Source organism: Empedobacter sp. UBA6305, assembly GCF_002440405.1.
Lineage (GTDB): Bacteria > Bacteroidota > Bacteroidia > Flavobacteriales > Weeksellaceae > Empedobacter > Empedobacter falsenii_B.
In genome coordinates this window covers 1-57671 of sequence record NZ_DJTP01000041.1, presented here as the reverse complement: position 1 = coordinate 57671, position 57671 = coordinate 1, and the positions used below count along the sequence as shown (strand labels likewise).

Genomic DNA, 57671 nt, shown 5'->3' with positions numbered 1-57671 from the left:
TAATTGTAGAATTTTGCATTGATTTTTTTTAAGGTTTTAAACGATAACTCAAAAAATACAATACAAAACTGATTAAAATCGAAAAAGTTGCTGGAACAAAATAAGCCAATGCGAGATTTTTGGTTGCAATAAAATTAATTGGAAGATTGATTAATCTGAATTGAAAAACTAAAAAACACAACACTACTATAATTACAGACATTTTCCAATCGTAATTGCGTTTATGGTTGATAACTGAACATAAAATATATGCCAAAACAATACCTACAAAACTCAAAATTGTTTTCATTGTAGCTAAATGTTTCAGTTTTTCGCTGATTCCGAATTCGTCACTTTTTCTAACCAAAAAGGCAAAATTATCTTTTCCCATTGAATGAATTAATTCAATCAAATCTAATTCAACCAAAACGTAAAATTGTTGAATTCCTAAAAATAACAAAACGCTTGCTACAAGTTGAATTGCAAATATTTTTATGTCAAAATTTTTCATTCAAAATAGGTTTAAAATCGATCATAGAAACGTGCAATATTCGCTTCTTTATCAATAGGTTGATTATTTTCTAAAAAATCGTACAAATCATCCACCATCACAGGGGCCAACATTGTTCCGCGCGTTCCCATTCCATTCAAACAAATCAATTGTTGATGCGTAGGATGCACTCCAATAATCGGACGACGATCGACAACCGTTGGACGAATTGACGCATGTTGTTCCACAACTTCAAAATCATCTTTAAAAAAATTCTGAACACCTTCAACCAAATATTGTTTTGCATCCTCAGTATTTTTATAATTCACATAATCGCGATCGTAAGTTGCGCCTACAAAATATTGATTATTTTCTAAAGGCATCAAAAATTCTTTTCCTTTCACAACTGCTTCGGGTAAATTGGCATCAATTTCAATTTTCAACACTTCGCCTTTTACACCAATTACAGGTAAATTTTTGAAATATGGATTGCTCAAAATATTATAACCTTCAGCAAAAATTATTTTAGTTGCCTCGATATTTTTATAGCTCGTTTGATTATCATTTAATTTTAACTCATTGAAATCAAAAGTCTCATCAAGAAACAAATCATTTTCAACTAAATAATCTTTAAAATCAGCCAGAAGATTTGTCAAATCGACACGACCTGTGTGCAAAACTTCGCCAGAACCAATCGGAGAATTGATTGAAGAAAAATCATTCAGTTGTTCTGTATCTGTTGCTAAATAATCAATCAAATCTGGATGAGTTGTCGCTTTTTTCAACCACGTTTTTTTCTCTTGTTCGTCATTAAAAATTCTAAAAACTGGAAAATTGTAGATATATTTTTTGTTTAATAATTGTTCGAAATCACCAAAAACTTCGCGCAATCTTTCAATTTGTTTTGTCGCATTCCAAACAATTGAAAAACGTTTTAGCACAACAGGATTAAAAATTCCAGCAGCAATTGCCGATGCTTTGTGAAAATGATTATCAATTACCACAAAAGATTTATTTTCTTTCAACAATTTCATCGCCATACAACTCCCTGCAACACCTTGACCAACGATGATATATTCTACTTTTTTCAATTTCTAAAATTTGCTTACAAAGGTAAATAATGTTTCGGTTTTACTTATCTTTATTCTTAAAATCAACCATTTTATGCAAATATTCTATACCATAATTTCTTGCCTCATTATCCTTTCAGTCATTATTCCTTTCATCAAACATACACATTGGACGGTTAGAGTTTTTGATTATCCACGATTTCAGAAATTTGTTTTGGTAATTGCTACTTGTATTTTATTCATTGTTGTGCCTAAAACTTCAATTACAATAAGTTTATTTATTTGTTTAATTTTTACTGCGATTTATTTGCTTTGGGTCATTATTCCTTATTCTCCTTTTGGTAAAGAAATGATTGAACAAGTAACATTAAAACCAAATGAAAAACCGCTTGATTTACTTGTTTATAATGTTTTGCAAGACAATACGAAATATCAAAATTTGGTTGAATTAATTAAGAAAAGAAATCCTGATATCGTTTTTTTATTAGAAACGAACAACGAATGGATGGAACAAATAAAAGAAGCTACAAACGATTTTGAGTACAAAATAGAAGTTCCGTTAGAAAATACTTATGGATTATTGTTTTACTCTAAATTACCTATAAAATACCAAAAAATTAATTATTTAATCAGCACAGAAATCCCTTCAATTATTGCTGATATCGAATATAATAATCAAATTGTGCGTTTGTATGGTTTACATCCAACTCCGCCAGTTCCGCAAGAAAATGAAGAAAGTGCTGAACGCGATGCTGAGATTTTGATTATAGGAAAACAAGCGAAAGAATATAGAAAAGCGTGCATTGTTTTTGGAGATTTGAATGATGTTGCGTGGAGCAGAACAACACGTTTATTTTTGAAAACTTCGCAACTTTTAGATCCTCGTCGTGGTCGTGGAATGTTCAATACTTTTCATGCGCATCATTGGTTCTTACGTTGGCCTTTGGATCATTATTTTTTGAGTTCTCAATTTCGATTAATTGATATGATACGAGAACCAAATATTGGCTCAGATCATTTTCCTATCAGTATTCAAGTTGTTTTACGTAGTGATGATGATTCGGGAGAAATGAAATTGGACCATGAAGAAAAGGCAGAAGTTGAAGAAAAAATAGAGGAAGGAATTGAAAAAGGAGATGCGAATTAGATTTTAGATTTTAGATTTTAGATTTTAGATTTTAGAAAGTTAAATTCTTATAAATACATAAACAATAAAATCCAGTCGATGACTGGATTTTTTCTATTTTAATTCTATCATAACCATTCCAAATAATTCGCCTCTTCTTCCGTAAAGAGCTTCGATTGTTTTATCTTTTTTATACTCAAAAGATTTTAATTGACCTACAGAAATATCATTCAAATCTTTCAATTTCATCGATTCAAATTTACCTGAGTTTCTTTTTACTTGTACACTAAGCTCATCAGTGTTTATCAATAGTTTCTCTCCTTCAAAAGTATTTAATGAATTAATGTAAATACTCTCTACAAACTCTTTTAAAGTTTTTCTATCTGAGCTTTTGTCTAATTTTGTTGTTGTTTTTTTAATAGAGTTCGTTAAAACTTCTTGTTGTCCAAAACTATTAATTGATATTATTAGTAATGATAATAATAAAATATTTTTCATGGCTTTTATTTAATTTGAACTAAAGTTATAACAAAAAATCTAGTCAAATGACTGGATTTTTTGTTTTGTATTCTGATTAGTAATTCCACATATCAGCTTCTGACTGAATGATAGAATTTCTAATTTTGTGATGTTCTTCTAATTGACCTTTCGCATCATTTGGAATGTAATCATCAATCATTTTCGTTCCATACATTGTTTGAGCTTTGTAAATAATAGAACTAAATCTACGTGCATTTAACATCTCATCATATGTAATTGCCGAATTTGAATTACTTGGATTGAATACCGTTGCATTCACCAAAACATTACGAGCATCTGGATACCAAATCCAGAATAAATCTACGAAAGCTCCGTCAGCAAACTCAGTTCCTAACGATTGCGCATCAGGTCCCATAATTGCTAAACCTAACAAACGATATTTTAATTCTCCTAAACGACGGTCGATGTACCATAGACCTTTCGTTTTTACCATTTTGATATCGTCAGATTTAATTTTATAATTAAAAATAGCAGCTTCGTCAGGAGTTTCTCCAGCAGCTTTCATATCGTAGTAATACTGTTGTGTATCTTTCTTCTCATTACGAGCCATAATTTGCTCATAACTCATTTTAGTTTGAAAGTACTCATCGTCGTAAACTTCTCTAATCTTTTTGCTACGAACTCCGTCAACCAATACATCATATAATGATTTTGAATTTTGCACTAACTCATCACCAGATCTATAATAAGGTTGATTTAGACGCTCATTCAAATCAATTACTTCCCATACAACTTTCGACCATAAAACATCTTTATCTTCGATAAAACCATATTTCATAGGATCTTGAGCCGTACTTACTGTATCTCCAGCTTCATCAACTCTTGTTTTATTTTCGCGGTCTTTTCTTAACTGTTCTGGCGAAACAGCGTTAAGAACATTTTGCGCCATTGTAAGAGTTGAGAAAAAACTCATTAAACCAAACAAAAGATACTTCATATTTTAAATTTTTACTTTTTAAATTATTGTACTTGAATTGCGATAGATGATGCTTCTCCAGTTGCTCCTGAATTTGTACGATATTTAATATCGAAAACACCAATAATATCACCTTTTTTCGCTTTCGAAATAACTCCAGCTGCTCCTGACATTTTATTTCCAGAAACACGAGCCGTTGCCTGACCAGGAACTTTAACATTGAAAGATGTTACTTCACCTGAAATTGGGAATAAGAAATCTGGCCAATCTACACGAATTGTTTGCGCTGCAATTCCATTATCTGGAATAGCTGGACTTGTATTTCCTAAAATAACACCACGTGCTGGTGGAACTGGTTTGATACGGAATGTTTCACGAACTGATAATGTTTTACCAGAACTTGCTCTTGCAGATGCCGTAAACACCACTTCGTTTCCTCCTCCAGGCGTATAATTCCATTTGTTAGCTCCCGCTCCAGAAGGACTTCCAGAAGAAGCACTTAAACTAACAGGTCCGTTTGCACCGTTAATTGTTGCTGAAATTGGATTAGATACTCCACGATAAACTACACGTAAATTATCTGCAACAATAGAACCTCCTGTTGGATCTTTTTCAATAATCTCAGCAGCTTTTTTATCTAATGTTTGTGCAACAACTTGATAAGTTGAAGGTGCTATGGCTACCGTTTTCGTTTTTCCATTCGATACGTATGTAATGTTACCTGTTAATTGATGCATACCAACTGCAGATGTATTCAGCTTAATAGATGCTTTACCATCAACAACAGTAGCAGAACCAACACTTGTAGAAACAGAACCTTTGATTGAATTATCGTAAGCTCCTAAAACTACATTAAGAACAGCTTCATCTCCGACTTTAACAACACCTGGAGATAAGAATAAACCTTGGAAAGCATCCAATTCGATTTTTTCTTCTAATTTACCAGATAATAATGCTCTCACTAAATTACCTTCTTCTGTACGAGCATCCATTTGCATTTTCGATAAATTCGTTAAAGAAGCAACCATTGGTTGATCATAGAATTTTTCTTGCATCCAACTTTGTTTCTTCGATTTTGGAGTTGTTCCAAAAAATTCGTTGATACGAGCTTCCGCATTTTTAGCATCAGGACTTTGTTTTGCAAAAGTCATTAAGAAATTTCTGAAACCATCAATTTTGTTTGTAAACTCTTGTGCTTTCTCATTTCCTTTGTCACCTCCTTTTCCTTTAAAGAATAAAGATACAACAGGCTCTGTATTAGACAATGCATTGTAATCTGTATCTTCTGATCCAGAAATAAAATCAGCACCAGCTAATTCTTTTTTCAATCCATCGATATAAGCAACAAAATCATTTGTTTGCTTTTTAACTTCTGCAGCCTCAGCTTGAGTTTTTGCATAAGTTGGATCATCCTTCGCTTTTAGATCAATTTGACCATAGAAGGTATCGTTATTTGTTTTCGTTAAAGTCGTTGTTGACTCTAAAGAAGTATTTATCGTTTCGAAAGATCTCAACACCTCACGATCCACGTTCAAAGCCATCATTGCAATGAACACGAGATACATCAGGTTAATCATCTTCTGACGTCCGGTTAGTCTACCACCTCCTGCCATAATAATTTATAGAATTAATGAATAATTAGTTTAATTTATCGGAGCAATGTATTAGTTGTTTTTCATTGCAGAAAGCATACCTCCGTATACTTTGTTTAATGCATTAATGTTAGCAGAAAGCTCTTGCATTTCTTTCAAGAATTGCTCTGAACTACCTGAAGATTTTTGCATTTCTTCGATAAATTGTTTATTTAATTCTACTTGTTTTTGGCTATTTACAATTTGCTCAGCATATACAGCATTTAATTGGCTGATGTTAGTTGATGCTTTTGCAATTTCGTTGCTATATTGTTCTGTTGAAGCGACAGCTGATGTTGTTGTGTTTAATTCGTTAACAGCTGAACCAAATTTATCTAAAGAACCACGTAATCTTTCGAAAACTTCTTTATCTAATTTTGCATCTGCTAATACTTTGTCTAACTCAGCAGTTAAATTATTTCCTGCAGTTGCAACAGCAGCAGTTTTTCTTTGTACTGGTTCTCCATTTAATAATTCTGGATAAGCTTTTTCCCATTCATAGCTTCCTTGAGGTTTATCGAAAAATGCTGAATAAAAGAAGACGAATGCTTCAGCTACTAATCCGATTGTTAAGATTAAATTGGCTGATATTGGTCCTAAATTCGTGTGCGTAATTTTACATAATGCCCCGATAATTACTACTGCGGCAAAGAAATTATACAAAAAATTTGTAAGACGTTCTTGTTTTGAAGCTTGTACTGCCATAAGAGTGCTTTTTATTAAATTGTTTTATTAATTAGGTTATTTGGTTTTTCTAAAATTTACTTTTGATCCTTCTGGGAAAGATTGAACTGTACGGAATCCGATGAAACTTCTTGCAGAATCTTTGTGTTCCCAATCTCTTGCTGAAGTCATTAATAAATATCCAACATCTTTCCAAGATCCTCCTCTTACACTTCTATTTACTTCTCCAGACATTGTAATTGACGGATTAAGTGATGAAGACATTGTATAAGATGATCTGTTATACGGAGAACTTGTCCATTCAGCTACGTTACCAGCCATGTCATAAAGACCATATCCATTCGCACGGAATGTTTTTATAGGAGCCGTATACATGTAACCAGTTTTCTTGCCATCGTTGATTTCTAAATAATCTCCACGTTTTGGTTTGAAGTTCGCTAGATAACAACCTCTATCATCTGTTAAATAAGGACCTCCCCAAGGATAAGGTGCATTTTCTAAACCACCTTTCGCTGCGTATTCCCACTCAATTTCTGTTGGTAAACGGTAACTAATAACTTTTACTTGACTTCCTCTTTTCTTTTTATTATTCAATGCTGTGTTATGATATCTTGTGCGGAAATCACAAAAAGCTGTTGCTTGATTCCAGTTAACACCTACAACAGGATAATTTGCATAAGCTTTATGCCAAAAATAGTCTTGGTGCATTGGATCATTGTACGAATAGTTGAAATCTCTTACCCAAACTGTTGTATCAGGATAAATGTTTAAACTAAATTCTTTACGAAAATCTACACGGAAAGTACCACGTTTTTTTGCTGCAGCAGTTTGATCAACTGTCACATAAGAATAGTTTAATTTACGCGTATCAATACGTCTTTCTCCATTCATACGCTCTTCTGGAGGATAATATAATCCTTCCATAACCTCAGCATAATCTACATCTGGATATTTGTATTTATCCCACTCCAAACGCTGTTTCCAATTTAATTTCTTACCATCTAAAGATTGACCATCACGACCTGTATTACTGTTTTTAATATATTCATCATATGGCGTCCCTTGTCCATCTTGTGAACCAGAAATATATGCATAATCACCAATACCTCCTGCTCCATTATTTGGATTCATAGGGTCAAAACCTAAAGTTTCTGCCTTGTTTGCCAAAGCAGTACGAGCGATAGAATCTTTTACATAATTTACAAAATACTGATACTCAGAGTTTGTAATCTCTGTATCATCCATAAAGAAACCTGTAACAGTAACCGTTTTTACTGGAGCATCATTTGTTTTTGTAAAATCGTAATCGGTTTGTCCTAAAACAAACGATCCACTCGGAATCGGAACCATTCCTTTTGGACGAACTGGCGTCCAAGCCGAAGATGTTTTCGAAACTATTTGTCCATCATTTCTATCACTACTCCCTCTGTTCTTCAACATTTTACATGATGATAAAGAAAGAGATAGCAACAATGCACTTACCAAAATTCTATTCATTCTGTTATAGATTTATTTTTATACAGGTTTTATACTTTTAGTTCTCAATTAATAAGGCTACAAATTAAGGCAATTTATTAATTGATTTTTAAAATTGTTCTTTATTTTTTAATAAAATTTTTTGAAATATTTCCACCACCTATTCGGTATTTCTCCATTCAAGGCTTGCTCATAATCTTTTTCTGAACACGGAATAATTTCAAATTTTCGCTCTCCATCAACAGTGTTATCAACTTCTATCCACAATTGATTGGTTAATACATTTCGGTAAAAAATATAATTGTATCCTTCTGTAGGAACAAAAATTTTTTCAAAATATTGTGTATCGTCAAAACTTTTTATCTCTGGACGGTGATTTTTTCCATCAATAAAATACCAAATCATCTGCGAAATTAATAGATGATCTAATTTTTTATAATTCTCGATATAATCACAAACGTAAAGTGAAGTCAATTTATTGCTGAAACCTAAATATCTTGTTAACGCACAAATTTCTCGTGAAGTAAATCCATTTGGCGTCATATTTTTTGAAGAAGAGAAATCCGAACCTTGTAAACTCGATAAATTAAGCAAAGCCGCATTTGCATCTCTCGAATAAGGTTCTATTTCTTTTACATTTTCAGAAATCACACCCAAACGAACAGCATCAAAATTTAACTGATCTAACAAATCTAATTTTTCTTGAGCAACAAAATACGTTTGAAAACCGATATTCGTATAATCCAATAAATTGAAAGGCTCATTCGAAATAATTTTTGTTAAATAATTATTTTCTGTTGTTTGTGCTTCATCTTTTCCTAATCGTAATTTATGATCGATTGTTAAGTAATAAACTTTATCAACAATTTCGTCATAAGCACGATATTGTTGATAACCTAAACTTGGGTTTCCACCCAAAATAACAACAACATATCCATCACGAATTAATCCGTTGGTAACTTCTCTAAAAACTTTTTCGGTTTCGGCTTTATCATCATAATAAACAACATCGCCAAAATCGTACAAATCTATCGACCAATTTCCCATTTGCAATTCGTACAATTGTGTACGAACAAGGCTAAAATCTACATCTTCGATCAAATCTTTTTGTTTCGAACGAGATTCTGTCACACCAATAATCGCAATTTTATCGTTCGATTTTTCATCGCTTTCGATAACATCTTCGCGAAATTTTATAGCTTGTCCTAACGCAAAAGAATTACAAGATTTAGCAAAATCTTGTAATTCTTCAGAAACGGGTTTTAAAAAGTCGTTGTACATTATTACTTTTTAGTCGTTGTTTTTTTAGTTGTCGTTTTCTTCGCAGTTGTCTTTTTTGCAGGCGCTTTTTTAGTCACTGCTTTCTTTTTAGGTTTCGCAGCTTCTATTAATTTTTCAACCTCAGCCAAAGTCAACGCTTCTGGATTCGTCTCTTTCGATAACTCAACTTTTATTTTTCCTTGAATCAAATTATAACGTCCCCAACGCGCTTTCTCTAATCGAATTTCCTGTTCTGACCATTCGCGAACAACACGTTCAGATTCTTTACGTTTTTTATCTTCAATCAATTCGATAATATCAGCTTGAGATAAATGATCGAAATCGTATTTTTTCGGAACATTAATAAACCATTCATTCCATTTGATAAATGGTCCAAAACGTCCTTTTCCTTTTGTTACATCATACCCTTCGTATTGTGCAATCGGTGCATCAGCTTTTAATTTTTCTTCGATTAATTCTACTGCACGATCAAATGATAAATCCATTGGATCTTCCTCTTTCGGAATCGAAATATATTTATCATCAAATTTCACATAAGGTCCAAAACGTCCAATATTCACTTCTACTTCGTGCGCTTTATACTCACCTAAAGTTTTTGGTAATTCGAACAATTTCATTGCCTCTTCTAAGGTAATATTATGAATAGATTGATGTTTTTGAAGACTTGCAAAGCGAGGTTTTTCTTCATCTTCTGCTTCACCAATCTGAATCATTGGCCCAAAACGTCCAATACGTGCATGCACTTTTTTACCCGATACAGGATCAATTCCTAATTCGCGTTCTCCAGTTGCACGATCAGCATTTTCTTGAACATCTTCTACAACATGATGAAATTTCGTATAAAATTCATCAATCATTTTTGTCCAATTCAATTTACCTTCCGCAATATCATCAAAACTATTTTCGACACGCGCTGTAAAATCGTAATCCATCACATTCGTAAAATAATCAACCAAGAAATCATTTACCACAATTCCGATATCAGTTGGCATTAATTTGCGACGATCAGCTCCAAAAATTTCTTTTTGTTGAACTTTTTTGATTTGATTATCGATTAGCGTTAAGGTATTATATTTTCGTTCTTGACCATCCAATTCCCCAACTTCCACATAGCCTCTATTCTGGATTGTAGAAATCGTTGGCGCATAAGTTGATGGACGACCAATTCCTAATTCTTCTAATTTTTTTACCAAAGATGCTTCTGTATAACGAGCCGAAGGACGAGAAAAACGTTCAGTACCGTTTATTTCATCTGCTTTCAATTGCTCATTTACTTTTACACTTGGTAATAATACTTTATCATCATCAGCATCTTCGTCGTCAAACGATTCTTGATATACTTTTAAGAAACCATCAAACACAATTACTTCTCCTTTCGCTTGGAAAATAAAGTTGTTTTTGTTGTTATCAATATCAATAATAGTTCGTTCCAATTCTGCATTTGCCATTTGAGAAGCAACTGTACGTTTCCAAATTAATTCGTACAATTTTCGCATAGAATCGTCTGCATTTATTGAATGATTTTCGAAATGCGTTGGACGAATCGCTTCGTGCGCTTCTTGTGCAGATGAATTTTTGTTTTTATATTTTCTTATCTCAACATATTTGTTTCCGTAAGCAGATTCTATCTCAGCTTTTACTGCTGTTAATGCATCATCAGACAAATTCACACTATCTGTTCTCATATATGTGATATGTCCAGATTCGTATAATTGTTGTGCGACACGCATCGTTCTTGAAACTGAAAAACCTAATTTACGAGATGCTTCTTGTTGCAAAGTTGATGTTGTAAATGGTGCTGAAGGTGTACGCTTTGCTGGTTTCTTTTGTAAATCATTTACTTTAAAATCTGCTCCAACACATGTTTCTAAGAAATCTTCGGCTTCTTTTAACGTAGAAAATTCTTTTGTTAAAACTGCTTTTAATGTTCTTCCTTCATTCGTTTCGAAAATTGCAATGAATTTGTATGATGAAACTGGAACAAAATTTTGAATTTCTTTTTCACGTTCGACAATTAATCGAACAGAAACTGATTGAACACGTCCTGCAGATAAACCTGGTTTTATTTTTTTCCATAAAATTGGCGACATTTCGAAACCAACTAATCTGTCCAAAACACGACGAGCTTGTTGCGCATCAACCAAATTTTCGTCAATCTGACGTGGATTTTCTACCGCACGTTGAATTGCTTTTTTCGTAATTTCATTAAAAACAATACGCTTTGTATCCTTTTTTTCTAATCCAAGAACATGATACAAATGCCAAGAAATTGCTTCTCCTTCGCGGTCCTCATCGGATGCTAACCAAATTGTTTGGGCTTTCGAAGACAATTTTTTTAGTTTACTTACAACCTCCTTTTTATCAGGTGTTACTTCGTATATTGGCTTATAATGATTCTCGATTTCGATTCCCATTCCTTTCTTTGGTAAATCGACCACGTGACCAAAACTTGATTCCACGATAAAATCATCACCTAAAAAACCTTGAATGGTTTTAGCTTTTGCTGGGGACTCAACAATAACGAGATTTTTAGACATATTGTTTTCTTAAAAAATTTCTGCAAAATTAATAACAAAAAAATGAAGCAGCCAAAAATGATTTTCAACTGCTTCATAATTTTGTCTATTTCATGTAAGGATTATCCTTGTAAATATCTGTTCCTATTTGGTCTATTTCTGATTGTTCATTGTCTTCTGTTCCTATAACTGTTTCATATAAAACATATGTAGCAATATAAATTAGAGGCATTGCTACTAATAATCCAACTCCACAAGCAAGTACGCCTAAAATTGCAACTCCAAAACAAGCCAAACAAAAAACAAATGCTGATCCGAAGTTTTTAAATAAAATACTTACACTTGATTTTATAGCTTCCGTTGTAGTAAAACTTGTAAACAATACAAAAGGAATTGCTAGTATTGATGTAACATAGAAAATAAATCCAGGTACAATACATAATAAAATACCTATGAATCCTAAAAATTGAACAGCTAAATATGTTGTAAAAATCACACCAAATTTTCCATCTTTATAATGAACAAACAAATCTGAAAAATCAGGATTTTGATGTTTATTAAATTTTTTAGCCATTGTCAAAATACTTACTGTAATCGGTGCTAAAGCTGCTGCAACTACAATACTAACAATATTACTCACCCACGCTAAAGGAGATGATGCTTCTGCAAACACTTCATTTAAATCAGATGGATCATTAATAACCATAGTTGGTGCTGAAATGATTAATCCTAAGAAGAAATTAATCATGAAACTAATTGCGAATGTTATTACAATTGCAAGAATTGCATATAAAGCGATTCCTGAAAAAATTTCCCATGATTTTGAAAAAATATCGCCAACGTTTATATTTACTCCTCGTTGTTTAATTTCTTCTATTCTTTGTCTAATTCTATCATCCATAGTTTTATATTTTTTTAGATTTCCTCAAATCTACAAAATGTTAATAAAATGCAAAAGAAAATTTTACTGCCAATATGTCACATAGATTTATTATTTTTGCACGATAAAATATCCATTTTAGAATGCATACAGAAGAAAAACATATAGATGAAGCAAGACAAGGAGAGGCTTTGATGACTGCTCCTACTCGTAATGCAACAAAGAAATTATTCTTAGAAAGTTACGGATGTCAAATGAATTTCTCGGATAGTGAAATTGTTGCATCTATTCTAAATAACGAAGGTTATCAAACCACTCAAAAAGTTGACGAAGCAGATTTAATTCTTTTAAACACTTGTTCTATTCGTGAAAAAGCGGAACAAACAGTTCGTAAACGTTTAGGAACTTTAAACGCAATCAAAAAACAAAATCCAAGTCTTAAAATTGGTGTTTTGGGTTGTATGGCGGAACGTTTGAAACATAAATTTCTTGAAGAAGAACATTTAGTTGATATCGTTGTAGGTCCTGATGCTTACCGCGATTTACCAAACTTAATCAATGATGTTGAGGATGGTCGTGATGCGGTAAATGTACAATTATCAAAAGAAGAAACTTACGCAGAAATTTCTCCTGTTCGTTTAGGAGGAAATGGCGTTACAGCTTTCGTTACGATTACTCGTGGTTGTGATAACATGTGTACGTTCTGTGTTGTACCTTTTACACGTGGCCGTGAGCGTTCTCGTGATCCGCACTCAATTTTGAATGAGTGTAAAGAATTAGCAGAATCTGGTTATAAAGAAATTACACTTTTAGGTCAAAATGTCGATTCATATTTATGGTATGGAGGAGGACCAAAAAAGGATTTCAAAAATGCAACTGATATTCAGAAAGCAACTGCTGTAGATTTTGCGCAATTATTAGACATGGTTGCTACGCAGTTTCCTAATATTCGTTTACGTTTTTCAACTTCAAATCCACAAGATATGGAAGAAGGTGTATTGCAAATGATGGCGAAACACAAAAACATTTGTAAATACATTCACTTACCAGTTCAATCAGGTTCTACGAGTGTTTTAGAGCGTATGAATCGTCAACATACTCGTGAAGAATATTTCGAATTAATTGATAAAATTCGTCGTATCGTTCCAGATTGTGCTTTATCGCACGATATGATTGCAGGTTTTTGTGGAGAAACAGAAGAAGAACATCAAGATACATTATCGTTAATGGAATATGTAAAATATGATTTCGGTTATATGTTCGCTTATTCTGAGCGTCCTGGAACACCAGCGCACAAAAAAATGCCTGATGACGTTTTACCAGAAGATAAAAAACGTCGTTTACAAGAAATCATCGAAATGCAACAAAAACATTCTGCTGAGCGTATGAATAGTTATGTTGGAAAAACTCATGAAGTTTTGATTGAAGGTAACTCTAAACGTGACGAAAATTTCTGGTATGGGCGTAATACGCAAAATGCAGTTTTAGTTTTCCCTAAAGTGGAAGGAACTAAAGTTGGAGATTTTGTAAACGTAAAAGCAAATAGCTGTACAACGGCAACTTTGATTGGTGAAATGGTAGAAGGATAATTTATCCAATTTATCTTGCTGAACTTATTTCAGTATCATTTTTCAAATCAAAAAACTGATGAGATTGAAAATTTCAATTTCGAAAACCTAAAAAATTAAAAAATGGATTCTTTACAAACTATCAAACAACGTTTTGGAATCATTGGAAATAATGTAGCCTTGAATCGTGCTTTAGAAAAGGCGATTCAGGTTGCACCTACCGACATTTCTGTTCTTGTTATCGGAGAAAGTGGTGTTGGTAAAGAATTTATTCCGAAAATTATTCACAATCAATCAGCACGCAAACACAACAATTATATTGCGGTGAACTGTGGTGCGATTCCAGAAGGAACAATAGATTCTGAATTATTTGGACACGAAAAAGGCGCTTTTACAGGTGCTACACAAACACGTAAAGGTTATTTTGAAGTAGCGGATGGCGGAACAATTTTCTTAGATGAAGTTGGTGAATTACCTTTAGCAACACAAGTGCGTTTATTACGCATTTTGGAGTCGGGCGAATTTATGAAAGTTGGTTCTTCAGAACTTCAAAAAACAAATGTTCGTGTTGTTGCTGCAACGAATGTAAAATTATTAGAAGCTGTTGAAAAAGGTAAATTTCGTGAAGATTTATATTATCGATTAAATACAGTTCAAATTGATATTCCTGCTTTGCGCGAGCGTAAGGAAGATATTAATTTATTGTTCCGAAAATTTGCTTCAGATTTTGCAAATAAATACAGAATGCCGCATATTGAGCTTTCTCCAGAAGCCCAAAATTATATTGCGAATTATCCTTGGCCGGGAAATGTGCGTCAATTAAGAAATTTTGCTGAACAAGTTTCTGTTGTGGAAAAAGACCGTGTGATTTCGTTAGAAAAAATCATGGAATTATTACCCAATAATTCAACAATGTTGACGGTAACAAATAAATCGAAAGATGGAAGTTCTTCTGATTTTATGGAACGTGAATTATTGTTCAAAGTTTTATTGGACATGAAAAAAGATTTGAACGATTTACGTGCTTTAACATTAGATTTAATCAAACACAAAGATGTTGAAGATTTTAATGGCAATACACAAGAATTGATTCAGCGCGTTTATCAAGATCAAAACGAACCAGAAGAAGATTTTGTGCCAAGTCAATATAATTTGGTTCCAACGAAATCTGCTCCAATTACACCAAATTATCAACAATCGCAATACGATTATTCGAACGATGTATATGATGTAAGTCCAATCGAAGAACCAGAATCTCTTTCGTTGCAAGATAATGAAAAGGAAATGATAAAATTGGCGTTGGAAAAACACAAAGGAAAACGTAAAATGGCGGCTGACGAATTGGGAATTTCTGAGCGAACATTGTACCGAAAAATCAAACAATATCATTTGTAATATGAACAAAATAAAACTATTCGTCCTTAGTATTTTTGCTATTTTTAGTTTAACAGGATGTATAAAATATTCACTTTCGGGAGCAGCAATTCAACCAGATTGGAACACAATTTATGTGGCAACTTTTCCGAATTACGCACCTCAACAAAATCCTACTTTGAGTCAAGATTTAACGATTGCGATTCAAGATATTTTTAGAAGTAGAACGAAGTTAAAGTTAAATTCGAATGAAAATTCTGACTTAATTATCGAAGGTGAAATTACGGGATACGATGTTGTTCCAGAAGCAATTCAATCAAATGATATTGCGGCAAAAAACCGTTTGACGATTTATGTAAAAGTTCGATACATCAACAATAAAGACGAATCAAAAAGTTATGACAGAACATTTTCTGCTTTCCAATTATATGACGGAAATGCAATGTTAAGCGCTGTAGAATCGTCAATTGTTCCTTTAATTATTGATGATATTCGCGACCAAGTTTTTGCGTCTATTGCGATGGATTGGTAAAAAAATAACCTTATATTTGAGCAATGACCAGAATTGAATATTTAGTAGCACATCCGTACGAAGTTGAGAAATCGGACATTCCACTTCTTAAAAAAGAGGTAGAAAAATATCCGTATTTCTACACATTGCGCGCTTTATTACTTTATGGTTTAAAAAAGGAAAATCATCCTTCTTTTGAGGATTATTTGAACAAAACTTCAATTCACAGTAGCAATCGTGTCGATTTGTATCATTACATCAATTCAGAACCAATTCAAAAAGAAATTCAAACAAAAACTGAAACTATTTCTCCTGAAATGGAAGAAGAAATAATGGAAGAATTAGTTGAAAACGAAATTATTTCTGAACCAATTTTAGAAAATTCTACTTCTGAAATCATCGAAAACAATAACGAAACAGTTGAAGTTATTGATGAAATCATTGAAGAAAAAGAAGAAGAATTAAACCAAGAAATTGAAGTTGTTTCTGAAACTAATTCAGAAGAAATCAATGAAGATATTGTAGACGAAATGATCGAAAATGATACAGAAGAATCTGAATTGAGAACAGATCATGTTGTTGATATTATTTCGGATGAAGAATTGAACGAAGTTGCTGAAATCACGAATAAAGTTGTGGTAGAAAATAATTCGAAAGAAGAAAATTTAACTTCTGAGAATGATATCGAAAATGCTGTTCAACAAACTTCTGGAATTGAAATTATTGAATCTGAACCTCAGCAGGTAATTGAAACAATTGAAGATAATCAGGAAGAAGAAATTATAGAAGGATTGTCTGAAAATGCGGAGGTAATTGAAGAATCTGAACCTGAAACGATTGAAGAAAAAGTAGAAATCATTGAAAATAATTCGGATGATTCGACGTTCTCTTTTTCGGATTGGTTGAAGAAAGTTCCTTCTCAATCAAAAACTCAACAAGAGATTGAGGAAGAGCAAGAAATTGCAGAAAGAGAAATAAAATATAAGTTGATTGATGACTTTTTGGAAAAAAATCCGAAAATCGTTCCGATGAAAAAAACGGATATTACACCAGTTAACACACCATCAAATTTCGTTCAGAATACGGAAGAATATTCGGATTTGATGACCGAAACTTTGGCTCAAATTTATATTGAGCAAAAAAAATATGATAAGGCAATTAAAGCTTATAAGATATTAATTTTGAAATATCCAGAAAAAAATAGTTTATTTGCAAATCGAATTAAAGAAATTGAAAATTTAAAAAACTCTAAATAATAAAATGGGACTATTTCAGTTTTTCATGATTATTATCATGATTTTATGTGTATTATTAGTACTAATCGTATTATCTCAAAACCCTAAAGGAGGAGGATTATCTTCTACTTTCGGAGGTGGCGGAGGAAGCCAAATGTTTGGAGTTCAAAGAACGAATAAATTCTTAGACAACACAACTTGGGGATTATTTATCGCTGTAATCGTATTGATTATTGGAGCAAGTGCTTCGCATGAAAATCCAAATGCGATAAAACCAATTAAGCCAAATGTTACGGCACCAGCTAATAATTTACCAACGCAACCTGCTGCAAACGGAGCAAGTCAAAATCAATTACCAGCTCAACCAGCGAAGTAATTTTGATAAGAAAATATACAAGCCTCACAAATTGTGAGGCTTTTTTTGTTGATTGATTAATATTATCTTTAAATTTATCAAAACCTAAATTATGAAAACATTCGTTTCATTTATAACCATCTTACTTACTTTTATAAGCTGTGTTGGTCAAAAAGTATATCAGAAAATTCCAAAAGAAAATTATCAATTACTCACAACTTTTTCTGCGCAATATGAATTATCAGGAACACATTTCTTCAAAAATGAAACTGAATTAAACAACATGTATGCCACATTACCAAAAGATTACAATAAATCATTACCTCGTTTCGTTATTGATTATGAACAAAATCAAATAATTTTGATTCCTCAAAAACATATTAATTCATATAATATTGATTCTATTACTGGTAATGAAAAGATTTATAATTTACATTTAACACCTATAAAAGGAATTAATCAAACACAAGATTCTTCAAATTTATTGATGATGATTGTACCTAAATCTGTAGAGAAGATTTTAGTAAAAACTAAATAAAAATGGAAAAATATACATCTAAATATTTACTTATTTGTCTTGCATTTAGCACAAACTTATTTGCTCAACAAAACTTTTGGAAAACTACCAATGCGAAAGGAAATATTTCTAAAGAGCAATTAAATCCAAGAGCACATATACCAACTAAATCGGTTAAATTAGACTTAGCTTATGATAATTTGGTGAACTATTTAAACAATACGAATCAACAAAATTTTTTATTAAAATTTCCAACTGAGAACGGAAAGTTTAATACATATCGTATTGTAGAAACCTCAAATTTATCTCCTGAATTACAAACTAAATACCCAGATATAAAATCTTTTTCTGGATACAATACAAATGATTTGACAGAGAAAATCAATTTTAGTTTATCTCCTCAATTTGGTTTGTATGGTTTAGTTTCAAACGGCAATAAAACAGTGTTAATAGACGCTTACACCAAAAATAAAGCGTCATATATTGTGTATGATAAAAAAGATTTAGTTAATACAAATTCTTTCAAATGTGCTACAGAACCTTCTGAAAGTGCTCTTGGGATAGATAATTTGAATTTTGAAACTATTAAACAATCTTCTCGAACAGCAACTCAAAATGGAAGTTTAAGAAAATTTAGATTAGCCATTACAACAACGACTGAGTATTCAGATTTTGTAATCAAACAAGCTAATTTATCATCTGGTACAGAAGCTCAAAAGAAAGCGTCAATATTAGCTGCAGTCAATTTATCACTCACACGAATTAATGGCGTTTTAAAAAATGATGTTGGTGTTTTTTTAGAATTAATTCCAAATACTGATCAATTATTTTTTATTGATTCTGATTCTTTCCAAGACCCTAATATTAATTCTAATTCTGCAGCAAATTACAATCTTGAGGAAAATATTACTGTTACAAATAATGTTATTGGAGTTGCTAACTACGATATTGGTCATTTATTTTTTCAAGTGAATGATGATAATAATTCAAATGGATTAGCCAATACGCCAGCAGTTTGTAATGATAGAGCAAAAGCAGGAGGAGTGACTGGTACAATAGTTCCTATTGGGGATGCTTTTGATATTGATTATACTGCCCACGAAATTGGTCATCAATTAGGTGCCTACCATACACAAAACAACAATTGTAATCGTACACTTAACAGTTCTGTTGAACCTGGAAGTGGTTCTACAATTATGGCTTACACTGGTATCTGTTCACCAAACGTACAAAATCAAAGTGATGCATATTTCCATACAAAAAGTTTAGAAGAAATGGCAAAAGTGCTAAATTATGTGAATTGTGGACAATTCGTTACAACAACTAATGCTGCACCTATTATAGCTTCTAACTTGAAAACAAAATATAACATTCCAATTTCAACTGCATTTGCTTTAGAAACATTAGCCACTGACTCAAATAATGATCAATTAACATATTCTTGGGAGCAGATGAATCCTGAAGTTTCTGAAACTTCTATTAAATCACTTCCTCCTATTTCCTCTAATTCTCAAGGCCCAAATTTCAGATCATTCTCTCCACAAAAAGTTGGAATTCGCTATTTTCCTCGTTTAGAAAAAATTATTTCAAATGAATTAGTATTTCAAACAAATCTATATCTGTCAAACGTTTCAAATTACGATAAAAACAATTGGGAAGTCATTCCTTCAGTTCCTCGTACAATGAATTTCTCTGTAACAGTTCGTGACAATAATTCTGAAGTTGGATTAACCGCTCGACAAAATGTTCAGTTAAACTTTCTAAATTTTGGTCCATTCAAAGTGACTTCGCAATCAATTGCAGAAAATTGGAAACAAGATAACACTGCTACAATTACTTGGAATGTTGCAGGAACTGATGCAAACGGTATTGACACACAAAATGTAAAAATTTTATTATCGGTTGATGGAGGAAAAACATTTGATTATGTTTTAGCTGAATCAGTTCCGAACAACGGTTCTTATACATTCACAGTTCCTGCAGGATTAGGAATTACTAATAAAGCGAGAATTATGATTAAAGCTATTGATAACGTTTTCTTAGCTGTTAACTCTACTGATTTTTCTATAGAAAGTTCTTTAACTACAAATGATATAAAAGGAAAAGATTTAGGTACGATTTCTCCAAATCCTTCAAATGGAATAATCAATTTAGATTTTACAAACTCATTTACAACAGGTAAAATTACGGTGACAGATTTAGCAGGAAGAACAGTTTACTCAAACAAATTGAATTCTTCGAAATCTCAACAAGTTAATTTATCTAGTTTATCAAATGGTGTTTACATTGTTTCGATTGAAGCAGGTAACGAACAATTCACGAAAAAAGTGATTATCAAAAAATAATTATTCATAAAAATCACTTTAAATGCCAAGTTGTCATACAACTTGGCATTTTTGTTTTAAGGAGTGAAATTAACTTATCCATAATGGCAGAAATTGTGTGTTGGCACGTTTTTCGTTTATTTAAAACCATCAATTATTAAAATAAAAATACAAATATGTCACAATTAAACATTAAACCATTAGCAGATCGAGTGGTTATTGAGCCTGCTCCTGCAGAAACTAAAACAGCATCAGGAATTATTATCCCAGATTCAGCAAAAGAGAAACCTCAAGAAGGAATCGTTGTAGCAGTTGGTAATGGTAAAAAAGATGAACCAATAACTGTTGCAATTGGAGACAAAGTTCTTTACGGAAAATATTCAGGAACTGAATTAAAATTAGAAGGAAAGGACTATTTAATCATGCGTGAAGCTGATATTTTGGCAATCATCTAAATTTAGTTGTAATTAGTAAAATGTATTAAGTACAAAGTAACTTATTTTTTTATTTTTAATTATATTCGACTTAAGACTTAAGACAACAAAACTTATAAAAAAAATGGCAAAAGATATTAAATTCGACATTGAATCAAGAGACGCTTTAAAAAGAGGTGTTGATGCATTAGCAAATGCAGTTAAAGTAACATTAGGACCAAAAGGTCGTAACGTAGTTTTAGAAAAATCTTTCGGTGCTCCACATGTAACAAAAGACGGAGTTTCTGTAGCAAAAGAAATCGAATTGGAAGATCCAATCGAAAACTTAGGTGCTCAAATGGTAAAAGAAGTTGCTTCTAAAACAAACGACGTTGCAGGTGATGGTACTACAACTGCTACAGTTTTAGCTCAAGCTATCGTTCGCGAAGGTTTGAAAAACGTTGCTGCAGGTGCGAACCCAATGGACTTAAAACGTGGTATTGATAAAGCTGTTTCTGGAATCGTTGCTAACTTAAGAGAGCAATCTCAAGAAGTTGGTGATTCATCAGAAAAAATTAAACAAGTTGCTTCTATCTCTGCAAATAACGATGATACTATTGGATCATTAATCGCAGAAGCTTTTTCTAAAGTTGGAAAAGAAGGAGTAATTACTGTTGAAGAAGCAAAAGGAACAGAAACTTACGTTGACGTTGTAGAGGGAATGCAATTCGATCGTGGATATCAATCTCCTTACTTCGTTACAAACGCAGATAAAATGATTGCTGAATTAGAGAATCCTTACATCTTATTATGTGAGAAAAAAATCTCTAACTTACAAGAAATCTTACCTTTATTAGAACCAGTTGCTCAATCAGGACGTCCATTCTTAATTATTTCTGAAGAAGTTGAAGGTCAAGCTTTAGCTACTTTAGTAGTGAACCGTTTAAGAGGTTCTTTAAAAATTGCTGCTGTTAAAGCACCAGGATTTGGAGATCGTAGAAAAGCGATGTTACAAGATATAGCAATCTTAACAGGAGGTACAGTTATTTCTGAAGAGCAAGGAATTACGTTAGAAACTGCTACTTTAGAAATGTTAGGTACTGCTGAAAGAGTAGTTATCGACAAAGACAATACAACTATTGTTAATGGTGCTGGTGATGCAGAGCAAATCAAATCTCGTGTTAACCAAATTAAAGCACAAGTAGAAACAACTACTTCTGACTATGACCGCGAAAAATTACAAGAGCGTTTAGCTAAATTAGCTGGAGGTGTTGCTGTATTATACGTTGGTGCTGCTTCAGAGGTTGAAATGAAAGAAATTAAAGACCGTGTTGATGATGCTTTACACGCAACTCGTGCTGCTGTAGAAGAAGGTATCGTTGCTGGTGGTGGTGTTGCTTTTGTTAGAGCTTTATCTAACTTAACAATCGATACTACAAATGCTGACGAAGCTACAGGTGTTAAAATAGTAACGCGTGCAGTTGAAGAACCATTACGCCAAATCGTTCACAACGCTGGTGGTGAAGGTTCTGTAGTTGTTGCAAAAGTAAAAGAAGGAAATGGAGATTTCGGATACAATGCAAAAACTGACGAATATGTAAACATGATCGAGGCTGGAGTTATTGATCCAACTAAAGTCGCTCGTGTTGCATTAGAAAACGCTGCTTCTGTTGCAGGTATGTTAATTACTACTGAGGCGGTTGTTACAGAAATTAAAAAAGATGAGCCAGCTATGCCACCAATGGGAGGTGGAATGCCAGGAATGATGTAATCATCAACTCATAAAAATATACAATAGAAAAAGCCATTCAGAACTCTGAATGGCTTTTTCATTAAGTCATAAATAATAAAAACTATATAATCGTCGATTTCCCCATCAATACATTTTCAAAATTAAAATATGAATGATGATCATGATCGCTCAATAATATCTTCGCAATATAATTTGCTACAACAGACGTCGAATAATCGCTCGTTTCATCTAAATCTGAAGTTACAATCAAATTATTAATCGCATTTCCCACCGCATTTTCTATTGCTTTTGCTCCTTCTTCCAATCCCAAATAACGCAACATCATTGCGGCACTCAAAATAGAAGCCATCGGATTTGCAATTCCTTTTCCTTTTGCTTGTGGATACGAACCATGAATAGGCTCGAACAATGCATTTTCTGTACCAATAGAAGCCGAAGGCAACAAACCTATACTTCCTCCAATTACACTTCCTTCGTCCGAAATAATATCACCAAACATATTCTCTGTCAAAATCACATCAAATTGTTTTGGATTGATAATTAATTGCATCGCTGCGTTATCAACAAACAAGAAATCTAATTCAACTTCAGGATATTTTTGGCTAATATCCATCGCAACTTTTCGCCATAAACGAGAGGTATCCAACACATTTGCCTTGTCTACCAACGTTACTTTTTTGCGACGCTTCATTGCTTCCTGAAAAGCTAAATGTGTAATTTGCTCAATGTCTTTTCTGTTGTACGAACACGTATCATACGCATGAGAACCATCTTGTGCTGTAAATTTTTCTCCGAAATAAATTCCATTAATCAATTCACGAAAAATAACCATATCTGTTCCTTCGATGTGCGAACGTTTCAATGGACTTTTCCCCAACAAAGATTCGTAAGCCTTGATTGGACGGATATTTGCAAATAAACCAAGTTCCTTTCTTAGCTTTAACAAACCTTGTTCGGGACGAACTTTAGCGTTCGGATTATTGTCATATTTTGGATCACCAATAGAACCAAACAAAACCGCATCTGCATCTTTACATAATTGCAATGTCGCATCAGGCAAAGGATTTCCCGTTTCGTCAATCGCAATTGCACCAATCAAAGCTTCCTCAAATTCGAAATTATATTTAAAAATTTGTTCAACGACTTTCAGAACTTTTATTGTTTCAGAAACGACTTCTGGTCCTATTCCATCGCCAGAAAGTACTGCAATTTTATGCGTTTTCATGTTGTAAAGATTTATGGTTTTGTTCGTAAGTTTCTATTTTATCTTTTTGACTGATTAAAAAATCAATGTCATCATATCCATTTAATAAACAGATTTTTTTATAAGAATCAACATCAAAGTTGATGGTTTGATCTTGAATTTTTAAGGTTTGATTTTCTAAATTAACTTCAAATTCTGTTGAAGGATTTTGATCGATGATCTCAAAGATTTGATTTAAAATTTCATCTGAAACAACGATTGGTAAAATTCCGTTATTCAATGCATTTCCTTTGAAAATATCTGCAAAATAACTACTAATTACCACATCAAATCCGTAATCTTTGATTGCCCAAGCAGCGTGTTCTCGGCTACTTCCACAACCAAAATTTTTACCTGCAACTAATATTTTTCCAGCATATTTTGAATCATTCAGCGGGAAATTATCAATTGATTGATTATCTTGATTAAATCGCCAATCTCTGAATAAATTATCTCCAAAACCTTCTCTACTAATCGCTTTCAAAAAACGAGCTGGAATAATTTGATCGGTATCTATATTTTCTATTTTAATCGGAACAGCCGATGATTTTAATTGATTGATTGAATCCATTTTGAGTAAATTTTAATTGATATCAACAATTTTTCCGTGAATTGCAGCAGCAGCAGCAATCAAAGGACTTGCTAATAATGTACGAGAATTTGGACCTTGACGTCCTTCAAAATTTCTATTCGAAGTCGAAACACAATATTTTCCTTCTGGAACTTTATCGTCGTTCATCGCCAAACAAGCCGAACAACCTGGTTCGCGCAATCTGAATCCAGAGGCTTCAAAAATTTTGTCCAAACCTTCTTCTATCGCTTGCTTTTCTACTTGTTTCGATCCCGGAACAATCCACGCAGTTACATTTTCATTGCGCTGTTTTCCTTTCACATAATTTGCTACTTCACGCAAATCTTCGATTCTTGCATTTGTACAACTTCCGATAAACACATAATCAATTGGATGATTGATGATTGATTGATTATCTTGGAATCCCATATATTTCAACGCTTTTTCAAACGATTCTTTTTCATTATCGCTTAACGAATCTTTTGATGGAATGATATCTTTCACCGAAATTCCCATTCCCGGATTCGTACCAAACGTAATCATTGGATAAATATCCGCCGCATCAAATTCTATTTCTTCATCAAAAATCGCATCAGCATCACTTGGTAAAGTTTTCCAATACGCTACTTTTTGCTCCCACTCTTCTCCTTTCGGGGCAAATGGTTTATCTTTTAAATAAGCAAAAGTTGTTTCGTCTGGTGCAATCATTCCGCCACGAGCGCCCATTTCAATCGACATATTACAAACGGTCATTCGACCTTCCATCGACATATTCTCGAAAACATCTCCTGCATATTCACAGAAAAAACCTGTTCCTGCATTTGTTCCAACTTTAGAAATGATATACAAAATCACATCTTTTGGTTGAACATTTGGATTCAATTTTCCATTCACTTTGATTCGCATCGATTTTGGTTTATTCATCAACAAACATTGACTTGCAAAAACCTGCGCCACTTGGCTTGTTCCAATTCCGAAAGCAATTGCTCCAAAAGCACCATGCGTAGACGTGTGACTATCACCACAAACCATACTCATTCCCGGTTGTGTAACGCCCAATTCTGGCGCAATAATGTGAACAATTCCTTGATACGGATGACCTAAGCCATAAAATGTAATATTATTTTTTTCGCAATTAATTGCTAATTGTTCTAATTGTTGTTTTGATAATGGATCTCGAACTGGTTGATCTTGATTGATCGTTGGTACATTATGATCCGCAGTTGCAACAATTTGATCTGGACGAAAAATTGGAATATTTCTCGCTTCTAATTCTGCAAAAGCTTGTGGACTTGTTACTTCGTGAATCAAATGTTTATCAATGTAAACAACTTGGGGTCCATTTTCTACTTGGCTGACAACATGGGCATCCCACACTTTATCGAATAATGTTCTCATGCAAATTTTCTTTGTGTTGTTTGGTTAAACTGATGCATTAATACAAGTAAATCTTCGCGAACAACTTCTTTCTTCAAATCTGCGATTTCTAAAAATTGTTCATATAAAATATCTAATTCATTTTTAGATGTATTAAAACCAATATCTTTCAGACGATAAGCTAACGCCGAACGCCCGCTACGAGCTGTCAGAATAATAGAGGATTCATTGACACCAACATCTGCTGGATTGATAATTTCGTATGTTTCACGATTTTTAATCACACCATCTTGATGAATTCCAGAACTGTGAGCAAAAGCATTCGATCCTACAATTGCTTTGTTTGGTTGCACCATCATTCCCATTGTTTCAGAAGTTAATTGGCTTAATTCTGTTAACATTTGAGCATTGATATCTGTATAGAAATTCAATTCTTTGTGTTGTCTAAAAATCATCACAATTTCTTCTAAAGCTGTATTACCAGCGCGCTCTCCAATTCCGTTAATCGTACATTCTATTTGGCGTGCTCCATTTATTGCTCCTGCAACTGCATTCGCTGTCGCTAAACCTAAATCATTATGATTGTGACAAGAAATAATCACATTATCAATCCCTTGAACATGATCTTTCAAATATTTAATTTTATTTCCGTACTCAAAAGGTAAACAATAACCCGTTGTATCTGGAATATTAAGAACCGTCGCACCAGCTTTGATCACCTCTTCACAAACTTGAGCAAGAAAAGCATTATCCGTTCTTCCTGCATCTTCAGCATAAAACTCAACATCATCTACAAATGTTTTTGCATAAGCAACCGCTTCAACTGCACGTTCGATAATCGCTTCACGATTCGAATTAAATTTGTGAATAATATGAGAATCCGAAGTTCCAATTCCAGTATGAATCCTTGGTTTTACCGCATATTGCAAAGCTTTGGCAGCAGATTCTATATCTTTTTTGTTTGCGCGAGTTAAACCACAAACTGTGGCATTTTTCACTAATTTTGAAATTGCATTTACGGCTTCGAAATCTCCAGGACTTGAAATTGGAAAACCAGCCTCGATTATATCAACGCCTAATTCGTCCAATCGAGCCGCAATTTCTAACTTCTGTTTTTTGTTTAACTTACACCCCGGCACTTGCTCTCCATCTCTCAGTGTCGTATCAAAAATTTGAATCTTCTCAGCACTCATTGCAATTAGTTTTGTTTGTTATTGTGATGTAAAATTAAAATTGTACTAACTTTAAATTTTCAAATTGAAATAGGTTTTACAATTCTTAAAGCCGAAATATTTTATTCAATTATTTCATTTTCAATCTATTATATATAATTTAATTACAATGTCAAATCATAACAAAGACGCACTATTTAGTTTAATAAAGTCGCTTAATCGTTCCGAAAAACGTCAATTCAAGCTTTATGTAAATCGTTTGCAAATTAATGCAGATGCAAAATTTTTGTTATTATTTGAAGCGTTGGATAAGTTGGAAGAATATGATGAAACGTCAATTTTGAAGAAAAAAATTACCACAAAACAACAATTATCAAATCTAAAAGCGCATTTATACAAGCAAATTTTGTTTAGCTTGAGAATGAATCCTTCGCAACAGAATTCGCGTATGCAAATACGTGAACAATTTGATTTTGCTACAATTTTATACCAAAAAGGCTTGCACAAGCAAAGTCTAAAAATGTTGGACAAAGCCAAAACTCAAGCCTTAGATTTTGACGAAAAAGCTATTGCTTATGATATTTTAGAGCTCGAAAAAATTATCGAATCGCAATTTATTACACGAAGTATTTCTGGTCGTGCAGATCAATTGATTGAACAATCGGAAGAGTTAAGTTTACAGAATTTACAAGCGAGTAAATTATCTAATTTATCGCTGAAATTATATAGCATTTTGCTTGAAAATGGATATGCAAAAGATGAAGAAGAAATTAAGAAAATTCAGAATTTCTTTGATTCGGAAACAAAAAATATCGATTTCAAGAAATTAAAATTCAAAGAGAAATTGTGGTTTTATAAAGCAAATGTTTGGTTGTCGATGTTAACGCAAAACCTACATTCTGCCTATGAATTTTCTAAAAAATGGGTTGAGTTATTTTACGAGAAAAAAGAGCGAATTCTTAGTCACCCTGTTTGGTTTATCAAAGGAAATTCATATTTATTGAAAATTTTATATCTGAAAAAAAATTCGGAAGAATTCAAATTTTGGTTTGATAAATTGGAATCTGTTTACGAGATTTTGCCTCAAAATGATAATGTGGAAGCGCTTTGGTTTATCAATAAATTTAATAGTAAACTGAATTATTTTTTCATTAATCCAAAAGAAAATATTAGCCCTTTTTTAATTAAAGATATTTTGCGCGAAATAAAATTGCATCAACATAAAATCGATAACCACCATATTTTAGTGCTTTATCTAAAAATAGCTGCGTATTATTTTCTGAATAAAGATTGGGATAATTCCTTTGATTATTGTCAAAAAATTATCAATAGTGAATCTACAATTCAAGAAGATTTACATTTTTACACCTTGGTTTTGATTATGATGAATTTATATGATTCTGGCAACGATCAAGAATTGGATATGTATTCGTACAAAACGCATCAATTCTGTAAAAAGATGAAAAATAGTAACATTATTACACGAAAAATTAGTTTATTTTTTATTGAATTAAATGATTTGTATCCTCATGAAAAAGTTAAAGCTTTCAGAGAATTAGATGATTTCTTGAAAGATTCGGACAATGAAAATTTGTTGCGTAGAAATACCAATTATATCAACCTTAGACGTTGGATGGAAGATAAAATTTAATAATAATTCCACTAAAATTATCATTTATCATATATTTACAACTAATTAACACTAAACATTATGTATCAAGATTACAAAGTTGGCGAACACAAAACCAATCAAGGTTTGAGATTAGCAAATTATTTAATAGATGGCATAGTATACTTGATATGTACATTTATTATTGGATTGATATTAGGTGTAGTAGCAGTAATGATGAATTTCCAATTACCTGAAAGCAATTTGATTTATAATATTATAGCAGCAATTGTTTTAGTTTTTTATTACTTTCTGATAGAATCTATCACAAAAGGACGTTCATTAGGTAAATTTATTACAGGAACAAAAGTTGTGATGATTGACGGTTCTACACCTACAACGAAAGATTATTTTACAAGAAGTATTTGTAGAATAATTCCATTTGATGTTCTTACTTTTTTAGGAGAAAATGGTTGGCACGATAAAATTTCAAAAACAACAGTTGTGAACAAAAAAGCTTTTGAAGCAGATTTATCACAAGCAGACAACATCGAAAGTATTGGAAAAACTGAGTTTGAATAATTTTCTATAAAATAAAATCTATTCAAATTATCTCAAAACAATAATTTATGTAAAAAATCATTGTTTTTTCTGCGTATTATTTCGCAAAAAAGGCTATTTATTAATACCTTTGCAACGTAAATATATTTTTGAGAAATGGAAAAACAACCTCAAGAGGTAGTGTTAGTTGGTGCTGGTATCATGAGTGCTACTTTAAGCATACTTCTTAAAAAAATAAATCCGGCTATTAAGATTTCTGTTTTCGAAAAATTAGATAAGATTGGATTTGAAAGCTCTGATGCTTTCAATAATGCAGGTACTGGTCACTCTGCTTTTTGTGAATTGAATTATACACCAATGGACAAAAATGGAGTGGTTAATATTGATAAAGCAATTAATATTGCAAAACAATTTGAAACTTCGAAAGAGTTTTGGTCTTACTTAGTCGAAAATAATTACGTTTCTTCTCCAGAAAAATTCTTACGTCCTACTCCACATATGTCTTTTGTTTGGGGCGATGACGATGTAAATTTCTTGAAAAAACGTTACGAAAAATTATCTCAGCATCCTTTATTTAAGGATATGGAATATTCGGATGATGTTTCTAAAATCAGAGAATGGGCTCCATTAATTGTTGACGGTAGAAAAGGTAATGAAAAAGTTGCGGCAACGCATATGAACTTGGGAACTGATGTGAATTTTGGTGAATTAACGCGTCAAATTTTCAAAGGTTTACAAGACAAAAAAGAAATCACGTTAGAAACTGAACACGAAGTAAAAGACTTAACTCGTCTTAGCAACGGAAAATGGGCAGTTAAAGTAAAAGATTTAAAATCTGGAAATAACAAAGCACTTAATGCTGATTTCGTATTTATTGGTGCAGGTGGAGGAGCAATTTTATTGTTACAAAAATCTGGAATTCCAGAATCGAAAAAATTTGGTGGCTTCCCAGTTGGTGGACAATGGTTAATTTGTCAAAACGAAGAAGTAATCAAAAAACATCATGCAAAAGTATATGGAAAAGCAAAAATTGGTGCACCACCAATGTCTGTTCCTCACTTAGATACACGTGTTATTGATGGAAAACAATCTCTATTATTTGGTCCATTTGCAACATTCTCAACAAAATTCTTAAAATACGGATCTAATTGCGATTTATTCAAATCTGTAAACTTAGGAAACGTAGGATTTTTGATGAATTGTGGATTAAACAATATCGATTTAACAAAATACCTGGTAGAACAAGTGATGTTATCTAAAGCGAAAAAAGTAGAAGAATTACAAGAATATTTTCCTGAAGCTAAACTAGAAGATTGGTTCGAACAAACTGCAGGACAACGTGTTCAAGTAATCGAAAAACAAGATGGAAAAGGAGTTTTAAAATTTGGTACAGAAATCGTAACATCTCAAGATGGAACAATGTCTGCCTTATTAGGAGCTTCTCCAGGAGCATCTACATCTGTTAGTGCAATGTTGAACTTAATGAAACAATGTTTCCCAGACTTGATGAAAAACAACTGGAACGAAGCAATCAAAGAAATGATCCCTTCTTACGGTGAAGATTTAGCACAAGCTGAATTAGTTGAAGCATCAAGAGCCCGTACAACTAAAGTGCTTAAAATTTTAGATTAAGATTTTCTTACATCATATAATTATAAATCCTGATATTCATTTGTCAGGATTTTTTTTGCACGAAACTTAAGAGCATAAAAAAAGGTTTGAGAATAAATTCTCAAACCTTTTAATTTTTTCTGAACATCTTAGTCTTTCTTGTCTTCGCTTTTGATAATTTCGTATTCAACTTGCATCACTCCTGTATTGGTGTGACCAATTTCGCTGAATGCAGCTTGACTTAAGTCTAAAACTCTAGATTTAGCGTATGGACCTCTGTCGTTGATTTCTACAACTACAGATTTACCATTTCTGATATTCGTAACTTTTACTTTCGTACCAAATGGTAAAGACTTATGGGCAGCTGTTAGTTCGTGTTTGTCATACGTTTCACCACTAGCTGTCTTGCGTCCGTGGAATTTGTCTCCATACCAAGAAACAACTCCTGTCGAGATTTTTCGAGCACTATTCTCGATAAGTTCTCCAACCAACTTTTCATCTTCAACTGATAATGTATCTTTTTTGATGGTATCATTATCAATATCGTTACTAAATCTTTTCTCAGAAGCTGGCATAATAATTGTGTCATTATTACCAGAATCCTTAAAAATTTTACCATCAGCATTTGCTATTGGAAAAATCATTAACATTGCTATAAACGCTGTAATGCTTTTCGTCATCCTTTAGATTTTTCTGATTTACTTTGCAAATTTAAGGGTATAAACAGCTTCTTATTTAGAATTATTCTAATCAATTGATTTTTAATTCTAAAATCTCTTGTGCTTTGCGAATTTAGATGCTTACAGCGATTTGTTAATTTAATGTTAAAATAAAACTATAATCCTAATTTTTTTGGGAATTATTTATTTAAATCGGATATACTATTGATTATCAATAAATAATAATTTTATATAATTTGAAGAAATTTATCTAATAAAGAAATAAAAAAGGTAAAGTGTTATAAACTTTACCTTTTCTTAATTTTTAAAGATTTAAAAATCAATTATAAACTAGCTAAAATATCTTTTACTTTAGCTGAAATTAATTTTCCTTCCGCTTTACCAGCTAATTTAGATGAAGCAGCTCCCATTACTTTTCCCATATCTTTTGGAGAAGTAGCGCCAACCTCTGCAACAATTTCTGTAATTGCAGCTGTTAATTCTTCGTCTGATAATTGAGCAGGTAAAAATTGTTGAATAACTTCTGCTTGTGCCAATTCTTTTTCAGCTAATTCAGCACGTCCATTTGCTTCGAATTGTTCAGCAGCTTCTTTACGTTGTTTTACTAATTTTTGTAATAAAGCAATTTCTTGATCTTCTGATAATTCTCCGTTAGCACCTGATGTTTTTGCTAATAATAATTCAGATTTTACAGCTCTTAAAGCTTCTAAAGCAACAGTATTTTTAGCTTTCATCGCTTCTTTTAACTGTGCCATTATTTGAGTTTCTAAATTCATTTGTTTTGCTTTTAGACTACAAATTTAAGACAAAAAAAGGCTCATCGCAAAAGCAATGAACCTTTTCTATAATAAGAATATTTTTTACGAGTGATCGTTTATTAATCTACGTTATCATGTAGAAAATTGTTTGGACGAATTTGCGTTTCGTTGTTACGATTAGTTCCTACAGAAAAATCAGAAGATTGATTATCATTACGATCAGATAAATTCAATCCTTGACGTTTATAAGCAGGAATTGCTTCGTATTCGTCTACTTGAGAATTTGTCATCGTGTTGTTGAATTTAAAATTAAATTGTTTCAAACGATTTCTTCTTTCTTCAATCATACTATTCAATTCAGGATCATTTGATTGCTCAATTGGTTGACTAAATGGATCTATAGCAACTTGTACTTCTTCAGCTTGTGGAGCAACAGAATGAGCTACATTAGATTGAACTGGCTCTACATTTCCATATCCTTCGTTCTTTGGAGCTTGATATCCAGCATAATTATTTTGAGGATAATTTGACTGTTCTGAAGCTACAGGATTAGAATATGAATTATATGTTTGATTATTATTTACATTATTCGTTGGTTCTTGCGGACGATTAAAATCTGATTTCAAACGTGGTTCGAAATCATCATAAGAACGTCTCTCTTGCACTGGCTCATCATCAATATCATCTAAAACATAACGCTTTGGAGAATTATTTTCTTCGAAAGATTCTTCTGGCGTATTGTGATAAGTTTGTTGTTGAAAACTTTGGTTAATATCTGCTTGACGATAATTATTTTGAGGAGCCTCTGGCGTTTGATTTTGTTGAGGCGTTTGTGGTGCTTGCTGAGAAGCATTAGAACGACCAAAATCTAACGTCATTGGTTTTACACGATTCACAAAAGGTTGCTCAACTGATAACGTTTTATTAATTGGTTGTTCTTCCTCTAATGTATGTACAATTTTTTGTTCCTCTTTTCCTGTATACGCCTGATCTTCTGTAGGAAAACCAGTTGCTACAACAGTTACAGAGATAGAATCTCCTAAATCTAAGTCTTCACCAATACCCATGATAATATTTGCACTATTACCAGCTTCTTGTTGAATGTAATCATTGATGATACCGATTTCATCCATTGTAATTTCGTTATTACCAGACAAAATCAATAACAATACGTTACGTGCACCCGTAATTTTGTTGTTGTTTAACAATGGAGAATCTAAAGCAGAAGAAATTGCGTCTTTCGCTTTGTTTTCACCAGAACCTTGCGCAGATCCCATGATTGCTGTACCAGAATTTTTAAGTACTGTACGCGCATCACGTAAATCGATGTTCATTGCATAGTGTTGAGTAATAACTTCTGCAATTCCTTTAGCTGCTGTTGTTAAAACCTCATCAGCTTTCGAGAAACCATTTTTGAAACCTAAGTTTCCGTATAATTCACGTAATTTATCATTGTTGATAACAATTAATGAATCGACATTTTGTCTTAATTTTTCGATACCTTTTTCGGCTTGTTCCAACCTCATTCTTCCTTCGAAAAAGAATGGCGCTGTAACAATCCCAACTGTTAAGATATCCATTTCTTTTGCAATACCAGCAATTACTGGTGCTGCTCCGGTTCCTGTACCACCACCCATTCCGGCAGTAATAAATACCATTTTAGTACCCTCGTCTAAAACAGCTTTTACATCATCCATACTTTCGATAGCAGATTGCTCTCCTACCTCAGGATTTGCTCCAGCTCCTAAACCTTCTGTTATTGCTTGTCCTAATTGAATTCTTGTTGGTACTGGACTATTTGCTAATGCTTGAGAGTCCGTATTACAAATTACAAATTCTACACCTGCAATTCCTTGTTCAAACATGTAGTTTACGGCATTACTACCTCCACCACCTACTCCGATTACTTTGATAGCTTGAGATCGGCTCTTTGGTAAGTTGAACACAATATCTCCTGTTAACATATCACTCATATTCTTCTTATTAAATTGATTCGTAATTTATTCTAGTTTATTCTTATTATTCAGTTTCGTTGATCATTTGGATAAATTTATCCGTCCATTTCGAAAAGAAATTTTTCTTTTCTGGTTTAGATTTAGCTTCTTTCTTTTCACCAATTTCTTGATCCAAGAATTCGTCTACTACTTCTTCTCTTTTTGGTTTTTGGATAATTTCTTCCTCAACAACAATTTCAGCTTTCACAGTCTTAGTTTGTTGTGTTGGTTGAATTCCAATTTCTAATTCTTCTTGGTTATTTAAATTATTAATAACTGGTTTTTCATAAATTTCGTGCTGATAATTCGCCGCTAATTCTTCTAAACCTTTCATTAATAATCCAACAGATGTTGCATATTCTGGTCCGCTAATTTCCTCAGCTTTTGCACCAACAATATGTTCGTTAGAGTATCCAATTCTTACATCCATTCCTGTTACATATTCTGTAAGTTGACGAATGTGTTTCAATTTAGATCCACCACCTGTTAAAACGATTCCTGCAATCAATTTTTTGTTTTGATCTTCGCAACCGTAGTTTTTCAATTCCAAATATACTTGTTCCAAAATTTCCTGCACACGTGCATGAATAATTTGTGACAATCTTTTTAATGATATTTCTTTTGCTTCGCGTCCTTTTAAACCAGGAATCGATACAATTTCAGTTTCTTTATTTTCTCCTGGCCAAGCAGAACCAAATTTTTCTTTTAAAGCTTCGGCTTGCTTTCCAATAATAGAACATCCAACTTTAATGTCTTCTGTAATCACATTTCCTCCAAACGGAATAACAGATGTGTGACGAATAATATTATCCTTAAAAATTGCAATATCCGTTGTTCCACCACCTATATCAATCAATGCAACACCAGCTTCTTTCTCTTCTTCGCTAAGCGCAGCACTAGATGATGCAATTGGTTCTAAAGTAATACTTGCCAAACGTAAACCAGCAGCTTTTACACAACGTGCAATATTTCGGATGGATGAAACTTGTCCTACAACCACATGGAAATTAGCCTCTAAACGGCTTCCGTACATACCGATTGGTTCGCGGATTTCACCTTCGTTATCAACCTTAAATTCTTGAGGAAGAACATGGATAATTTCTTCTCCAGGTAACATGACCAATTTGTAAACTTGATTTGTTAATAACTTTAAATCATTATCATCAATCACGTCTTCTGAATTGGTACGAGTAATGTAATCGCTATGTTGTAAACTACGAATATGTTGTCCGGCAATACCAACAGTAACATCAGTAATTTTGACACCAGATGATCTTTCAGCCTTATCAATTGCCTCTTTTATCGAGTTAATGGTTTGTGTAATATTATTTACAACACCTCTGTGTACACCTAAGCTTTTTGCTTGTCCGTGTCCAAGAATTTCGATTTTTCCGTTCTCATTTTTTCGTCCGACAAGCGCTACAATCTTTGTAGTCCCTATGTCTAAGCCAACTGCAATCTTACTATTGTTCTCCATTTTTTATTCGTTTGGTTGCTACAACTTGGTTTACAAATTTCAAGCTCAATTTTTCATAATCTTCAGTTCCTATAAAATCAATGTATTGATTATAGAATAATTTTAGATTATGTAACTTCTGTTCAAAGTTGTTTAAAGTTCCTAATTCTATATAATAGTTTCCTGTGTTTACAATTAAATTAAAAGAACGTTGTCCCACTTTTTGAATGGCTATGATGTGATTTTTTAATAAATCGTCAGCTTTCAAAGCTTGAACAAATTTACTCAAATCTTCATATTCATTCGGTTTTACATCACCAGAAACTAAAATTACATCCGCTGAATTTAATTTAGATAAAGGCATTTTTCCGCCTTTTGTTGTCAAATAAAATTCATTTTTCAGCGTCTTTATTCTTGCTACTGCTGAGTTTGCTTTTATGTCAAGTCGTAAATGTCCGTTGATATCTTTACTGACTTGTACAGAATCCACAAAAGGACTCTCACTTACTTTTTGTTCGATTTCTTTTACATTCACCTCTCGTAGAGATTGTTTCAGAATGTCTTTTCCATCTTTGTTGATAATTTCTCTTATCGATTCATCATTAATAAAATAATTATCAACTGGCTGAACAAACGCCACGTCAATTTTTTTCACAGTACGCGAAGCATTCTTAATTACCGTAAAACTAATCAAACCGATTAGCAAGGCAACTCCAAAAATCACTTTTATGATTTTCAATTTACGCTTCACTTAACCACTCTTTTATTGGTTTAACAATTGTATCAATATTTCCTGCTCCAACAGTCAATAATACATCAAAATCTTGTTTTTTGATGTTTGCTAAACTATCTTCTAATGAAGATACTATTTTTTCATTTAAATTCACCTTTTCTAGCAACCAATTTGAAGTAATTCCTTCGATTGGTAACTCTCTGGCAGGATAAATGTCTAATAAAATCAAACTATCTAACTGCGATAAACTTTGTCCAAACTCTTCTGCGAAATCTCTTGTACGTGTAAATAAGTGAGGCTGAAATACTCCCAACACTTTTTTACCCGGATAAAGTTCACGAACTGAACGAATTGCTGCATTCAATTCTGTTGGATGATGTGCATAATCGTCGATGTAAATTTTTCCATTTGCTTCGAAACGATTAAAACGTCTTTTAACTCCAACAAAAGTTGATAAAGCTTCTTTAATTTTATCATGAGGAACACCCATATAATCTGCAACAGCCAAAGCCGCAACCGCATTTTCCATATTGTGATGGCCTGGTAATAAAATTCCAACGTCTGTCAATGAACCGTTTGGCGTTTTTACATCAAACACATAATGTCCATCAATAATTCTTACATTGTGTCCATCATAATCTGCGTCCAAATCTACTCCATACGTAAAAGCTCCTTCGAAAGGCAAACCTTTGTGAACAAATAATTTTTCTTCCACAATTGCCGCAAATTCTTGAAACGATTTTTTCACTTCATCACGCTCACCATAAATATCCAAATGATCTGCATCATCACTTGTGATAATCGCTAATTTTGGAGAAAGACGTAAGAAAGAACGGTCAAACTCATCGGCTTCTGCAACTGTATATTTAGATCCATTTAAGATGATATTCGAATCGTAATTTTCTGCAATACCACCTAAAAAAGCTGTACATTCTACATTCGCAACTTTTAGGATATGTCCTAAAATAGATGAAGTCGTTGTTTTTCCATGTGTTCCCGCAACACCAATATTGTATGTATGTTTGGTAATTTCACCTAACACTTCTGAACGTTTCATGACTTTAAAATCATTCACTAAAAAATAATTTAGTTCTGAATGATCTTTTGGTACTGCTGGCGTATAAATTACCAACGTATTTTTTGGATTAATTCCTGCTGGAATTAACTCGATGTTATCTTCAAAATGAATATCAATTCCTTCAGCAATCAATTCAGTTGTTAACTCGGTTTGTGTTTTGTCATAACCTACAACTTCTTTTCCGATTGACTTGAAGAAACGTTCCAAAGCACTCATTCCGATTCCTCCTGCACCGATGAAATAATAATATGTTTTATCTAAAATATTCATTATAATAAATTCAATAATATATCTACAATCTTTTTTGTTGCGTACGGTTTCCCTAATTGCTTAATGTTTTGAGATAATTTATTTTTTAATTCTTCATTATTCGCCAAAGCAATTACTTCTTTGACTAAAATTTGTTTTGCATCTGCATCTTTCACCATGATCGCTGCATCCTTTTCAACCAATGCTTGTGCATTTTTGGTTTGATGATCTTCTGCCGCTGTTGGCAATGGAAGCAAAATAGTTGCTTTTCCTACAATACACAATTCCGAAATCGCCATTGCTCCTGCACGAGAAACAATCATATCCGAAGCTGCATAAGCATCTTTCATGTTGAAAATAAATTCGGTTACATGAATCGTTGGATATTTATCGCCAACCAAATTTTTGATTTTTTGATAATCTAACTTTCCTGTTTGCCAAATCAATTGAACGCCACTTGCAACAAATTCGTCAAGGTTTTCTAACCAAGCATTGTTCATTGCTCTTGATCCTTGTGAACCACCAACTGATAAAATAGTTGGTTTTTCTGGATCTAATCCAAAAGCTGAAATTGCTTCTGCTTTTGAAGGTAAATTTTGAAAAATTTCGGCACGAATAGGATTTCCTGTGTAATGCACTTTTTCTTGCGGAAACTGAGAAATTCCTTCGTAAGCTGTACAAATAGCACTAGCTTTATTTTTCAAAATTTTGTTGGTAACTCCTGGAAACGAATTCTGTTCTTGTAATAAAATCGGAACATTTTTACTTCCCGCTACCCACAACATTGGTCCACTTGCATAACCTCCTGTACCAACAGCTAAATCTGGCTGAAAATCTTTGTAGATTTTCTTTGCAAGATTTAAACTTTTTATCAATTTGAAAGGGAACTTTAAATTCGCTTTCATGTTACTTCTATCAAATCCAGAAATTGGTAAACCTTTTATGTCATACCCAACTTTTGGCACTTTTTCCATTTCCATTCTTCCTTCTGCTCCAACGAACAAAATTTGTGCATCTGGCAAACGACGTTTTATTTCGTCTGCAATTGCAATGGCTGGATAAATATGTCCACCTGTTCCTCCGCCGCTTATTAAAACTTTAGGCGATGTCTTCGATGTATTCTTCACTTAATACTTTTCTATCTTGTTCTAATTCTTCTTGCGATTTAATCTGAGTACTTACACTCAAAATTATTCCGAACGAAATACATGTCATCCAAATGGATGTTCCTCCGTAACTAATCATTGGCAATGGTTGCCCTGTTACAGGAATTAAATTAACCGCTACCGCCATGTTTACCATCGCTTGTATAATAATTGGTAAGCCCACTGCAAATACAAGTAGCGTACCAAAAACGGTATGAATTTTAGATGCGATGATACAAATCCGTATTAAAATCAGAAGGAAAATTCCGATTAATAGAATTGCACCAATTGCACCATATTCTTCTACAATAATCGCGAAGATAAAATCGGATGATGACTGCGGTAAAGTTTGTTTGAAAACACTTTTTCCTGGTCCAGCCATTTCATTCAATCCTCTCGCAATTGCAGCTTTTGCGTGTAAAACTTGATAACTTTCTAATCCAGAATCGTCATTAAATTTCTCGATACGTGACATCCATGTGTGCACACGAGAATTTGTTACTAAATCTGGTCGAGATAAAGCCATCCACACGAATCCGCCACCGAGTATTAAACCTACTCCGGCAATTGTAAATAAATATTTGAATGGAAATCCACCAATAATCAACAATATTCCGCACATTCCAGCTAACATCAACGCTGTTGAACCATTAGAAGGAAAGATTAATCCTACAATTACAATAATTGGTAAGAATAATGGAACTGCTGTATTTTTCCATGTATATTCTTTGTCTCTATTTTTTGTTAAATAACGAGCTATATAAATCAACAACGCTTGCGAAGCAATCATCGAAGGCTGAATACCAATTCCAGTCCCTGGAATAGTTAACCAACGCGCAGCATTTGCACCTCCAATGGTTTGTCCTTGTACGAGTGTTATTGCCAAAACTCCAGAAAGTATAACAACCGCTGTTAAAGCAAACAAACCAAACCAACGATAATCAATACGTTGTAATCCATAAATGATAAATAAACCAATTAATAAAATCACAGCGTGCTTACCTAAATGCCCAAAAATAGTTCCCGATCCTACCGTATACACCAAGTTAGAACTTGCAGAATAAACAGGTAAGAACGAAAATAGTGCTAACAATAAAATGAAAGCCCAAAGCGGTTTATCGCCTTTAAAATATTTTTGTACGATGTTAGACATTGGTTGGTTATGTTATTATAATTTGCGTACGTTTTCTTTAAATTGATCTCCACGATCTTCGTAACCTTTGAACAAATCGAAACTTGCACAAGCTGGTGACAGAAGAACCGTTTCTCCTTTTGTTGCTAATTTATATGATTGTTCTACACAATCTTTCATTGTATTTGTTTCAACAATTGTATCGATATATGGACTGAAAAAATCAACAATTTTTGCGTTATCAACACCTAAACAAACAATTGCTTTCACTTTCTTTTTCACGAAAGGTAAAACTTCGTTGTAATCGTTTCCTTTATCAGTTCCTCCAACAATCCAAACAACTGGTTTCGTCATACTTTCCAAAGCAAAATATGTTGCATTCACATTTGTTGCTTTAGAATCGTTGATAAAATCTATTCCTCCAATTGTCAAAACAGGCTCTAAACGATGTTCAACCGATTTAAAATCAGACAAACTCTTTTTTAGTTCCTCATTATTGATATCAATAATTTTTGCAGCTACAGCCGCAGCCAATGAATTAGAAACATTGTGTTTACCAATTAATCCTAAATCATTCACTAACATTGTAAAATCACCATTCGAATCGTTCACACGGAACAATTCATTGTTTGCGTATGCTTCATTTGTTGCATCCATCATTGTGAACGGTTTGCGATGAGCTCGAATATCAATCTTATCAATCATCTCCATTGTTTTTGGATCATCCAAATTGTAGATAAAATAATCGTTTTCATCTTGGTTTTCAGTAATTCTGAATTTAGCCTTTGCATACAAATCAAACTGATAATTGTATTGGTCTAAATGATCTGGTGTAATGTTCAGTAAAATTGCAACATACGGTTTGAAATCTATTTTGATATCATCTAACTGAAAACTACTTACTTCTAGTACATAATAATCGAAGTTATCTTCAGCTACAGATTTTGCAAAACTTTTTCCGATGTTGCCACCTAATCCTACATTTAATCCAGCTTGCTTTAGGATATGGAACATCAAACTTGTTGTTGTTGTTTTTCCATTAGATCCTGTAATCGCAATAATTTTTGCATCTGTATAACGAGACGCAAATTCAATTTCAGAAATAATTGAAATTCCTTTCGCTTCTAATTTCTGAATTAGCGCTGATTTTTTTGGAATACCTGGACTTTTCATTACTTCATCGGCATTCAGAATTAATTCTTCTGTGTGCTGACCTTCTTCATAAGCAATTCCGTGCTCCTCCAAAAGTTGTTTATACTTGTCTTTTATTTGTCCCATGTCCGAAAGAAAAACATCAAAGTTTTCTTTCTTCGCAAGAATAGCTGTTCCTACGCCACTTTCTCCTCCTCCTAAAACGACTAATCTTTTCATTTTTTATCTAATCTTTAAGGTAATAATACTAATTACCGCTAAAATGATTCCGATGATAATTGCACGCACCACGATTTTACTTTCATGATAACCTAACTTCTGAAAATGGTGATGTAGAGGAGACATTAAAAAGATTCTACGACCTTCACCAAATTTCTTTTTCGTGTACTTGAAATAAGACACCTGTAACATTACTGATAAACTTTCTGCGAAAAATATTCCACACAAAATTGGTAATAATAATTCTTTACGAACGATAATTGCTAAAACAGCAATAATTCCTCCGATTGTTAAACTTCCTGTATCTCCCATGAACACTTGAGCTGGATAGGTATTATACCAAATAAATCCGATCAAACCTCCAAGGAAAGCTCCACAGAAAATCAAGACTTCTTCTGAACGCGGAATAAACATAATGTTCAAATAATCGGCGAACATTAAATTTCCGGAAACGAAAACAAACATCGAGATTGCCGCCATAATCACAGCCGAACTACCTGCTGCTAAACCGTCGATTCCATCTGTTAAATTTGCTCCATTCGATACTGCTGTAATGATAAAAATTACCGCAAAAATAAAAATCGCTGCAACTGCCCATGTTGGTCGATCTTGCGCATCCATCCAAAACAAAATATCAGAATAGTTGAATTCATTTCCTTTTACAAAAGGCATTGTCGTTTCTAATGTTTTTTCTTCTGGACCAAATTTTATTTGTCGGTTGTATTCTGTTTGTTCTATTCCTACAGCTGTTTTTACTCTATTTTCTTGATGTTTTACAGTAACTGTTGGACTGAAATAAAGCATTAATCCAACTACAACTCCAAGACCAACTTGTCCTAAAATTTTAAATTTACCTTGTAAACCTTCTTTGTTTTTTCTAAAAACTTTGATGTAATCGTCTAAAAAACCAATCACACCTAACCAAATTGTTGAAACCAACAAAATAATAATGTAAATATTATCTAATCTCGCAAAAAGTAAAGTCGGAATTAATGTCGCCAAAATGATGATTAAACCACCCATTGTTGGCGTTCCAGCTTTTTCGACTTGCCCTTTTAAACCTAAATCACGAACAATTTCGCCCATTTGTTCTTTACGTAAATAACTGATGATTCGTTTTCCGTAAAACAAACTGATGAACATTGCCAATAAAATTGCCATTCCCGCACGGAAAGACGTGTATTGAAACATACGCGCTCCAGGAAAATGAATACCTTCTAAATAATCAAATAAATAGTATAACATTCTTTATTTGTTCAATATTTTACTCAATTCTGATGCAACTTCTACATCAGAAAAATGTGTTCTTACTCCGTTAATTTCTTGATACGTCTCGTGACCTTTTCCCGCTATTAAAATAATATCTTTTGGTTCGGCCATTTTAAGTGCTGTTTTTATAGCTTCTTTTCGATCTGTAATCTTCAAGGTGCGATTATAAAATTGTGCTTTTACACCAACTTCCATCTCACGAAGAATTTCTTCTGGATCTTCTGTTCTTGGATTATCTGATGTAAAAATGGCAAGATTAGATTTTTCGCTCGCGATATCCGCCATTTCAGGACGTTTTGTTTTATCACGATCTCCACCGCAACCTACAACTGTTATTAATTTTTCATTTTTGGTACGAATTCCTTCTATTGTATCCAATACATTTTCTAACGCATCAGGCGTATGTGCATAATCTACGATTACGATAATTCCTGATTCTGTTTTGAATGTTTGAAAACGACCATCAACATTTCCAAGTGTGCTCAACGCTTTTAGAACTTCTAATTCATCTTGTCCTAAAATTGACGCTACACCAAAAACTAATAATAAATTATATGCATTGAATTGACCAATTAATGATGTCCAGAATTCTTTTCCATTGAATTCTAATTGCATTCCATCAAATTGGTGTTCAATAATTTTTCCTTTAAAATCTGCATCAGTTTTTAGCGCATACAATTTTTTCGTAGCAACTGTATTCTGAAGCATTACTTTTCCGTTTTTATCATCTGCATTCGAAATTGCCGTAGACGTTTTTGGCAAATCGTCGAAGAATTTCTTTTTTGCTGCAAGATAATTTGCAAACGTTTTGTGATAATCTAAATGATCGTGTGTGATATTCGTAAATCCAGCCACTTCAAAATGCAAACCAGCAATTCTATTTTGATGAATTCCGTGCGAAGAAACTTCCATAAAAGCAAATTCGCATCCTCTATCTACCGCTTCGCGAAACATTTTGTTCAATGTCAAAATATCTGGCGTTGTATGGGTAGACGGAATCACTTCACCATCAATCACAATTTTAATCGTCGAAATTAATGCACAAGCATAACCTAATTTTGTAAACAATTCGTACAACAAAGTTGTCGTTGTTGTTTTTCCATTCGTACCTGTAACTCCAACAAGTTTTAAATCTTTTGTTGGATTTCCATAAAAGTTAGAAGCTAAAATTCCTAATGCAATCGTTGAATTTTCAACTTTCACATACGTTATTCCATCAACTAAATTTTCTGGCAAAACTTCGCAAACAATTGCTTTAGCACCTAAACCAATCGCTTTTTCTATATACTGATGACCGTCAACTGTAACTCCATTTACAGCAACAAAAACATCATCGTTTGATACTTTTCTTGAATCAAATTGAATATTATTGACTTCAACTTTTGTTGAACCAATCGTTTCTGAGATGGAAACTTTATATAATACATCAACTAAATTTCTCATCCTTCCAACATTAAATAAATTGTCTCACCCTTCTTAAATCTTGTTCCCGCAGGAATGGATTGATTTGTTACTTTTCCAAACCCTGAATATTGTACATCTAACCCTAAATTTTCTAATACCGGAATTGCTTTAGATCCTGTATGACCAGTCACATTTGGCACTATATTTTTAGAATTACTAACATTAATATCATCTCCTTTTTTAAACTCTTTCACCGCGTTCTTTTTTACTAAATCGCGTGGCAAAGGTATGGGAGTTTTTGAATATACCCAATCGGCAATTTTCTTAAAAACCGGAGCAGTTACACTACCTCCATAAAACCCTTTGGCTGTATTTGGCTTGTGCACAACAACAATACAAGAATACTTTGGTTTTTCTGCTGGAAAATATCCTGCGAATGATGCACGATATTGCATTCCTTTACCGTCTCGCTTCCAATAATCAACACGAGCAGTACCTGTTTTACCAGCAATATCGTAATTACTATTACTAATAATACGTCCCGTTCCTTGTTCTACTGCTCCTCGAAGCATTTCTTGCATTTGTTTTACATTTTCCAAAGAAGTTAATTGATCAACCAAAACAACTGGTTCGAAAATTTTATCAGGTTCACCTTTACGTGTGATTTTATCCATAAATAATGGTTTCAACATTTTACCATTATTTGCCACTGCGTTGTAGAAAGTCACAATTTGAATTGGAGTTAACTGTAAACCATATCCATAACCCATTACAGGTAACGTAATATTACTCCAAGATTTACTATCTGGACGGTGCATAATTGGACTTCCTTCTCCAAGAATATCAACTCCAAGAGGCGAAGTCATATGCCATTTATCCATTTTTTTGAAGAAAGCTTTTGGATTTTCTCCGTAATATTTATTTATAATTTTAGCTGTACCAATGTTAGACGATTTTTTCATCACGCCATCTACAGTCAATGTTCCGTATCCGTGTGTATCTGTAATCGTACGACCATAGAATTTATAACTTCCACCTCCCGTTTCTACTGTCGAGTTTTTATTAATAAAACCATCATCCATTGCTGCAAGCAACGAAACTGTTTTGAAAGTAGATCCTGGTTCTGCAGCTTCACCAACCGCATAATTATAATCGTCTATATATGTTCCATCTTTTTTACGAGATAAATTCACAATTGCACGAACTTTCCCTGTCTGAACTTCCATCACGACTACACTTCCGTGTTGCGCCTCAAATTCAGAAAGTTGTTTGTACAAAGCATCGTAAGCAACCATTTGTAAATCGGCATCTATTGTTGTGTAAACTGATGAACCCGCTTGGGGCTCTTGCTCCCAACTTTTCATTGGTTTCCATTTTCCACGTCCCATAAATTGCTCCCAACGACGACCTTCAATACCGCTTAATAAGTCAGAATAAGCTCCTTCTAACCCAACTTTTCCGCGTTGATCATCGTAACCAATTGTACGAACACCAATATCTTGAACAATTAACTCTCGTTTTGACTCAGTTTCATGAATAAATCCACCTTTGTTTTGACCTTTGTTGAAGATTGGAAATTTTTTGATGCGTTGATATTGCTCATAATCCAAATCTTTCACCAACATCATGTAACGATTTTTCTTTTTACGTTCTGTAGAAAATTTGTCGTAAAAATAAGAGGGAGATTTTGTAAACATCTTACCTAAAGAATCGGCAAGATTGTGCATTTCTGTTTTGAATAATTCATCTTTGATCACCGTCAAATCCACATAAACATTGTGTTTTGTAACAGTTGTAGCCATTAATGCACCATTAGAAGCATATAAATTACCACGCTCCGCCGTAACGGTATCTAATCTAAAATTATTCTTTTCAGCAAAACGCTCTAATTCAACCCCTTCTACAATATTAATTCGAAACATAAAAACAACAATAAAGATGGCCCAAATCGCAAGTGCGCCGGCAAATACCCATCCTTTGATGACAATATTGTTTTTATTTTTCGCTGACTTCGTCATAAACTTTGTCTACTATATAATAAGGTTGTTTATCTGGAATTTTCAAACCATACACTGCTGTACGCTCCAAAATTTCCGTTTCTAATTGCATACGCATCAAATCGCGATGCTTATCTGTATATTGAGATTTTAAATCTTCTACTTTATCTTGCAACTCAGCGATTCGAACCACTTTTCGATCAACTAAATGCGAACTCGAAATACTCAAAAAAGCCAAACCTACCAGATACAACATAAACTTCCAGTTTTGTTCTGAGCCAGTTTTGATTAAAAACTCACCTCTCAACAAACCTATAAAAGTTTTTTTCTCTGGTAATATTTTTTTCTTTTTTGCCATTCCTATTTCTTAATCCTCATTACGAACCGCAATACGCATTTTCGCACTACGCGCTCTTGGATTTTCATTAATTTCTTCTTGCGTTGGCACAATCACCTTTGATTGTAAAGGTTTGAAAGGCGCCGACCAATTTCCAAAAACATCACGTTCTGGTTCTCCTTCAAACATTCCGTTTTTCATGTAGCGTTTTGTTAAGCGATCTTCTAACGAATGATACGAAATAATCACCAAGCGTCCACCTGGTTTTATCACTTCTCCACATTGCGTCAACATCTCTTTCAATGCAGCCATTTCATCATTTGCTTCGATACGTAAAGCCTGAAACATTTGAGCGAAAAATTTATTTTCTTTCATTTTTGGAATGAATGAAAAAATTTGCTTCAACTCATCAATTGTATTGATTTGTTTATCCGCTCTTGCTTTCACAACTTCTCTTGCCAAACGATACGAACCTTGCAGTTCTCCATAATCATAAAAAACACGCGCAAGATCTTCTTCTTCGTATTCGTTAATAATTGTTTTGGCAGATAATTTTGCATTCTGATTCATTCGCATATCCAACTCTCCATCAAAGCGAGTTGAAAAACCACGTTCTGGCGTATCAAACTGATGAGAAGAAACTCCCAAATCACCCAAAACACCATCAACTTGTTTTATTGCACGAAATCTTAAATTATTTTTCAAGAATCTAAAATTTTGTTCAACTAACTCAAATCGATCATCATCAATTTTATTGCGAACCGCATCTACATCTTGATCAAATGAAAATAATTTCCCATTTTTATCCAAACGACTTAATATTTCACGTGAGTGTCCTCCACCCCCGAACGTACAATCTACATATATACCTGATTCGTTAATAATTAACGCATCAACACTATCTTTTAATAATACCGGATTATGATATTCACTCATCTTCTCCTAAATTTCCCATTACATCTTCTGCCAAAGAAGCAAAATCTAAATCGTCTACATTAATCGACTCTTCATATTTGTCTTTATCCCAAATCTCGATCATGTTTACAGAAGAATTCAGAACAACTTCTTTATTAATTTCTGCAAATTTCACTAAATCTTTTGAAATCTGTAGCCTTCCATTTGCATCAACTTCGACAATTTTTAATCCAGCCGTAAAAATTCTAATAAAATCATTGTTTTTCTTCACAAATCGATTCAATTTATTCAAATCATTCATCACTTTTTCCCATTCTTTCATTGGATGCAGCTCTAAACAATTTTGAAACACAGATCTTTTCAACACAAAGCCATCTTCCAAACATTCAGCAAGTTGTTTCTTCAAACCCGCTGGTATTGGGAGCCTACCCTTTGTATCTACCTTACACTCATATGTTCCAATTAATGAATTCATGATAGAATTTTTCCAAAAATAAATAAAATATTACCACAAATTACCATTTTTTACCACTTTTATTGAAATAGTTATCAACAATTTAAAATTTAGTATCAGATAGTTATGTTTTTTCTAACGCTAACCCCATGTATAAAATGAGAAATAATGTTTATATAGACCTTGTTTTGATAAGTGATTAATATGGATTGTTAAAGTTTTTCATATAAACCACGAAATAAAAAATATAATTAATTAAATTTGTCGACTTAATATCGAGTAAATGTTTTTTAGCTTAAAGAAAAAAGATAAGTTCTCTTACATAGAAGAAGGAGAAGGACAACCAATTGTTTTGCTTCATGGATTAATGGGTGAACTTAGCAATTTCAGCTCACTTACAAATTATTATGCACAAAGAGGATATAAGGTTTTCGCACCAGAATTGCCATTATATTCTTTATCTGTCATCAATACTAATATCAAAAATATTGCAAAACATGTTGCAAATTTTATTGAAGAAGTCGTTAAAGAACCAGCTATTTTAGTTGGAAATTCTTTAGGAGGACATATTGGTTTGATGGTTTGTCACAGACATCCAGAATATGTAAAAGCACTTTGTTTAACAGGAAGTTCTGGTTTGTACGAAAAATCTTTTGGAGAAACTTATCCAAAACGTGGTAATTACGAATATGTAGAACGTAAAACGCGCGAAGTTTTTTACGATCCTGCTATCGCTACAAAAGAAATTGTAGATGATGTTTTTGACACTGTAAATGACAGAAATAAAGCTATCAAAACTTTATATATCGCAAGAGACGCGATCAAATCTAACATGAAAGATGATTTAAAAGACATCAAAATGCCTGTTTGTTTGATTTGGGGAAAACAAGATAATGTAACTCCACCAGAAGTTGCAATAGAATTTGAAGAAGAATTACCAGACGCTTCTTTATTTTGGATTGATAAATGTGGGCACGCTCCAATGATGGAACACCCTGAATTATTCAACGAAATTTTATACAAATGGCTAATCGAAAAACAATTAGATCCAGCCACTAAAGCATAATTATGATTAAAAAAGCTGAATTCGTAAAAAGTTCGCAAAAATATACAGATTGTCCAGATCCTTTCAAACCAGAATACGCATTTATTGGGCGTTCTAATGTTGGAAAATCATCATTAATCAATATGTTAGCAGATAAAAAAGCATTAGCTAAAACTTCTGCAACTCCAGGTAAAACTCAATTGATTAATACATTCGAAATGGACGATACTTGGTATTTAGCCGATTTACCTGGTTATGGTTTTGCTAAAGCACCAAAAGGTGTTCGTGGTGGTTTCAATAAAATGATTTATGATTACATTGAGTTTCGTAAAAACTTGGTCAATGTTTTTTTATTGATTGATTCTCGACACACGCCTCAAAAAATAGATTTACAGTTTATGGAATGGTTAGGAAACAAACAAATTCCGTTTGCGATTGTGTTTACAAAATTAGACAAACTAACGAGTACACAAATGCAAAAAAACTTGAATCACTACAAAAACGAGTTATTAAAAACTTGGGAAGAATTACCAAAAATATTTACAAGTTCGGCTTCGAGTAAAATTGGTAAATTAGAAATCTTAGGCTACATTGATAGTTTGAACGAACATCTTGTAGACGAGTTTAAGAAAGAACAATACAAAAAAGAATATTAAAAAAGTCGGAACATAGTTCCGACTTTTTTGTTTATTACTCTCCTAATTCAGCAGATTTTGTTTTCAAATCATTGATACAAGGTTCTATTAATTTCATTAATCGTTCTTGTAATTCAGGTGTTGGATTATTCATTTGCATCATTTCTGTATATGTAAATTCATCCATCATTTTATCTGTCGAACAGTCACAATATTTTGTAATCAGCTCTTTTTTAGCCGCAGATATCCCTGGTGTTATTGCCGCTTGTTCACAAGCCGTCATTGCCTGAGCTTTTTGCTCTGTATTGTTTTTATCAGCTTTCGAATTACAGCTAATAATGGTTAATCCAAAGATTAATCCTAAAATAATTTTATCCATAGGTAATAGATTTTAATCTTGTTAAGATAATGATTATTAATTATTTCACAAAATTATTCACAGCTTCAACATAACCTGGTAAACCTTTTCCTGAAATAATTTTTAGACAACTTTCACCTGTTACACTATTTTTTCTGAAATCTTCGCGCGCATAAATATCCGAAATATGAACTTCTATCACTTTAGTCGTAATCGCTTTTATCGCATCTGCAATCGCATACGAATAATGCGTATACGCACCAGCATTCAAGATAATTCCGTCATATTTAAAACCAATTTCGTGCAATTTATCAATAATATCTCCTTCGTGATTTGATTGAAAATAATGCAACGAAACTTCTGGAAATTGCTTTCTCAATTCATTTTCAAAAAAATCTTCGAAAGTTTGTGTTCCATAAATCTCTGGTTCGCGAACGCCAAGTAAATTTAAATTAGGTCCGTTTATAATTTGTATTTGTTTCATTTTCTTTATTTTATAAATATAAATTCCTTTTTTAAATCGAAAAACTTTAATTTTTTCTTTTTTTTAATCAATTTTTTACTTTTTATTAAGTTTTGGCACAAACCTTGTATATATACAATCACCAACCTATTATCATATAAAACCAATCTAAACCAAAAAAATCAACCAAACCTTAAAATCTCAGTTAAACTTGATTAACTGAGATTTTTATTTTTAGTATCCATACTTACCTTTCCACTTTTGATTCAGCGATTGTTTATCCACTTGTTCTCGCTTATTATTTCCTGGCTCATAAAAAGTCGTCCCCGAAATTTCATTTGGTAAAAATTCTTGTTCAGCAAAATTTCCTGGAAAATCGTGCGAATATTTATATTCTTTTCCATAATCCAAATCTTTCATCAACTTAGTTGGTGCATTTCGTAAATGCAACGGAACAGGTAAATCCCCTGTTTGTTTCACAACTTGTTGCGCTTTACCAATCGCTAAATAAGTTGCATTACTTTTTGGAGAATTTGCTAAATAAACCGCACATTGACTCAATAAAATACGAGATTCTGGATAACCAATCACCGAAACAGCTTGAAATGTATTATTCGCCAAAATCATCGCTGTTGGATTTGCATTTCCCACATCTTCGGAAGCTGAAATCAACATTCTTCGCGCAATAAATTTCAAATCTTCACCACCTTCAATCATTCGAGCTAACCAATAAACCGCTCCATTTGGATCTGAACCACGAATCGATTTGATAAAAGCTGAAATAATATCATAATGTTGTTCACCCGTTTTATCATAACGCGCTAAATTTTGCTGAATACGTTCATGCACAATTTCATCGTTGATGATGATTTTATCAGTTGGAGAAAAACTATTAATTACCAACTCCAAACCATTCAATAATTTTCTTGCATCACCGCCCGAATATCTTAATAATGCATTTGTTTCAACTAATTCAATATTTAATTTAGATAAAATTGCATCTTTTTTTATAGCTCGTTCAATTAAATCAACTAAATCTTCTTTTTCAAGATGTTTTAACACATAAACTTGTGCACGCGAAAGCAAAGCTGGAACAACTTCGAAACTTGGATTTTCGGTTGTCGCTCCAATCAAAGTCACCAAACCAGTTTCTACCGCACCCAACAAACTATCTTGCTGCGATTTATTGAAACGATGAATTTCATCTATAAATAAAATCGGATTTTTCGTTCCCGAAAACAAATTTTGATTCTTTGCTTTTTCAATTACTTCACGCACTTCTTTCACACCAGAATTTATGGCGCTCAACGTATAAAATGGTCGATCAGTTAATTCGGAAATCAATTGAGCTAGTGTCGTTTTTCCTGTCCCTGGCGGTCCCCAAAAAATCATCGAAGCAATCATATCATGTTGCAACATCATTTTTATTGGTCCGTTTTCGCCCACCAAATGCTTTTGATTAATGTATTCTTCAAGCGTTTTTGGACGCATTCTTTCAGCTAAAGGCGCATTCATAAAATCTTGTTTAGATTTCAAAGTTAGGGAATGTTTTGTCAAAATGAATGATTTTTTGGGCGACATATTTTGGCATTTAGATTTATTTTCTTTGTGTTAGAATAAAAATTAAAATGATGAAGAAAGCGTTAGAATGTGCTTTAATTTTAACAAGAAAGCACCAACTTTTGGGTGATAAAATTGCTTTATCAACTGATTATTTGAAAAAGATTGAACTAAAAGATAAACAATCAGAAATCAATAAACAAATGATTGAGTTTTTGGTCGAATTGCAAGAATTTGTAGAATTTATCAGAGTAAATCAAGAACTTAGATTGATGTATGTTGAATTGGTGAATTATTATTTCACACAAATTCATCATCAAATTAATTTTTATGAAATAGAATTGGACCGTTTAGAATTTGAATCAAAATTCTCAATCAATATGATTAATCAATTTAATCAAAACGAAAAAAATAATGAAATAAATTCTGTTCAAGAAAAACTAAATTTATATTACACGATTATTAATTCGTAGAAAAACGTTTTCGGCATAATTTTTTATTGTAAATTCGACTTAATATTTAGAATTTGAAATGAAAAAATTAACTATGTTTTTTAGCTTAATGATTTTATCGTTAAGTTTTGCATTTGGTCAACAAACTGAAAAACCAAAAATTTATAGCGAAGAAGCAAATCCGAAAGTAGATATTGCGAATGCGGTGCAAAAAGCTTCTGCTGAAAAGAAACACGTTTTATTGCAAATTGGAGGTAATTGGTGTGCTTGGTGTGTGATGTTTGATAAATTGACAAAAGAAAATCAAGAAGTAAAAGATTATATTGCGAATAATTATGAAGTGGTTCATGTAAATTATTCTCCAAAAAATAAAAACGAAGAAACGTTAGCTGCATTGAAACACCCAGAGCGTTTTGGATTTCCTGTTTTTGTAATTTTAGATGAGAAAGGAAATTTAATTCACACACAAAACTCAGCTTATCTTGAAAGCAAAGAAGTGAAAGGACATGATCCGAAAGTTGTGTTAGAGTTTTTACAAAACTGGTCTTACAAAGCATTAGATCCAGCGAGTTATACTAAAAAATAATATGCGTTAAGCACGTATCGTATAGAGAATCAATCAGCAAAAGCATAAACTTTTTAGATTGATTCTTTTTTATTTCGGTTATTGATTAACTTTGTGAGATGAACAAAATTTTGGTTACACCATTTATTCTGTTGGTAAGATTTTATCAATTAGCGATTTCTCCTTGGATGGGAAGCAATTGTAGATATCAACCAACTTGCTCTTCTTATATGATAGAGGCGCTAAAAGAACATGGTTTGCTAAAAGGTTTGTGGCTCGGAACAAAAAGAATTGGTCGCTGTCATCCTTGGGGAGGACATGGATACGACCCTGTACCTAAAAAGAAAAATTAATGATTAACTTAATTTCGTTTATCGATTGGAATCCAAAACCTTATTTATTTGAAATAGCAGGATTCAAAGTACATATTTACAGTTTATGTTGGATAGTTGCCTTTGTAGTAGGCTGGTATTTGATGTCAAATATTTTCAAGAAAGAAAATCAGAAAAAAGAATTACTTGACCCTTTATTCCTTTACACATTTATTGGAGCAATTGTAGGTGCAAGACTCGGAGAATATATTTTTTATGATCCTGCTGCGTTTATTGAACGACCAATCGAAGTTTTCTTACCTGTACAACACTCACCAGGACAAAGTGCTTTCTTTGGATTATTACAAGATTACGAATTTGTAGGATTTAGTGGACTTGCAAGTCACGGAGCTGCATTAGGTGTAATTTTAACTTCCTATTTATTTAGTAGAAAATATTTGCATCGTAATGTATTGTGGTTGTTAGACCGTATTGCTGTTGTTGTTCCTTTTGGTGGAGCTGCGGTTCGAATTGGAAATTTTTACAACTCAGAAATTGTAGGAAAAGCATCAGAATTACCTTGGGCAGTAAAATTTCATCAACAAAGTTTGGGATATGGAGAAGTAATTCCTCGTCATCCAGCTCAAATTTATGAAGCGATTGGATATGTTATCTTAGGAATTATTATGCTTTATATGTACAACAAAACAGATAAGACAAAATATTTGGGAGCTTTGTTAGGCATATTCTTATTTTTATTATTTTTAATACGATTTGTTGTTGAGTTCTATAAAGAAAATCAAGGAGAAGAAGCAGTTGCTCAAATGTTGAATATAGGATTAAACAATGGTCAAATCTTAAGTATTCCTTTTATGTTAATCGGTTTATACTTATTTATCTCTTCTAAAAATAGATTAGATATCAATCAACCTTAGAATTATTATAAACTTAGAAATAAATTATAGACTTATGGGATTTTTTAAAGAATTTAAAGAGTTTGCAGTAAAAGGTAACGTAGTAGATTTAGCTGTCGGTGTAGTTATCGGTGGTGCCTTTGGTAAAATTGTTACTTCTTTAGTTGAAGATATCATTACGCCAGCCATTTTAAATCCAGCTTTGAAAGCTATTAATGCTGAAAATTTAGCTGCATTAGTAATACCAGGGACTGCAATTAAATATGGTAGCTTTTTAGCTGCTGCTATTTCTTTTATAGTTGTTGCATTTGCTTTATTCGTAATGATTAAAGGAATTAACAAATTGAAAAAAGAAGCTCCTGCTGAAGAACCAGTTCCTGCAGGACCTACACAAGAAGAATTATTGGCTGAAATTCGTGATTTGTTAAAAAACAAATAATTCGTTTTCATTCAAAATGATAAAAAAATGGATCGCAATTGCGATCCATTTTTTTATCGATTATTTTCAAACTCTTAAGAAGCTGCTTGCATTTGCATTTCTTCTCCACCTCCCATTTCTTCTCCATCTGGGCGTTGTTCTTTATTCTTTTCTCTTTCGTTTGTTTTCTTAAAACGATATGTAAACGATAAGTTAATTGAACGTTTCATCCAACGCATACTTTCGTAATTAGTGTAATCTGCTCCATAAGTAGTAGACTCTCTTTTTCTTGAGTTGAACACGTCACGAATATTTAAAGATAATGTAGCTTGTTTCTTGAACAAATCTTTTGATAAAGAGAAATCCATTGACAAATTATCTTCAATTTTTTGTTGAGCGGTTTTCATGCTTCCCATATAATTTCCAGCAACCTGAATTTTGAAATCTGCAGGTAATATAAAGTTAGAAGACAAACGTCCACGAGAACTAAATCCGTCTCCAGAGAAATCTTGCGTATCTACTTTTGTACTTTCTACTCCTGTTACAGGATCTTTTACAACGTTTGTTTCTTCGTAGAAACCTGTTCTATTGTATCCAAATAAATTTACATTGAACATCAAACTCCACCATTTAGCTGGTTTGTAAGTCGCTGTTAAATCTAAACCATAACGATCTTCATCACCAATGTTGATTGGTTTTGTAATAAATACTTCATCTCCGTTATCGTTATAATTTTTACGTTGAAACTGATTAATCATATCAGTTGTTCTTTGGTAAAATAAACTTGGCGTTACCATCAACTTTCCTACAGTTGTGATATAAGCTAACTCGTATGAATTTGTATAAGTAGGATTAAGATCTGGATTACCATTTCTTACATTTCTATCATCTGTTGCAGAAAAGAAAGGCATTAACATGAATCCCATTGGACGACGAACACGACGAGAATAACTTAATTGTAATTCGTTTTTCTCAGTAAACTTATAATTCAATGTTAATGTTGGGAATAAATCTGTATATTTTTTTGAAATATTTTCTCCGCTTGTGTAGTTTTTGATTTTCATATCAGAACTCTCTAAACGTAAACCTGCGAAGTATTGAAATTTTTCTCCAATTGCGTTTCCATATTGTGTATAAGCTGCAAATACATTTTGTTGATTATCTACATTTGCAAAGAATCTACTATCTTCTTCATAATCTCCAGCGTCAGTTAAAAAGAATGTTCTGTTATTAGTTTTCGTATCGCTAAAATCTGCACGAGCACCTAATTCAAATTTTCCTTTTTCTCCAATTGGACGAACATAATCTGCTGTCAACACTACATTTTTCTGATCTTCTAAATTATCAGTAATACGATTTGTAATTTCATCTACATAGTTACCTGTAGTTTTGTCTAATACTTTTGTTAAACCATTAACAAAACCATCTTCGTCTTCTTTTTGAGACGAAAAACGTCCTGTGAATGCAAATTCATGACCTTTTTTATCAAACTCGTGTTTATAATTAAAATCTAAATCAAAGTTATTTTCAATTTCTTTCTCTTTCTGAAGATTATATTCATTCTTCAAGAAAGTCATTGCATTATCAAAGTAATTATAATCAACTAAAGCATTGTTATTTCCATTATTGTAACGATAACCTGCAGATAAACCCATTGTATTTTTATCATCTAAATAATATTCTCCACCCAAACGAATGTTGTAATTTCTACGAATTCTATTATTATCTCGGTTTGTAGATCTATATTGTTTTACAACATCTGTTCCTTCATTATAACTTGTCATAAAAGCAGAACCTTCACCTTCTCTATCCATATAACGAGAACCTAAAGTTGTAAAAATGTTATATTTTTTTGTTTTATAATTCAAGTTTACATTTCCTCCAACCATTTTAGGAATTCCTCCATTCAAGGTTACAGAACCATTAAAACCTGTATTAGAACCTTTTTTCAATACAATATTGATGATCCCCGCAGAACCTGAAGCTTCGTAACGAGCAGAAGGGTTTGTTACCAATTCAATACGTTCTACATTTTCGGCTGGAATATTTTTTAAAGCTTCCGCTACATCAGAAACACCCAACATTCCCGAAGGTTTTCCATCAATCAAGAATTTTACATTATCATTTCCTCTCAACGAAACATTTCCTTCTGCATCAACAGAAACCGATGGTACATTTGCTAAAGCATCAGACAATGTTTGACCTTGCGACATTGGATCATTCGCCATATCATACACTTTTTTGTCCAATTCTACTTTATAAATTGGCTTTTCCGCTGTTACAACTGCTGCTCCTAACGAAACTGTTTGCGTCGTTTTTACAGTAAAAGTACCTAGATCTAATGCAGATTCTAAATTAATCTGTTTTTCTATTACATCGTATCCCAATGGCTCAATCACAAGAACATATTGCCCAGCCTTTGCTTCTACTGTAAATTCTCCTTTTGCATCCGTTGCCGCTTCTGCCACAACTCCATCTTCCGAGCTTTCAAGCGATATTGTAGTGTATTCTACAGGTTTGTTTTCACTTGATAAGACTTTCCCTTTAATTTTTAAAAGCTCTTGCGCATTCAATCCTGCACAAACACAAATAAAAATCAAAGCAAATAAACTTCTTAACCTCATTTGTTTAATTTTTCGTTTTGTAGTTTTATAATTTTACAACTTGTTTGACAATCCTTTTTGGAAAAGGTTTAATCGATTTCAAAAATAATTTAAAAAATATTGGTCGATTATTCATCACAAATGTTACATCTTTTAAAAGATTTCATCATAACCGAAAAATTTTAACATTTATCGTTTTAAACCTTTTTAATTTTTTGAAGTCTTAAGAATAAATAAAACAAAAAAAGTTGATAATTATGAGAACAGCATTTTATAAATATGTAGGATTAGGATTAATTGCTTTCACTTTAACAACTGCTTCAGCGCAAGACAGAAATGAAGGATCGAGAGAGCAGAAATTACAACAATTAAAAAAAGATTTGAACTTGACAGATGCTCAAGTCATCAAAATCAAACAAATTGAGGACAGCTACAAAGACGAAAAAATTGAATTGAAAAAGAAAATGAAAGAAGTTCGTCAAAAGGAGTTTAATGAAATCAATGCTGTTTTTACGCCAGAACAAAAAGCAACATTGAAGGAATTGCACGCCAAAAAACATCAAAATAAAAAAAGGACTGTCTCTTAAAGTGT

Annotated in this window: 55 protein-coding genes (1 of these 55 running past the window's edge); 22 read left to right on the top strand and 33 right to left on the bottom strand. The window is 32.8% G+C overall.

Going from position 1 to position 57671, the window contains the following annotated elements; genetic code table 11:
* Positions 1–22 carry the final stretch of a hypothetical protein gene (locus tag B3M86_RS09865; protein WP_115001689.1) on the top strand. It extends 200 nt beyond the left edge of the window, so the window shows 22 of its 222 coding nt (coding positions 201–222); its start codon lies beyond the left edge, outside the window; the stop codon is at positions 20–22.
* A 6-nt stretch (positions 23–28) separates the two neighbouring features.
* On the opposite strand, the gene B3M86_RS09860 is transcribed toward B3M86_RS09865, so the two are convergent.
* Entirely contained in the window at positions 29–490 is a 462-nt protein-coding gene (locus B3M86_RS09860; RefSeq protein WP_125349616.1) for a hypothetical protein, read from the bottom strand.
* A gap of 11 nt (positions 491–501) precedes the next feature.
* Complete coding sequence (locus tag B3M86_RS09855) at positions 502–1560, bottom strand: NAD(P)/FAD-dependent oxidoreductase (protein WP_291075836.1); 1059 nt, start codon at positions 1558–1560, stop codon at positions 502–504.
* Positions 1561–1633: 73 nt separating this feature from the next.
* Between B3M86_RS09855 and B3M86_RS09850 the strand changes: the two genes are divergently transcribed.
* On the top strand, positions 1634–2686 hold the full coding sequence (locus tag B3M86_RS09850) for an endonuclease/exonuclease/phosphatase family protein (RefSeq protein WP_291075838.1): 1053 nt from the start codon (positions 1634–1636) through the stop codon (positions 2684–2686).
* A 93-nt stretch (positions 2687–2779) separates the two neighbouring features.
* Here the strand turns inward: B3M86_RS09850 and B3M86_RS09845 are convergent, their stop codons facing one another.
* The 8 genes from B3M86_RS09845 to B3M86_RS09810 form a co-directional block, all read right to left on the bottom strand.
* On the bottom strand, positions 2780–3163 hold the full coding sequence (locus B3M86_RS09845) for a hypothetical protein (protein ID WP_286494776.1): 384 nt from the start codon (positions 3161–3163) through the stop codon (positions 2780–2782).
* A gap of 76 nt (positions 3164–3239) precedes the next feature.
* Positions 3240–4142, bottom strand: a complete 903-nt coding sequence (gene gldN / locus B3M86_RS09840) for a gliding motility protein GldN (protein WP_038332933.1) — start codon at positions 4140–4142, stop codon at positions 3240–3242.
* Between the two features lie 23 nt (positions 4143–4165).
* The gene (locus B3M86_RS09835) at positions 4166–5734 is read right to left on the bottom strand and encodes a GldM family protein (protein WP_219034384.1); all 1569 of its coding nucleotides are present in this window, start codon (positions 5732–5734) and stop codon (positions 4166–4168) included.
* Between the two features lie 51 nt (positions 5735–5785).
* A complete protein-coding gene (gene gldL / locus B3M86_RS09830) occupies positions 5786–6457 on the bottom strand; it encodes a gliding motility protein GldL (RefSeq protein WP_125349619.1) in 672 nt (223 codons plus the stop codon).
* Between the two features lie 36 nt (positions 6458–6493).
* The gene (gldK, locus tag B3M86_RS09825) at positions 6494–7933 is read right to left on the bottom strand and encodes a gliding motility lipoprotein GldK (protein ID WP_185144160.1); all 1440 of its coding nucleotides are present in this window, start codon (positions 7931–7933) and stop codon (positions 6494–6496) included.
* 108 nt (positions 7934–8041) lie between these two features.
* Positions 8042–9193: an arginase family protein gene (locus B3M86_RS09820; RefSeq protein ID WP_291047148.1), complete on the bottom strand. Its 1152-nt coding sequence runs from the start codon at positions 9191–9193 to the stop codon at positions 8042–8044.
* 2 nt (positions 9194–9195) lie between these two features.
* Positions 9196–11730 (bottom strand): type I DNA topoisomerase, encoded by a 2535-nt coding sequence (topA, locus tag B3M86_RS09815; protein WP_125349621.1) that lies wholly within the window; start codon positions 11728–11730, stop codon positions 9196–9198.
* An 85-nt stretch (positions 11731–11815) separates the two neighbouring features.
* Entirely contained in the window at positions 11816–12610 is a 795-nt protein-coding gene (locus tag B3M86_RS09810; protein ID WP_125349622.1) for a hypothetical protein, read from the bottom strand.
* Between the two features lie 122 nt (positions 12611–12732).
* On the opposite strand from B3M86_RS09810, the gene miaB reads away from it, so the two are divergent.
* From miaB to groL, 9 genes are all read left to right on the top strand, one after another.
* A complete protein-coding gene (gene miaB, locus B3M86_RS09805; protein ID WP_291075839.1) occupies positions 12733–14178 on the top strand; it encodes a tRNA (N6-isopentenyl adenosine(37)-C2)-methylthiotransferase MiaB in 1446 nt (481 codons plus the stop codon).
* Between the two features lie 102 nt (positions 14179–14280).
* Entirely contained in the window at positions 14281–15552 is a 1272-nt protein-coding gene (locus B3M86_RS09800; RefSeq protein ID WP_291075841.1) for a sigma-54 interaction domain-containing protein, read from the top strand.
* 1 nt (position 15553) lies between these two features.
* Positions 15554–16063, top strand: a complete 510-nt coding sequence (locus B3M86_RS09795) for an LptE family protein (protein ID WP_125349625.1) — start codon at positions 15554–15556, stop codon at positions 16061–16063.
* Between the two features lie 23 nt (positions 16064–16086).
* Positions 16087–17298, top strand: coding sequence for a tetratricopeptide repeat protein (locus B3M86_RS09790; RefSeq protein WP_219034382.1), 1212 nt, complete (start codon positions 16087–16089; stop codon positions 17296–17298).
* A 4-nt stretch (positions 17299–17302) separates the two neighbouring features.
* Positions 17303–17653: a preprotein translocase subunit SecG gene (secG, locus tag B3M86_RS09785; protein ID WP_038332909.1), complete on the top strand. Its 351-nt coding sequence runs from the start codon at positions 17303–17305 to the stop codon at positions 17651–17653.
* A 91-nt stretch (positions 17654–17744) separates the two neighbouring features.
* On the top strand, positions 17745–18170 hold the full coding sequence (locus tag B3M86_RS09780; RefSeq protein WP_125349627.1) for a hypothetical protein: 426 nt from the start codon (positions 17745–17747) through the stop codon (positions 18168–18170).
* A 2-nt stretch (positions 18171–18172) separates the two neighbouring features.
* Positions 18173–20494 (top strand): zinc-dependent metalloprotease, encoded by a 2322-nt coding sequence (locus tag B3M86_RS09775; protein WP_125349628.1) that lies wholly within the window; start codon positions 18173–18175, stop codon positions 20492–20494.
* A 155-nt stretch (positions 20495–20649) separates the two neighbouring features.
* The gene (locus tag B3M86_RS09770; protein ID WP_125349629.1) at positions 20650–20928 is read left to right on the top strand and encodes a co-chaperone GroES; all 279 of its coding nucleotides are present in this window, start codon (positions 20650–20652) and stop codon (positions 20926–20928) included.
* Positions 20929–21031: 103 nt separating this feature from the next.
* Entirely contained in the window at positions 21032–22657 is a 1626-nt protein-coding gene (groL, locus tag B3M86_RS09765; protein ID WP_125349630.1) for a chaperonin GroEL, read from the top strand.
* 82 nt (positions 22658–22739) lie between these two features.
* Here groL and leuB read toward each other — a convergent pair whose 3' ends face one another.
* Genes leuB through B3M86_RS09745 form a run of 4 tightly spaced genes read right to left on the bottom strand, consistent with a single transcriptional unit; the run spans position 22740 to position 27023 of the window.
* On the bottom strand, positions 22740–23864 hold the full coding sequence (leuB, locus tag B3M86_RS09760; protein WP_286494786.1) for a 3-isopropylmalate dehydrogenase: 1125 nt from the start codon (positions 23862–23864) through the stop codon (positions 22740–22742).
* Positions 23851–24453, bottom strand: coding sequence for a 3-isopropylmalate dehydratase small subunit (leuD, locus tag B3M86_RS09755; RefSeq protein ID WP_219034380.1), 603 nt, complete (start codon positions 24451–24453; stop codon positions 23851–23853). Before leuD ends, leuB begins: the two co-directional genes overlap by 14 nt.
* Before the next feature lie 12 nt (positions 24454–24465).
* The gene (gene leuC / locus B3M86_RS09750) at positions 24466–25851 is read right to left on the bottom strand and encodes a 3-isopropylmalate dehydratase large subunit (RefSeq protein ID WP_115001721.1); all 1386 of its coding nucleotides are present in this window, start codon (positions 25849–25851) and stop codon (positions 24466–24468) included.
* On the bottom strand, positions 25848–27023 hold the full coding sequence (locus B3M86_RS09745) for a 2-isopropylmalate synthase (protein ID WP_115001722.1): 1176 nt from the start codon (positions 27021–27023) through the stop codon (positions 25848–25850). Before B3M86_RS09745 ends, leuC begins: the two co-directional genes overlap by 4 nt.
* Before the next feature lie 148 nt (positions 27024–27171).
* On the opposite strand from B3M86_RS09745, the gene B3M86_RS09740 reads away from it, so the two are divergent.
* The 3 genes from B3M86_RS09740 (at position 27172) to mqo (ending at position 30804) form a co-directional block, all read left to right on the top strand.
* Positions 27172–28653 (top strand): hypothetical protein, encoded by a 1482-nt coding sequence (locus B3M86_RS09740; protein WP_115001724.1) that lies wholly within the window; start codon positions 27172–27174, stop codon positions 28651–28653.
* 60 nt (positions 28654–28713) lie between these two features.
* Entirely contained in the window at positions 28714–29193 is a 480-nt protein-coding gene (locus tag B3M86_RS09735) for an RDD family protein (RefSeq protein WP_291075844.1), read from the top strand.
* Between the two features lie 135 nt (positions 29194–29328).
* On the top strand, positions 29329–30804 hold the full coding sequence (gene mqo / locus B3M86_RS09730) for a malate dehydrogenase (quinone) (protein WP_125349636.1): 1476 nt from the start codon (positions 29329–29331) through the stop codon (positions 30802–30804).
* A gap of 128 nt (positions 30805–30932) precedes the next feature.
* On the opposite strand, the gene B3M86_RS09725 is transcribed toward mqo, so the two are convergent.
* The 15 genes from B3M86_RS09725 to mraZ form a co-directional block, all read right to left on the bottom strand.
* The gene (locus B3M86_RS09725; protein ID WP_125349637.1) at positions 30933–31463 is read right to left on the bottom strand and encodes a septal ring lytic transglycosylase RlpA family protein; all 531 of its coding nucleotides are present in this window, start codon (positions 31461–31463) and stop codon (positions 30933–30935) included.
* A 323-nt stretch (positions 31464–31786) separates the two neighbouring features.
* Positions 31787–32239 (bottom strand): GatB/YqeY domain-containing protein, encoded by a 453-nt coding sequence (locus B3M86_RS09720; RefSeq protein ID WP_125349638.1) that lies wholly within the window; start codon positions 32237–32239, stop codon positions 31787–31789.
* A 101-nt stretch (positions 32240–32340) separates the two neighbouring features.
* A complete protein-coding gene (gene ftsZ, locus B3M86_RS09715; RefSeq protein ID WP_286494801.1) occupies positions 32341–34185 on the bottom strand; it encodes a cell division protein FtsZ in 1845 nt (614 codons plus the stop codon).
* A gap of 55 nt (positions 34186–34240) precedes the next feature.
* Positions 34241–35692, bottom strand: a complete 1452-nt coding sequence (gene ftsA / locus B3M86_RS09710) for a cell division protein FtsA (RefSeq protein ID WP_291047152.1) — start codon at positions 35690–35692, stop codon at positions 34241–34243.
* On the bottom strand, positions 35679–36422 hold the full coding sequence (locus tag B3M86_RS09705) for a cell division protein FtsQ/DivIB (protein WP_038332842.1): 744 nt from the start codon (positions 36420–36422) through the stop codon (positions 35679–35681). The genes ftsA and B3M86_RS09705 overlap by 14 nt, the downstream gene beginning before the upstream one ends.
* Entirely contained in the window at positions 36412–37752 is a 1341-nt protein-coding gene (murC, locus tag B3M86_RS09700; RefSeq protein WP_221855345.1) for a UDP-N-acetylmuramate--L-alanine ligase, read from the bottom strand. The genes B3M86_RS09705 and murC overlap by 11 nt, the downstream gene beginning before the upstream one ends.
* On the bottom strand, positions 37752–38858 hold the full coding sequence (gene murG, locus B3M86_RS09695; protein ID WP_286494790.1) for an undecaprenyldiphospho-muramoylpentapeptide beta-N-acetylglucosaminyltransferase: 1107 nt from the start codon (positions 38856–38858) through the stop codon (positions 37752–37754). Before murG ends, murC begins: the two co-directional genes overlap by 1 nt.
* A complete protein-coding gene (locus B3M86_RS09690; RefSeq protein WP_180905153.1) occupies positions 38830–40029 on the bottom strand; it encodes an FtsW/RodA/SpoVE family cell cycle protein in 1200 nt (399 codons plus the stop codon). The genes murG and B3M86_RS09690 overlap by 29 nt, the downstream gene beginning before the upstream one ends.
* Before the next feature lie 15 nt (positions 40030–40044).
* Positions 40045–41379: a UDP-N-acetylmuramoyl-L-alanine--D-glutamate ligase gene (gene murD, locus B3M86_RS09685; RefSeq protein ID WP_291047153.1), complete on the bottom strand. Its 1335-nt coding sequence runs from the start codon at positions 41377–41379 to the stop codon at positions 40045–40047.
* A gap of 3 nt (positions 41380–41382) precedes the next feature.
* Positions 41383–42624 (bottom strand): phospho-N-acetylmuramoyl-pentapeptide-transferase, encoded by a 1242-nt coding sequence (mraY, locus tag B3M86_RS09680; protein WP_291047154.1) that lies wholly within the window; start codon positions 42622–42624, stop codon positions 41383–41385.
* A gap of 3 nt (positions 42625–42627) precedes the next feature.
* Entirely contained in the window at positions 42628–44091 is a 1464-nt protein-coding gene (locus B3M86_RS09675; protein ID WP_286494794.1) for a UDP-N-acetylmuramoyl-L-alanyl-D-glutamate--2,6-diaminopimelate ligase, read from the bottom strand.
* A complete protein-coding gene (locus tag B3M86_RS09670; RefSeq protein ID WP_280049296.1) occupies positions 44088–46070 on the bottom strand; it encodes a penicillin-binding protein in 1983 nt (660 codons plus the stop codon). The genes B3M86_RS09675 and B3M86_RS09670 overlap by 4 nt, the downstream gene beginning before the upstream one ends.
* Positions 46048–46407 carry an FtsL-like putative cell division protein gene (locus tag B3M86_RS09665; protein ID WP_280035432.1) on the bottom strand — a complete coding sequence of 120 codons (360 nt, stop codon included), beginning with the start codon at positions 46405–46407 and terminating at the stop codon, positions 46048–46050. The genes B3M86_RS09670 and B3M86_RS09665 overlap by 23 nt, the downstream gene beginning before the upstream one ends.
* Positions 46408–46416: 9 nt before the next feature.
* Positions 46417–47322 (bottom strand): 16S rRNA (cytosine(1402)-N(4))-methyltransferase RsmH, encoded by a 906-nt coding sequence (gene rsmH / locus B3M86_RS09660; RefSeq protein ID WP_115001750.1) that lies wholly within the window; start codon positions 47320–47322, stop codon positions 46417–46419.
* Complete coding sequence (gene mraZ, locus B3M86_RS09655) at positions 47315–47776, bottom strand: division/cell wall cluster transcriptional repressor MraZ (RefSeq protein WP_038332815.1); 462 nt, start codon at positions 47774–47776, stop codon at positions 47315–47317. The genes rsmH and mraZ overlap by 8 nt, the downstream gene beginning before the upstream one ends.
* Before the next feature lie 262 nt (positions 47777–48038).
* Here mraZ and B3M86_RS09650 point away from each other — a divergent pair, with 262 nt between their 5' ends.
* A complete protein-coding gene (locus B3M86_RS09650; protein ID WP_038332809.1) occupies positions 48039–48821 on the top strand; it encodes an alpha/beta fold hydrolase in 783 nt (260 codons plus the stop codon).
* A 2-nt stretch (positions 48822–48823) separates the two neighbouring features.
* Entirely contained in the window at positions 48824–49456 is a 633-nt protein-coding gene (yihA, locus tag B3M86_RS09645; RefSeq protein ID WP_084106860.1) for a ribosome biogenesis GTP-binding protein YihA/YsxC, read from the top strand.
* A 34-nt stretch (positions 49457–49490) separates the two neighbouring features.
* On the opposite strand, the gene B3M86_RS09640 is transcribed toward yihA, so the two are convergent.
* From B3M86_RS09640 to B3M86_RS09630, 3 genes are all read right to left on the bottom strand, one after another.
* Entirely contained in the window at positions 49491–49814 is a 324-nt protein-coding gene (locus B3M86_RS09640; protein WP_038332805.1) for a hypothetical protein, read from the bottom strand.
* A gap of 40 nt (positions 49815–49854) precedes the next feature.
* Positions 49855–50277 (bottom strand): type II 3-dehydroquinate dehydratase, encoded by a 423-nt coding sequence (locus tag B3M86_RS09635; protein WP_038332802.1) that lies wholly within the window; start codon positions 50275–50277, stop codon positions 49855–49857.
* A 213-nt stretch (positions 50278–50490) separates the two neighbouring features.
* Positions 50491–51771, bottom strand: a complete 1281-nt coding sequence (locus B3M86_RS09630; protein ID WP_291075853.1) for a replication-associated recombination protein A — start codon at positions 51769–51771, stop codon at positions 50491–50493.
* 113 nt (positions 51772–51884) lie between these two features.
* Between B3M86_RS09630 and B3M86_RS09625 the strand changes: the two genes are divergently transcribed.
* From B3M86_RS09625 to mscL, 5 genes are all read left to right on the top strand, one after another.
* On the top strand, positions 51885–52289 hold the full coding sequence (locus tag B3M86_RS09625) for a hypothetical protein (RefSeq protein WP_115001760.1): 405 nt from the start codon (positions 51885–51887) through the stop codon (positions 52287–52289).
* A gap of 58 nt (positions 52290–52347) precedes the next feature.
* The gene (locus tag B3M86_RS09620) at positions 52348–52854 is read left to right on the top strand and encodes a thioredoxin family protein (RefSeq protein ID WP_125349652.1); all 507 of its coding nucleotides are present in this window, start codon (positions 52348–52350) and stop codon (positions 52852–52854) included.
* Between the two features lie 98 nt (positions 52855–52952).
* The gene (gene yidD, locus B3M86_RS09615) at positions 52953–53186 is read left to right on the top strand and encodes a membrane protein insertion efficiency factor YidD (RefSeq protein WP_125349653.1); all 234 of its coding nucleotides are present in this window, start codon (positions 52953–52955) and stop codon (positions 53184–53186) included.
* The gene (lgt, locus tag B3M86_RS09610) at positions 53186–54079 is read left to right on the top strand and encodes a prolipoprotein diacylglyceryl transferase (protein WP_219034371.1); all 894 of its coding nucleotides are present in this window, start codon (positions 53186–53188) and stop codon (positions 54077–54079) included. Before yidD ends, lgt begins: the two co-directional genes overlap by 1 nt.
* Before the next feature lie 34 nt (positions 54080–54113).
* Positions 54114–54497: a large conductance mechanosensitive channel protein MscL gene (gene mscL, locus B3M86_RS09605; protein WP_180905160.1), complete on the top strand. Its 384-nt coding sequence runs from the start codon at positions 54114–54116 to the stop codon at positions 54495–54497.
* A 74-nt stretch (positions 54498–54571) separates the two neighbouring features.
* Here mscL and B3M86_RS09600 read toward each other — a convergent pair whose 3' ends face one another.
* A complete protein-coding gene (locus B3M86_RS09600) occupies positions 54572–57100 on the bottom strand; it encodes an outer membrane beta-barrel family protein (protein ID WP_291075849.1) in 2529 nt (842 codons plus the stop codon).
* Between the two features lie 236 nt (positions 57101–57336).
* Here B3M86_RS09600 and B3M86_RS09595 point away from each other — a divergent pair, with 236 nt between their 5' ends.
* Complete coding sequence (locus tag B3M86_RS09595) at positions 57337–57666, top strand: Spy/CpxP family protein refolding chaperone (protein ID WP_291075851.1); 330 nt, start codon at positions 57337–57339, stop codon at positions 57664–57666.
* Positions 57667–57671: the final 5 nt, after the last annotated feature.

What these genes read in the sequence shown, in the direction of transcription:
- B3M86_RS09860 (WP_125349616.1), bottom strand. Translation starts at nt 490, where the DNA reads ATGAAAAATTTTGACATAAAAATATTTGCAATTCAACTTGTAGCAAGC.
- B3M86_RS09850 (WP_291075838.1), top strand. Translation starts at nt 1,634, where the DNA reads ATGCAAATATTCTATACCATAATTTCTTGCCTCATTATCCTTTCAGTC.
- B3M86_RS09845 (WP_286494776.1), bottom strand. Translation starts at nt 3,163, where the DNA reads ATGAAAAATATTTTATTATTATCATTACTAATAATATCAATTAATAGT.
- gldN (WP_038332933.1), bottom strand. Translation starts at nt 4,142, where the DNA reads ATGAAGTATCTTTTGTTTGGTTTAATGAGTTTTTTCTCAACTCTTACA.
- B3M86_RS09835 (WP_219034384.1), bottom strand. Translation starts at nt 5,734, where the DNA reads ATGGCAGGAGGTGGTAGACTAACCGGACGTCAGAAGATGATTAACCTG.
- gldL (WP_125349619.1), bottom strand. Translation starts at nt 6,457, where the DNA reads ATGGCAGTACAAGCTTCAAAACAAGAACGTCTTACAAATTTTTTGTAT.
- gldK (WP_185144160.1), bottom strand. Translation starts at nt 7,933, where the DNA reads ATGAATAGAATTTTGGTAAGTGCATTGTTGCTATCTCTTTCTTTATCA.
- B3M86_RS09820 (WP_291047148.1), bottom strand. Translation starts at nt 9,193, where the DNA reads ATGTACAACGACTTTTTAAAACCCGTTTCTGAAGAATTACAAGATTTT.
- topA (WP_125349621.1), bottom strand. Translation starts at nt 11,730, where the DNA reads ATGTCTAAAAATCTCGTTATTGTTGAGTCCCCAGCAAAAGCTAAAACC.
- B3M86_RS09810 (WP_125349622.1), bottom strand. Translation starts at nt 12,610, where the DNA reads ATGGATGATAGAATTAGACAAAGAATAGAAGAAATTAAACAACGAGGA.
- miaB (WP_291075839.1), top strand. Translation starts at nt 12,733, where the DNA reads ATGCATACAGAAGAAAAACATATAGATGAAGCAAGACAAGGAGAGGCT.
- B3M86_RS09800 (WP_291075841.1), top strand. Translation starts at nt 14,281, where the DNA reads ATGGATTCTTTACAAACTATCAAACAACGTTTTGGAATCATTGGAAAT.
- B3M86_RS09795 (WP_125349625.1), top strand. Translation starts at nt 15,554, where the DNA reads ATGAACAAAATAAAACTATTCGTCCTTAGTATTTTTGCTATTTTTAGT.
- B3M86_RS09790 (WP_219034382.1), top strand. Translation starts at nt 16,087, where the DNA reads ATGACCAGAATTGAATATTTAGTAGCACATCCGTACGAAGTTGAGAAA.
- secG (WP_038332909.1), top strand. Translation starts at nt 17,303, where the DNA reads ATGGGACTATTTCAGTTTTTCATGATTATTATCATGATTTTATGTGTA.
- B3M86_RS09780 (WP_125349627.1), top strand. Translation starts at nt 17,745, where the DNA reads ATGAAAACATTCGTTTCATTTATAACCATCTTACTTACTTTTATAAGC.
- B3M86_RS09775 (WP_125349628.1), top strand. Translation starts at nt 18,173, where the DNA reads ATGGAAAAATATACATCTAAATATTTACTTATTTGTCTTGCATTTAGC.
- B3M86_RS09770 (WP_125349629.1), top strand. Translation starts at nt 20,650, where the DNA reads ATGTCACAATTAAACATTAAACCATTAGCAGATCGAGTGGTTATTGAG.
- groL (WP_125349630.1), top strand. Translation starts at nt 21,032, where the DNA reads ATGGCAAAAGATATTAAATTCGACATTGAATCAAGAGACGCTTTAAAA.
- leuB (WP_286494786.1), bottom strand. Translation starts at nt 23,864, where the DNA reads ATGAAAACGCATAAAATTGCAGTACTTTCTGGCGATGGAATAGGACCA.
- leuD (WP_219034380.1), bottom strand. Translation starts at nt 24,453, where the DNA reads ATGGATTCAATCAATCAATTAAAATCATCGGCTGTTCCGATTAAAATA.
- leuC (WP_115001721.1), bottom strand. Translation starts at nt 25,851, where the DNA reads ATGAGAACATTATTCGATAAAGTGTGGGATGCCCATGTTGTCAGCCAA.
- B3M86_RS09745 (WP_115001722.1), bottom strand. Translation starts at nt 27,023, where the DNA reads ATGAGTGCTGAGAAGATTCAAATTTTTGATACGACACTGAGAGATGGA.
- B3M86_RS09740 (WP_115001724.1), top strand. Translation starts at nt 27,172, where the DNA reads ATGTCAAATCATAACAAAGACGCACTATTTAGTTTAATAAAGTCGCTT.
- B3M86_RS09735 (WP_291075844.1), top strand. Translation starts at nt 28,714, where the DNA reads ATGTATCAAGATTACAAAGTTGGCGAACACAAAACCAATCAAGGTTTG.
- mqo (WP_125349636.1), top strand. Translation starts at nt 29,329, where the DNA reads ATGGAAAAACAACCTCAAGAGGTAGTGTTAGTTGGTGCTGGTATCATG.
- B3M86_RS09725 (WP_125349637.1), bottom strand. Translation starts at nt 31,463, where the DNA reads ATGACGAAAAGCATTACAGCGTTTATAGCAATGTTAATGATTTTTCCA.
- B3M86_RS09720 (WP_125349638.1), bottom strand. Translation starts at nt 32,239, where the DNA reads ATGAATTTAGAAACTCAAATAATGGCACAGTTAAAAGAAGCGATGAAA.
- ftsZ (WP_286494801.1), bottom strand. Translation starts at nt 34,185, where the DNA reads ATGTTAACAGGAGATATTGTGTTCAACTTACCAAAGAGCCGATCTCAA.
- ftsA (WP_291047152.1), bottom strand. Translation starts at nt 35,692, where the DNA reads ATGGAGAACAATAGTAAGATTGCAGTTGGCTTAGACATAGGGACTACA.
- murC (WP_221855345.1), bottom strand. Translation starts at nt 37,752, where the DNA reads ATGAATATTTTAGATAAAACATATTATTATTTCATCGGTGCAGGAGGA.
- B3M86_RS09690 (WP_180905153.1), bottom strand. Translation starts at nt 40,029, where the DNA reads ATGTCTAACATCGTACAAAAATATTTTAAAGGCGATAAACCGCTTTGG.
- murD (WP_291047153.1), bottom strand. Translation starts at nt 41,379, where the DNA reads ATGAAAAGATTAGTCGTTTTAGGAGGAGGAGAAAGTGGCGTAGGAACA.
- mraY (WP_291047154.1), bottom strand. Translation starts at nt 42,624, where the DNA reads ATGTTATACTATTTATTTGATTATTTAGAAGGTATTCATTTTCCTGGA.
- B3M86_RS09675 (WP_286494794.1), bottom strand. Translation starts at nt 44,091, where the DNA reads ATGAGAAATTTAGTTGATGTATTATATAAAGTTTCCATCTCAGAAACG.
- B3M86_RS09670 (WP_280049296.1), bottom strand. Translation starts at nt 46,070, where the DNA reads ATGACGAAGTCAGCGAAAAATAAAAACAATATTGTCATCAAAGGATGG.
- B3M86_RS09665 (WP_280035432.1), bottom strand. Translation starts at nt 46,407, where the DNA reads ATGGCAAAAAAGAAAAAAATATTACCAGAGAAAAAAACTTTTATAGGT.
- rsmH (WP_115001750.1), bottom strand. Translation starts at nt 47,322, where the DNA reads ATGAGTGAATATCATAATCCGGTATTATTAAAAGATAGTGTTGATGCG.
- mraZ (WP_038332815.1), bottom strand. Translation starts at nt 47,776, where the DNA reads ATGAATTCATTAATTGGAACATATGAGTGTAAGGTAGATACAAAGGGT.
- B3M86_RS09650 (WP_038332809.1), top strand. Translation starts at nt 48,039, where the DNA reads ATGTTTTTTAGCTTAAAGAAAAAAGATAAGTTCTCTTACATAGAAGAA.
- yihA (WP_084106860.1), top strand. Translation starts at nt 48,824, where the DNA reads ATGATTAAAAAAGCTGAATTCGTAAAAAGTTCGCAAAAATATACAGAT.
- B3M86_RS09640 (WP_038332805.1), bottom strand. Translation starts at nt 49,814, where the DNA reads ATGGATAAAATTATTTTAGGATTAATCTTTGGATTAACCATTATTAGC.
- B3M86_RS09635 (WP_038332802.1), bottom strand. Translation starts at nt 50,277, where the DNA reads ATGAAACAAATACAAATTATAAACGGACCTAATTTAAATTTACTTGGC.
- B3M86_RS09630 (WP_291075853.1), bottom strand. Translation starts at nt 51,771, where the DNA reads ATGAATGCGCCTTTAGCTGAAAGAATGCGTCCAAAAACGCTTGAAGAA.
- B3M86_RS09625 (WP_115001760.1), top strand. Translation starts at nt 51,885, where the DNA reads ATGATGAAGAAAGCGTTAGAATGTGCTTTAATTTTAACAAGAAAGCAC.
- B3M86_RS09620 (WP_125349652.1), top strand. Translation starts at nt 52,348, where the DNA reads ATGAAAAAATTAACTATGTTTTTTAGCTTAATGATTTTATCGTTAAGT.
- yidD (WP_125349653.1), top strand. Translation starts at nt 52,953, where the DNA reads ATGAACAAAATTTTGGTTACACCATTTATTCTGTTGGTAAGATTTTAT.
- lgt (WP_219034371.1), top strand. Translation starts at nt 53,186, where the DNA reads ATGATTAACTTAATTTCGTTTATCGATTGGAATCCAAAACCTTATTTA.
- mscL (WP_180905160.1), top strand. Translation starts at nt 54,114, where the DNA reads ATGGGATTTTTTAAAGAATTTAAAGAGTTTGCAGTAAAAGGTAACGTA.
- B3M86_RS09600 (WP_291075849.1), bottom strand. Translation starts at nt 57,100, where the DNA reads ATGAGGTTAAGAAGTTTATTTGCTTTGATTTTTATTTGTGTTTGTGCA.
- B3M86_RS09595 (WP_291075851.1), top strand. Translation starts at nt 57,337, where the DNA reads ATGAGAACAGCATTTTATAAATATGTAGGATTAGGATTAATTGCTTTC.